General features: G+C 49.7%; 42 protein-coding genes (1 of these 42 running past the window's edge). 21 read left to right on the top strand and 21 right to left on the bottom strand.

Annotated elements, in window-relative coordinates:
* The 4 genes from B0475_RS14095 to B0475_RS14080 form a co-directional block, all read left to right on the top strand.
* Positions 1-1,154 carry the 3' portion of a leucyl aminopeptidase gene (locus B0475_RS14095; RefSeq protein ID WP_157892979.1) on the top strand. It extends 439 nt beyond the left edge of the window, so 1,154 of the gene's 1,593 nt are visible here — the last part of the coding sequence; its start codon lies beyond the left edge, outside the window; its stop codon occupies positions 1,152-1,154.
* 396 nt (positions 1,155-1,550) lie between these two features.
* The gene (locus tag B0475_RS14090) at positions 1,551-2,963 is read left to right on the top strand and encodes a sensor domain-containing diguanylate cyclase (protein ID WP_077412524.1); all 1,413 of its coding nucleotides are present in this window, start codon (positions 1,551-1,553) and stop codon (positions 2,961-2,963) included.
* Between the two features lie 373 nt (positions 2,964-3,336).
* The gene (locus B0475_RS14085; protein WP_157892978.1) at positions 3,337-3,690 is read left to right on the top strand and encodes a hypothetical protein; all 354 of its coding nucleotides are present in this window, start codon (positions 3,337-3,339) and stop codon (positions 3,688-3,690) included.
* Between the two features lie 214 nt (positions 3,691-3,904).
* Entirely contained in the window at positions 3,905-4,717 is an 813-nt protein-coding gene (locus B0475_RS14080) for a crotonase/enoyl-CoA hydratase family protein (protein WP_077412522.1), read from the top strand.
* On the opposite strand, the gene B0475_RS14075 is transcribed toward B0475_RS14080, so the two are convergent.
* From B0475_RS14075 to B0475_RS14045, 7 genes are all read right to left on the bottom strand, one after another.
* Positions 4,718-5,137, bottom strand: coding sequence for a hypothetical protein (locus B0475_RS14075; RefSeq protein ID WP_077412521.1), 420 nt, complete (start codon positions 5,135-5,137; stop codon positions 4,718-4,720).
* The gene (locus tag B0475_RS14070; protein ID WP_077412520.1) at positions 5,137-6,522 is read right to left on the bottom strand and encodes a DUF1501 domain-containing protein; all 1,386 of its coding nucleotides are present in this window, start codon (positions 6,520-6,522) and stop codon (positions 5,137-5,139) included. Before B0475_RS14070 ends, B0475_RS14075 begins: the two co-directional genes overlap by 1 nt.
* Positions 6,523-6,551: 29 nt before the next feature.
* On the bottom strand, positions 6,552-8,243 hold the full coding sequence (locus B0475_RS14065; protein ID WP_077412519.1) for a DUF1800 domain-containing protein: 1,692 nt from the start codon (positions 8,241-8,243) through the stop codon (positions 6,552-6,554).
* Between the two features lie 192 nt (positions 8,244-8,435).
* The gene (locus tag B0475_RS14060; RefSeq protein WP_077412518.1) at positions 8,436-9,881 is read right to left on the bottom strand and encodes a PepSY-associated TM helix domain-containing protein; all 1,446 of its coding nucleotides are present in this window, start codon (positions 9,879-9,881) and stop codon (positions 8,436-8,438) included.
* The gene (locus tag B0475_RS14055) at positions 9,878-10,429 is read right to left on the bottom strand and encodes a hypothetical protein (RefSeq protein WP_077412517.1); all 552 of its coding nucleotides are present in this window, start codon (positions 10,427-10,429) and stop codon (positions 9,878-9,880) included. Before B0475_RS14055 ends, B0475_RS14060 begins: the two co-directional genes overlap by 4 nt.
* On the bottom strand, positions 10,429-12,594 hold the full coding sequence (locus tag B0475_RS14050) for a TonB-dependent siderophore receptor (protein ID WP_077412516.1): 2,166 nt from the start codon (positions 12,592-12,594) through the stop codon (positions 10,429-10,431). Before B0475_RS14050 ends, B0475_RS14055 begins: the two co-directional genes overlap by 1 nt.
* An 87-nt stretch (positions 12,595-12,681) precedes the next feature.
* Complete coding sequence (locus tag B0475_RS14045; RefSeq protein ID WP_077412515.1) at positions 12,682-13,455, bottom strand: sulfite exporter TauE/SafE family protein; 774 nt, start codon at positions 13,453-13,455, stop codon at positions 12,682-12,684.
* A 203-nt stretch (positions 13,456-13,658) separates the two neighbouring features.
* Here B0475_RS14045 and B0475_RS14040 point away from each other — a divergent pair, with 203 nt between their 5' ends.
* A complete protein-coding gene (locus tag B0475_RS14040; RefSeq protein WP_077412514.1) occupies positions 13,659-14,888 on the top strand; it encodes a Vgb family protein in 1,230 nt (409 codons plus the stop codon).
* A 37-nt stretch (positions 14,889-14,925) separates the two neighbouring features.
* On the opposite strand, the gene B0475_RS14035 is transcribed toward B0475_RS14040, so the two are convergent.
* Positions 14,926-16,839 (bottom strand): winged helix-turn-helix domain-containing protein, encoded by a 1,914-nt coding sequence (locus tag B0475_RS14035; RefSeq protein ID WP_198538304.1) that lies wholly within the window; start codon positions 16,837-16,839, stop codon positions 14,926-14,928.
* Between the two features lie 212 nt (positions 16,840-17,051).
* On the opposite strand from B0475_RS14035, the gene B0475_RS14030 reads away from it, so the two are divergent.
* From B0475_RS14030 to B0475_RS14020, 3 genes are all read left to right on the top strand, one after another.
* On the top strand, positions 17,052-17,297 hold the full coding sequence (locus tag B0475_RS14030) for a hypothetical protein (protein ID WP_077412512.1): 246 nt from the start codon (positions 17,052-17,054) through the stop codon (positions 17,295-17,297).
* A 130-nt stretch (positions 17,298-17,427) separates the two neighbouring features.
* Complete coding sequence (locus tag B0475_RS14025) at positions 17,428-19,509, top strand: choice-of-anchor Q domain-containing protein (RefSeq protein WP_077412511.1); 2,082 nt, start codon at positions 17,428-17,430, stop codon at positions 19,507-19,509.
* 15 nt (positions 19,510-19,524) lie between these two features.
* On the top strand, positions 19,525-22,323 hold the full coding sequence (locus B0475_RS14020; RefSeq protein ID WP_077412510.1) for an InlB B-repeat-containing protein: 2,799 nt from the start codon (positions 19,525-19,527) through the stop codon (positions 22,321-22,323).
* A gap of 23 nt (positions 22,324-22,346) precedes the next feature.
* Here the strand turns inward: B0475_RS14020 and B0475_RS14015 are convergent, their stop codons facing one another.
* The gene (locus B0475_RS14015; protein ID WP_077412509.1) at positions 22,347-22,868 is read right to left on the bottom strand and encodes a DUF3592 domain-containing protein; all 522 of its coding nucleotides are present in this window, start codon (positions 22,866-22,868) and stop codon (positions 22,347-22,349) included.
* Between the two features lie 191 nt (positions 22,869-23,059).
* On the opposite strand from B0475_RS14015, the gene B0475_RS14010 reads away from it, so the two are divergent.
* Positions 23,060-25,381: a winged helix-turn-helix domain-containing protein gene (locus B0475_RS14010; RefSeq protein WP_077412508.1), complete on the top strand. Its 2,322-nt coding sequence runs from the start codon at positions 23,060-23,062 to the stop codon at positions 25,379-25,381.
* On the top strand, positions 25,378-26,607 hold the full coding sequence (locus tag B0475_RS14005) for a phosphopentomutase (protein ID WP_077412507.1): 1,230 nt from the start codon (positions 25,378-25,380) through the stop codon (positions 26,605-26,607). Before B0475_RS14010 ends, B0475_RS14005 begins: the two co-directional genes overlap by 4 nt.
* 1 nt (position 26,608) lies before the next feature.
* Here the strand turns inward: B0475_RS14005 and B0475_RS14000 are convergent, their stop codons facing one another.
* The gene (locus tag B0475_RS14000; protein ID WP_077412581.1) at positions 26,609-27,229 is read right to left on the bottom strand and encodes a rhomboid family intramembrane serine protease; all 621 of its coding nucleotides are present in this window, start codon (positions 27,227-27,229) and stop codon (positions 26,609-26,611) included.
* A 256-nt stretch (positions 27,230-27,485) separates the two neighbouring features.
* On the opposite strand from B0475_RS14000, the gene B0475_RS13995 reads away from it, so the two are divergent.
* Entirely contained in the window at positions 27,486-28,292 is an 807-nt protein-coding gene (locus tag B0475_RS13995) for a hypothetical protein (RefSeq protein WP_077412506.1), read from the top strand.
* Here the strand turns inward: B0475_RS13995 and B0475_RS13990 are convergent.
* Positions 28,283-29,719, bottom strand: a complete 1,437-nt coding sequence (locus B0475_RS13990; protein ID WP_077412505.1) for a pectate lyase family protein — start codon at positions 29,717-29,719, stop codon at positions 28,283-28,285. The two genes, B0475_RS13995 and B0475_RS13990, sit on opposite strands and share 10 nt — an antisense overlap.
* A gap of 166 nt (positions 29,720-29,885) precedes the next feature.
* Here B0475_RS13990 and B0475_RS13985 point away from each other — a divergent pair, with 166 nt between their 5' ends.
* Together B0475_RS13985 and B0475_RS13980 are read left to right on the top strand one after the other, a co-directional pair.
* The gene (locus B0475_RS13985) at positions 29,886-30,380 is read left to right on the top strand and encodes a DUF2306 domain-containing protein (RefSeq protein ID WP_077412504.1); all 495 of its coding nucleotides are present in this window, start codon (positions 29,886-29,888) and stop codon (positions 30,378-30,380) included.
* Positions 30,377-31,243, top strand: coding sequence for an AraC family transcriptional regulator (locus B0475_RS13980; protein WP_077412503.1), 867 nt, complete (start codon positions 30,377-30,379; stop codon positions 31,241-31,243). The genes B0475_RS13985 and B0475_RS13980 overlap by 4 nt, the downstream gene beginning before the upstream one ends.
* A gap of 6 nt (positions 31,244-31,249) precedes the next feature.
* On the opposite strand, the gene B0475_RS13975 is transcribed toward B0475_RS13980, so the two are convergent.
* Complete coding sequence (locus B0475_RS13975; protein ID WP_077412502.1) at positions 31,250-32,164, bottom strand: LysR family transcriptional regulator; 915 nt, start codon at positions 32,162-32,164, stop codon at positions 31,250-31,252.
* 170 nt (positions 32,165-32,334) lie between these two features.
* Between B0475_RS13975 and B0475_RS13970 the strand changes: the two genes are divergently transcribed.
* Genes B0475_RS13970 through B0475_RS13955 form a run of 4 tightly spaced genes read left to right on the top strand, consistent with a single transcriptional unit; the run spans position 32,335 to position 35,196 of the window.
* Positions 32,335-32,724, top strand: a complete 390-nt coding sequence (locus tag B0475_RS13970) for a DoxX family protein (protein ID WP_077412501.1) — start codon at positions 32,335-32,337, stop codon at positions 32,722-32,724.
* A gap of 34 nt (positions 32,725-32,758) precedes the next feature.
* On the top strand, positions 32,759-33,370 hold the full coding sequence (locus B0475_RS13965; protein ID WP_077412500.1) for an FMN-dependent NADH-azoreductase: 612 nt from the start codon (positions 32,759-32,761) through the stop codon (positions 33,368-33,370).
* Entirely contained in the window at positions 33,363-34,214 is an 852-nt protein-coding gene (locus B0475_RS13960; protein ID WP_077412499.1) for a pirin family protein, read from the top strand. Before B0475_RS13965 ends, B0475_RS13960 begins: the two co-directional genes overlap by 8 nt.
* A gap of 1 nt (position 34,215) precedes the next feature.
* Positions 34,216-35,196 carry a glutathione S-transferase family protein gene (locus B0475_RS13955; protein ID WP_077412498.1) on the top strand — a complete coding sequence of 327 codons (981 nt, stop codon included), beginning with the start codon at positions 34,216-34,218 and terminating at the stop codon, positions 35,194-35,196.
* A gap of 30 nt (positions 35,197-35,226) precedes the next feature.
* Here the strand turns inward: B0475_RS13955 and B0475_RS13950 are convergent, their stop codons facing one another.
* From B0475_RS13950 to B0475_RS13935, 4 genes are all read right to left on the bottom strand, one after another.
* Complete coding sequence (locus B0475_RS13950; protein WP_198538302.1) at positions 35,227-35,934, bottom strand: glycerophosphodiester phosphodiesterase family protein; 708 nt, start codon at positions 35,932-35,934, stop codon at positions 35,227-35,229.
* A gap of 61 nt (positions 35,935-35,995) precedes the next feature.
* Positions 35,996-38,152 carry an acetyl-CoA hydrolase/transferase C-terminal domain-containing protein gene (locus B0475_RS13945; protein WP_157892976.1) on the bottom strand — a complete coding sequence of 719 codons (2,157 nt, stop codon included), beginning with the start codon at positions 38,150-38,152 and terminating at the stop codon, positions 35,996-35,998.
* 414 nt (positions 38,153-38,566) lie between these two features.
* Positions 38,567-41,977: a hypothetical protein gene (locus B0475_RS13940; RefSeq protein ID WP_157892975.1), complete on the bottom strand. Its 3,411-nt coding sequence runs from the start codon at positions 41,975-41,977 to the stop codon at positions 38,567-38,569.
* A gap of 136 nt (positions 41,978-42,113) precedes the next feature.
* A complete protein-coding gene (locus B0475_RS13935; protein ID WP_077412494.1) occupies positions 42,114-43,475 on the bottom strand; it encodes a cryptochrome/photolyase family protein in 1,362 nt (453 codons plus the stop codon).
* Positions 43,476-43,575: 100 nt separating this feature from the next.
* Here B0475_RS13935 and nhaA point away from each other — a divergent pair, with 100 nt between their 5' ends.
* Positions 43,576-44,784, top strand: coding sequence for a Na+/H+ antiporter NhaA (nhaA, locus tag B0475_RS13930; RefSeq protein WP_077412493.1), 1,209 nt, complete (start codon positions 43,576-43,578; stop codon positions 44,782-44,784).
* 105 nt (positions 44,785-44,889) lie between these two features.
* Here the strand turns inward: nhaA and B0475_RS13925 are convergent, their stop codons facing one another.
* The 5 genes from B0475_RS13925 to B0475_RS13905 form a co-directional block, all read right to left on the bottom strand.
* Positions 44,890-45,903 carry a hypothetical protein gene (locus B0475_RS13925; RefSeq protein WP_157892974.1) on the bottom strand — a complete coding sequence of 338 codons (1,014 nt, stop codon included), beginning with the start codon at positions 45,901-45,903 and terminating at the stop codon, positions 44,890-44,892.
* A gap of 219 nt (positions 45,904-46,122) precedes the next feature.
* Complete coding sequence (gene holA, locus B0475_RS13920; protein WP_077412491.1) at positions 46,123-47,121, bottom strand: DNA polymerase III subunit delta; 999 nt, start codon at positions 47,119-47,121, stop codon at positions 46,123-46,125.
* Between the two features lie 2 nt (positions 47,122-47,123).
* Positions 47,124-47,600, bottom strand: coding sequence for an LPS-assembly lipoprotein LptE (locus B0475_RS13915; RefSeq protein ID WP_077412490.1), 477 nt, complete (start codon positions 47,598-47,600; stop codon positions 47,124-47,126).
* Complete coding sequence (gene leuS / locus B0475_RS13910; RefSeq protein WP_077412489.1) at positions 47,597-50,038, bottom strand: leucine--tRNA ligase; 2,442 nt, start codon at positions 50,036-50,038, stop codon at positions 47,597-47,599. The genes B0475_RS13915 and leuS overlap by 4 nt, the downstream gene beginning before the upstream one ends.
* A 140-nt stretch (positions 50,039-50,178) precedes the next feature.
* Positions 50,179-50,700 (bottom strand): TlpA family protein disulfide reductase, encoded by a 522-nt coding sequence (locus B0475_RS13905; RefSeq protein ID WP_198538301.1) that lies wholly within the window; start codon positions 50,698-50,700, stop codon positions 50,179-50,181.
* Positions 50,701-50,807: 107 nt separating this feature from the next.
* Between B0475_RS13905 and B0475_RS13900 the strand changes: the two genes are divergently transcribed.
* The 3 genes from B0475_RS13900 to B0475_RS13890 all read left to right on the top strand — a co-directional run.
* Entirely contained in the window at positions 50,808-54,329 is a 3,522-nt protein-coding gene (locus B0475_RS13900) for a COG1361 family protein (protein ID WP_077412487.1), read from the top strand.
* Positions 54,330-54,444: 115 nt separating this feature from the next.
* Positions 54,445-54,972 carry a lipocalin family protein gene (locus tag B0475_RS13895; protein ID WP_077412486.1) on the top strand — a complete coding sequence of 176 codons (528 nt, stop codon included), beginning with the start codon at positions 54,445-54,447 and terminating at the stop codon, positions 54,970-54,972.
* A 243-nt stretch (positions 54,973-55,215) separates the two neighbouring features.
* A partial coding sequence (locus tag B0475_RS13890) for a DUF11 domain-containing protein (protein ID WP_157892973.1) occupies positions 55,216-57,671 on the top strand: 2,456 nt, incomplete at its 3' end.

Raw genomic sequence — 57,671 nt, 5'->3', positions numbered from 1 at the left:
CACCTGAACAAGTCGTCGCTCATTTGGCCCTTGGTGCTAAATTAGGCGGCTACTATTTTGATCGCTATTACACCGACGACAGCCGCTTAAAGCACATTGAACAACTGACCGTCGTTACTGATGATCCCCAGGCGACACATGCCTATTATGCTCAACAACTCAATCCGGTCGCCGATGCCATTATTCTGACGCGCAACATGTCCAACGAACCGGCCAATGTCATTTATCCGGAAAGTTTTGTGGACCAGTGGCGCCAACATTTCAAAGGCCTGAAAAACATCAAAATCAGAGTCTATGATGAAAAAGACATGCAAAAACAAGGCATGGGGGCCCTTTATGGCGTCGGTAAAGGCAGCGCCCGTCCACCCAGAATGATGGTGGTTGAATACATGGCCGGCGGCCAGGATGAAGCCCCTGTGGTGGTGGTTGGTAAAGGCATCACTTTTGATACCGGGGGCATCAGCCTGAAAAACCCACCCAATATGTGGAACATGAAATTTGACATGTCTGGTGCGGCCAGCAGCATGGGTACTTTGTATGCCCTCGCAGCCCGTGGAGCCAAAGTCAATGCCGTGGCCATCGCTGCACTGGCAGAAAATATGCCAGGTCCCAACGCCCAGCGACCTGGAGATGTGGTGCACTCATTGTCAGGTAAAACCATTCAGATTCGTTCAACCGATGCCGAAGGGCGCCTGGTATTGGCCGATGGCATGTATTATGCCGACAGCACTTATGATCCGGCTTTGCTGGTCGACCTGGCCACCCTGACCGGTTCAGTCGGTCGGGCCCTGGGTAAGGATTATGCCGGTTTGTTCACCCGTCATGATGACCTGGTTCAGCCTTTCATCAATGCAGGCCTGGATAGCGGGGATGAAGTCTGGCAATTGCCATTGAATGACAATCATTTCAAAGCCATTGAAAATCAGGTGGCCGATGTCATGAATTCCGGGCCTGATGCACCAGGAGCCAGTGCTGGCGCTGCTTTCATCGGTGCCTTTGTTCGTGACACCACCCCCTGGGTGCACCTGGACATCGCTGGAGTCGCCTGGGGCGACAAAGCCTCTCCGACCCATTCGTCACCGGGTGCCACTGCCTATGGGATCCGTTTATTGAATGAATACATCATCACACATTTCGAGAACAGTTCCGAATAATTTGCAGAAATCAATGACACATCATTCCCGGGGGGCTGTTTTCATCAGGTGACAAAAAACAGCACCCCGGGACCTGAACAGTTTCCCGGGTCAATCACTTGGCCAATCAGGCTTATTGATGCGCGCTCAGCAGCGGGTTTTCTTATTGAACCCTCATCAACCATGGAAATTGTGTAAGGCAAACGATATACTTTTTGTGTGTGTAAAAAATGAAGTGTGAAACATGGCCAGGGAATTTAATTACCAGCGACCAGTACAATCGCTGTACCCCAAACAAAAACTACCCCATTGTGGTGCATCAGCAATTCTGATCCCTCAACACCGGTTACTTCTCGGCCGGATACCCCTTTGACAAAACACACTTCCCATGCCCTACCCCAATCGGTCCTGAATGAAATGACCCATCAACTGCATCAGTCTGCCTGGCTTCGCGGTTTGTTTGTGTTTGTGGCCTGGCTGACAGTCTGGCAACTTGGGCGCCTGGTCGAATACACCGATCATGCCAGCGTCTGGTTTCCAGCAGCTGGTTTTTCTTTTTCCTGTTTATTGATACTGGGTAAACGGGCTTTCCTTCCCATCATGTGTGCCGCCATTGTCATTACCATCTGGAATGGCAGCCACTATCAATTACCACTGACCATGGAAGAACTGGCCTGGGCCGGTCTGTTGTTTGGTCTGGCACACATCCTGCCTTACTGGGGGGGAGCATGGCTGGTCAGGCAGGTGGCCCGGGAGCATAGCCACAGCGTGCCCAAGCTGATTGTCACGTTTTTACTGGTGGCTGGATTTTGTACCTTGATCGCTACCTTGCTGGTGCTCACATCATTGGTGTTCACCGAGCAAATGCCATATGAAGACATCAGCAAAACCCTATTGCCATTCTGGATTGGTGACCTGGCCGGGGTGGTGGTACTCTCGCCCTTGTTCAGTGGCATCCTGATTCATTTTTATCCTGATCCCCTGACTGATCTCAAGGAATTCACCGGGCGGGAAACCGGTTCATACAAAAGGCTGACCAACAAATTGATCCTCAATGCGGTGTTGATTCTTGTCACCATGTTACTGGCTTACCTGAGTGACTCATATGAAAGCACATTTGCCATTTTCTTTCTGGCCATCACCCACATGTGGATTGCCACCACAGAAAGCCCTCGATTCAATGTCTTCAGCCTGGCCATCAGCAGCCTGTTGATTGTCCTGCTGGTCCACGTTTTTGATTTGATGGATCATGTCATGGTCTATCAGTTTGCCCTCAATGTGATAGCCGCGAATGCTTTGTTCGGTATAGCCATACCGCAACTCAAAGCACACAATGCAGCTTTGGAGCAATTGGTTTTTACCGATGCCCTGACACAAGTTTCATCCCGGCATTACATGGAACAACGCGCTGAATTGGAAATCTCACGTTGTCATGAACAAAATCTGAACCTGTCTCTGGTGGTGTTTGATTTGGATAACTTCAAAGCAATCAATGACCAGTATGGACACGCTGCAGGTGATCAGGCTTTACAACAGATCTGCGCCACTGCCAAAGCAGTTTTGCGCAGACATGATGTGATCGCTCGTTTTGGTGGCGATGAATTTGTCTTGTTGTTACCAGGCACTGATCAACAACAATCCAATCAGTTGATCGAGCGCATCCAGACCGCCACAGCAAACATCACCATCGGCCTATCTCAATTGTCATGCAGTTATGGCATCGCTGAATTACAACCGGAAGATGAGTTTACCGGCTTGTTTAATCGGGCTGACCGCGCGCTATATCAGGCCAAGTCACAAGGTGGCAACCGCATCAGTCTCGCCAATTAGGCCTCCCTAGCAGCACCGCACCTTCATATGAGCAGCATCTGACCAATCAAATCAACATACTCAGTGTCATTAACACAACATCATGCTGTTTTCCTGACGCCATGGTGGCTGGCAATGCAGTCATTTTTGCTTCTGTATTCGTAAAAAAAACCCTCCGCAAACCACAGTATAGCTGACCGTAAGGTTTTGGTAAGAAAGCTCAAGTCACCCGTAAGGACTTTTTTTCAGAGATGCACACAATAGGAAGTGCGACATCGATTTGTACATGAATCAACAGCAAAACGATGACCAAGCCTTGAATCCTGAGGCCGATAAAGAACACCCGGGACAAGACAGAACAATAAAAATTCAATATTCAAGAGGAGTAAACATCATGTCAGATTATCCAACTTTTTCCGAAGAAGCTGTACAACATGCCATTCAGGCAGCCAAAGACCATTATGACAGTGGGGCACTGAAAAGCCGTGCCAGCAACGTTGCCAGTGATGACGGCCACCTGGCATTGTTGGCTGAATGCATTTCCGTTTCTGTTAAAAACGGGAAAGCCTGTCTTAACCTGCCACTGGGTATCGGCAGTGTCTGTATCCCGGTTCCCATTAAATACGATGGCCAGGTGGTTCAGGCATGTCTGCATATTTGTACCACCTTTGGCTTTCCGACTGGCGTCAGAGTCACCATCAGCGTAGCGGGTGTAACCATTGTGAGCAAATCTTTCGGTAAGTGTTGATCACGACTGTTAAACCAGGACATATTTTATATACTACACACACCCTGGTTTAACATGTAAAGGGGGAAGAAGGCAGGTCAGTACACGCTGACCTGCCTTTTTTTATGGCTGAGCATATTGCAACCGAGGGTTGATTCAATACCGGTATTCAAGGAATCATGGACAGCGCGTCTGGCATTGGTTAAAGTAATCCTTTTCATCAAACAGAACACCCATGACAGAGACCAACCGCGTACAACTGGAAATCGTCAATCAAGTCGCCTATGTCAAGCTGGCCAGGCCGGAAAAACACAATGCACTGGATATGACTATGTTTCAGGCGGTGGTCAAAACCATCAAACAATTGCGCAAAGACCGCCATATCCGGGCCGTCATTGTGTCAGGAGAAGGGCCTGATTTTTGTACCGGGCTGGATGTCAAGTCGATGCTGAAATCAACCAGTGGTCCCTTGAAGCTGTTGTTTAAAGTCAACCCGAGAAACGCCAACATGGCACAACAAGTGTCTATTGGCTGGCAAAGCATCCCGGTGCCGGTCATTGCCGTGATTCATGGCAGGTGCTGGGGAGGTGGTTTACACATCGCTTTGGGTGCAGATGTACGCATGGCCACCCCGGATGCTTCGTTGTCCATCATGGAAGGCCGATGGGGCCTGATACCTGATATGGGCGGCCTGGAAACCCTGCGCCGGCATTGCCGGCTGGATGTGGCCAAACAATTGACGTTCACTTCAGAATTGCTGGATGGGGAACAAGCCCGGAAAGCTGGGCTGATCACCCATGTCAGTGATGATCCGATGTCACATGCCGAACAACTGGCAGCAACCATATGCCAGCAATCACCCGATGCAGTGGCCGGTGTTAAAAAACTCTATAACAAAAGCTGGACCGGCAGCAAAGGCGCTTTGTTATTCCGCGAAACCTGGTATCAACTGCGGGTTATTTTTGGCAAAAACAGTCGCATCAAAGCCCACAACCAAACCCACAAAGCCGATCAGCAAAAACCATTTTTGCCACGCAAAAAATGGTGATCATTCTTCAAAACCATCGCTGAAAATAATCATCTGGTTGATCCAGTCACGAATCAGGGCCTGATCAAAAACATTCAATGGGTCGGCGTCCCTGGGCATCCGGTCACCAGATAACTGATTGCTGCAGTTGATTTTAAAAAACAGGTAACTCATTGAAGGCAGGTTCGGCTCAATTCGGTTCAAACCCGGAATTTGAAAGCTGGGAATACTTACCAACTGCTCATAACCGAGCTCCAGATTCATGTCAGCAATTGGATTGGGACCACCATGACAGACCACACAATTGTCATCGAAGATGGGCTGAATCTCAAGACTGAAATCGACCTGCGGTGTTTCCGGAATGGCCGCCAGGTCATCACACCCACTGATGCCTGCCAATAAAGGCACTGGCAGCAACAACAAAATCATCAGTACCCGCATCACACCAGATTCATGAAACCCAGGTCACTGGTGTTGAATCGGCCAATGTTGGGAAATATGTCACTCACCTGCCCGCCGCCCACACCGAACCATTGAGCCAATGTGGCAGCATATTCATCCACTGCAATGGTAGGGATACAGCGGCCGTGATCACTCACGGTATCGGTACTGCCCTGCTCAATCAGCGGCATGGCGCCATAAAAATCGCCACCCTGCACATCACCACCAACCACAAAATGACTGGCTCCCCAGCCATGATCAGAACCCTGACCATTGGATACCCAGGTGCGGGAAAAATCAGATGCCGTGAACAACGTCACATCATTTTGCATACCCAGTTCAACCATGGCTGCATAAAAGGCACTGACAGCGCCGTCAAGGTTTTGCATCCCGATGGCGTGATCATTGAGGTGATTGTCATGATTATCAAAGCCACCCAACTTCACAAAAAACACTTGCCGGTTCATGCCCAGTGTACTTTGGATGTTGATCATATTGGCCACCATTTCCAGCTGTGATGACAGGGTGTTATACCCCTGCTGATCAGGAAACGGGGTGGCTACCGGAGTGGCACCTTCCAGTCCGGCGGAAATGATTTGATCAAGGTTGATGGCACGGTTAAATATATCGGCATAACCCTGTTGAAATAAATTGGCTTGTGGCTCATTGAGCAGACTTTGCAAAGCGGCCAGCCGCTCAGGGCCAGCACCCCAGGTTATGTCATTCAGACGCACGCTCCCCTGATTGGTCAGGTGATACTGATTAATCAGCTCACCCACTTGCAGGATGTTGTTACCAGCCAGTGAAATATTCATCGACAGATCATTCCCGCCATTGACTGTGCTGTGCAACAGGTCCGCGATGCGGCCGGTCCAGCCGGAAATGGAAGGCTGATCAGCCACTGAAGTTTGCCACTGACTTTGTTGATCAGAATGGGAAAACAGATTCGGGGGCACCGGTACCGAGCCATTATTGTATTCAAGCTGAGTGATAGGAAATGCCAGTGATCCCACATTGGTCACTACAGCAGCCTGGTTTTGACTGAATAAATTGTGAATACCTGTCAACTCAGGATGTAATCCCCAACTGCGGCCTCCATCATTGGCTGGACTGATGGGCAATAAGGATCCGGCATCCAGTGCCAGATCGCCACGCACCTGGCTGTACGCATTGTGTTCGCTGGTACCCAAAGGCACCACGGTGTTTGCACTGTCGTTACCGCCATCCAGAAACACACACACCAGGGCTTTATACCCGGTTCCCCGAATACTGCTGTTGTGCGCCGATGCGGCTTGAGCCAACTGTAAAAAACCGCCGGCAGAGCATAGGCCCCCGGCTGCCAGTGCACTGGTTAAAGAGCTGGATAAAAATTTTCTTCTGTTCATGGTATTTTCCTGTGTTTGATGGAGGCCATTCAGCGTTGCACCACATATTCAGGTGACAAGACCAACACATGGATCAATGAAGTCATTCTGGTGATGTCATCTGCTCCGCTGGTGTTAATCCACAAATTGGCCGCTATGTTGCGGGTAGCAGGTGACATCTGACCTGCAAACAACAGCAAGTCCAGGTGGTCAAGTAAGGCATTGTCATCATTGCTCAATAACAATTCTCGCTGCAGCTGCAGTAATGGCATACTCTCATTCCAATGGTCATACAGATGGTGCCCCCTGTTGACGGCCTCATTCATTTCATTGGCTACCGTGGTCACTGTGGTTTCGCTGGTGATTTGAAATTCCGGGGATACCAGGCCCTGGTCACGAACCGGCCCTGGCAATTGAAAATGAGGGGAAAAGAAATTAAACACCGATGGTGAACCCAACGGACGCTGCAAATAACTGAACTCAGGGTTCCAGTTTCCATAGCGGCCATTGCGGCTGCGCGCTTCAAAAGCCCGCAACAAACCCAGATACCGTATCAGGGGCTCTTTGAGCTTACCGTAGGTACTGACATGGATAAAGGCTGGATTACGGGCTTCATCATCCAGCAAAATGGTACGCATCACGGCATTCAGGTCTCCCCTGACACCACTGCCATTGTCAGCAAAAACGGTGGCCACCCGCTGTACATAAGCCGGTGACGGATTGCTGGTAACAAAACGTTGAATCAATTGTTTACTGATGAATGGCGGCACATTGGGATGATTAAAGATATTGTCCAGTGCAGCAGTCAGATCCTGCCGGGCCGTTTGACCGGCTGGCAACACCTGACCATTGAGCAAGGTCTTTTCACCGGTGTCATGGTAGGCTTCAATGGGCTCCATTGGTGCATAAGCCTCCACACCTGGTTCCGAGGGGTTACACCATTGCCAGTTGTTTTCTGCGCAACCGGAAAAATTCCAGCCTGTGAATACCCGGGCAAAATGCTCTATAACGGTTTGGTCATATGTGGGTATCGGGTTGTCATCCACATCCAGCATTTCTGTACCATCCATGTTCAACTGATGCAAACCAATGGAAAACAGTTGCAATACTTCACGGGCATAATTTTCATCAGGTTGGGTGCCCAGTACCGGATCAGCCTTGGCATTTCTGAACATGCCAAGATAAAACCCCATCATGGTATTCAGGGTCACATCTTCAAGTAAATCACGGTAATTACCAAAAGCGTTTACTGCCAGCAGGTCATAATATCGGGCCAACCCCATCACTTCATTATTCAGACTGGCTGCGTCCGATACAACAAACAATTCAGACAGGGCAAATGCCATGCGTTGTCTGAGTTGGTCGGTACCTTCAGCAGAATTTAAAAACCAGGCCTCCATTCTGGAGTTCTGATAAAGCGGTAAATCCGGATTGGCCTGGATGTCTTCCATGCAGGGTCTTTGTAAAGTCGCTGGTATGGCCATCTGTTCTGCCAGCCAGGCATCAATACCCATGGCCTGCAAACGCCTCACTTCAGACAGTTTAGGGCCAAAGGTGGCCTGATATAAAAACCGGCTGGCTGATTCCTGATCCAATAAAGCGCCAGCTTGTTCGGGGGGAAACAGGTCTTCGATACCTGATTTATATACCACATCTGACGCACAGTAAGCCCGACTGTCCGTAGAGTAAAACGTAAACAACAGGCCCATCATCACCCATTGCTGAGACAGCTTAAATTTCATAATTACCCTCTGTTTGTGCCTAATTAAAAAGCCAATATACAGAGGTGTATCGAAAAAATTGTGACTCCATTCACATGTGGTTTTTTAACCGGACAAACGGTCAGATTGAGTCACTCAACGGTCAGTTTTAATGGGAGAGAAACACGCCCCCCACAACAGGCTGATAGCGACCTGAAGTGGGGTTTGTGCTTTTTAGGGGTTTGGTATTAAGCGACGAAAGTTAATCATCGGCAAGCTCAACAAACCGGTTAAGGCCAAAGAAAATGACCAATACCATGGCTGATCGGTATGCCCGAACCCATGGGCGAACAACAACACAATCAGCAACAGTAAAGCAGCCTGTTTCATCCAGAGATATAAGGTCTGCTGATTGAACCGATGGATCCTATACATGCCCGCCCACAACAACAGCGATCCTCCGGCCAGTACCAGCCAGAAAATGCCAACTGCAGACCAGTCCAATAACACCGTGCCGAAAGCGGACGCCACCAAAGCCAGCGGTGTGAGCCAGACAAAGCCGCGCCAGCTGGTGTACCAACGATTGCGAACATTGCGTTTTTCAAACCACATGTTGACTCCGGTGACTGTGATTACAGTCATGGCCAGACCCAGCACAAGATACAACCACTGAGTGATTGGTCCACCAAAAGTACCAAAGTGCAGACGATAACTGGAATACGCCACTTGCCGGCCGGCCGAGCCATCAGCCAAGTGCTGATAATCAATGAATGATCCATCGCTGTGATAGCGGTAAATTTCTGAATAGATCAACCGGTCCGGCGGATAGGCCGCCACTTCTATGTATTGTTGATCAGTACCTGGATTTTGTACCACCAGATAAAGCGGCTGGGCATCTGGTGCTCTGTTGTTTAGATCCCGATGGATTTTATTAATTTGTGGCACCACAGCCGGCTGATCGACTGACGGATCATGTCCAAATACTTCACTGATGATTTGCTCAGCCTGATAGTCCTCCTCAAAATAATCAACCAAAGTCATGCTGATACCGAACAAACCGATGTAACCTCCGGTCAGGCTGATCACAAAGAAGAAGGGCAAACTCCATACACTCAAGCGATTATGAACATCGGTTTGTTCCAATTGGCGGTTACTGCCCAACCTGAGTTTAAAGGCATCCTTGAATAAATTAGGATGTGACAACAAGCCAGAAACCATCAGCCCACACATCATGGCACCCAGCATACCAACAATGATCATGCCCCAGGTTCCCGGTAAGTGCAGGTAATAATGCAAATCTGTCAGCATGTCTGTCCACGGGATATCAACCGGCGCTGTCAATGCACCATCTTTGTCCACCCACCACTCATCAAGGGCATCAGCAACATGAGCCCTGGGCAAATCCTTACTGGGATAGACAAAATAGAGCGCCTCAACAGGCCTGTTGACCTTGGTCTGAAATGCAGCCAGTGCCCGGCTGATGGCCTGATCACTGATGCTCAAATAGGGCTCGGAACTGGACTGCTCCCAGCGCTCAAAGTCACTCTTGAATACCAACAGAGATCCACTCAGGCACACCAGATACAGCACCGCCGCCAACACCAGGCCAATCCAGGCATGACTGCGCAATGTCTGTTTAACCAGGTTTCTTGAAGGGGTCAATTGTTTTAATAATTTCATAACAACAACATACTCAAAGGAATCACCATCAATGAAAAGACTGCTGGCCTGATTAACCGCCGTTCTGCAGCAAACCAGACTGCCAGGCACCCCCACAGCAACGGCACCAATATGAAGGTCAGCACCCACTGGTTTGCCAGCTCACTGACCAATAGCCTGGAAAACCACACAGCCAAACAAACCGCAGTGATCAATGCGATCGGCGCAGCAAGCAGAAAAACCAAGCATTTATGGCGCCGGGAATAGTCAGCTTTGACCTCAGTCGTTTGCTTTTCGCGATACGTTTTGTATTTGATTGTGGCCCGGCTGGCAATCAACAACCATGCCACCCAGCTGATATGAAACAAGACATACAGGACACTGAACTCCGGGCCTGATACCATTGACCATAGGCGATGAGACAACGCCAGCAACAACAGCGACAGCAACACATACATGACCCTGAACAATTGACGCCCCCCGGTGCTGCTCTGTTGTGCCTTAAACCAGCACCAGATCATCAGCAACAATCCGCCAATGGACCATATTTCAACCTGCCAGCTAGTCATCAGAACTGATATTTAACACTGGCAGTGATGGTGCGTTTTTGCCCGTAAAAACAATCACCTCTGGCCAGACAACTGGTGGTCACCGTTTTATCTGTCAGGTTATCCACATTAAAGCTGAAATCATAGGGTCCTGATTCATAGCCCAACATAAAATCCAGTAAAGTGTAATCCCGGGTTAACAGTGGCTCATTCAACACTGACCCATCCTCTGCGACAACACGGGCACTGCCATCAGAAGTTTCACCCACATAGCGAATCCCGGCGCCGATTTTAAAACCTGGCCAGAAATGTTCAGGACGCCAAGTCAACCAACTGGAGAACATGTGATCCGGCGTCGCAGCCAGTCTGGCACCCAATTCACCCAGCGTGTTACTTTGGGTGATTTCAGAATCGGTATAAGCATAACTGGCGTACACATCAATGGTCTGCCACTCAAATTGTCCCTCAAGCTCCAACCCGGTGATTTCAGCTGCTCCGACCTGTATACTGCCTGCGGGATTGATCACAGCCGGATCATTCAGGTCAGCAGCAGATAAAGGCGTGGTGCGATTTTGCTCGGTGATCTGATAAACACTGGCGGTCAGCAAATGCTCTGTACCAGCTGGCTGATACTTCAATCCCAGCTCAAACTGCTCACCTGATTTGGGCTCATAAGACTGACCATAGGCGTCCTCGCCCACAATGGGTTCAAATGATTCAGAATAACTGAGGTATGGAGACCAGTTATTGGCAAACTGATACATCAGACCAAACTTACCAGTGGTGGCTTCAGACAACTGGCTTGTGGTCACGGCCGTTTTGTTTTTAACCCGGTCATGACGCAAGGCGGCGGAGATAATCCAATTATCACCCAGATAGATTTGATCCTGCAGATAGACGCCGGTTTGTAAGATGTGATTGGCAGGGGTATCAATCACCTCATCCATTGATGGAAAGTTGCTGATCATTCCGTAAACCGGATCATACAGATCGAGCAAGCCGCCCTGTCCAAACAGAAACAGGCTGTCATTATCTGTTTTGGCGTTCTGGTAATCAATTCCCAAAACCACTTTATGCAGGCTGTTTCCCCACATGTGATTGCCATGTAAACGCAGATCTGTGGTCAGGGTTCTGGCCTGGTTATCACTGATGTATATCGAACGCAACAAACTGCGGTCATCAGCCTGAAATACCGGAGGCCAGCCATACATGGTGCGATAATCCACAGTTGAGTCTGAGTAACGGCTTCCGGCCTGCACTGACCAGCCATTGGAGAAATCATGCTGCAACAAAGCCGTTAATGCCTGCTGTTCAGAATCATAACCATCAAATGCAGGTTCACTGACAAACCGATTGACCGGAATTGGTCCGTTAGGGGCCGGTAACCGGGTGCCTTCATGTGGAAAAAACTGGGTGCTGGAACCGGTTTCACTGTTTTGCCAATGGCCAATCACAGTCAATTCGGTCATATCTGACAGATGAATGGTCACTGACGGATTGAACAACAGTGAATCATCGTCAACAAAATCCGTCTGGCTGCCTGAGTCCCTCAACAGCGCCACCGCTCTGTACAACACACTGGCTTGCTGATTGACAGCCCCGGTTACATCAATTGCCAATTGACGACGGTCAAATGAACCCAGTTGTCCCCAAAGCTGACCACTGAATTCTGTTTGTGGCTTTTTTGAGACCATATTGATGATGCCACCGAGACTGCCCTGACCATATAACACCGAACTGGGACCTTTGAGAATTTCTACCTGTTGCAGGGTATAGGGATTGGGTCGGGTATTGTTGTAGAAGTTAAAATTGGTTCGCAAGCCATCCAAATACTGTACCGGAGAGACTGATCTGATCTGTGACCAGTCCCCCCGACTGTCAACGCCGTAAGGTCCGTTATAAACCCCAGCCACATAGCCCAATGCGTCCTGCACCGTTTCAGCCCCCAGATCTGCAATGCGCTGAGCAGTCAGAACAGACACTGAGCTGGCAGTATCGACAATCGGCGTATCGGTTTTTGCTCCGGTAGCCGATACATAGGAAATCAGTCCGGATGAAGAAGCAGTGACCTGAATATCTTCAAGTTGCTCACTGTCTTCATCCGGGCTTGCAGGATCATCATCAACATCAGCCAGAACCAAACCATGGAACAGCATGAGTAGAAAAATAGATTTGAATGAATTCATTTAACACGCGCCAATATTTAAAAAAGCGTATGTTAATGCAATTGATAATGATTCGCAATTGTATTTGTAAATTATTTATCCTGCCCTTCAGATTAGACCTGCCATCAACCCCAAAGCCACCACCCCCAATAACACTGAGACCATCAGGTGAACCGCCTTGAGGGTGACTTTTTGTAACAATCTTCGCCCCAGCCAGGCACCCAAAAATGCCGACAAGCAAGCCGCCACAACCAGCGACCATTCAATCTGTTGATAGCTGGCTGACAGGTGCTTTCCGTAAACCAACAACCTGGAAACGTCAACCACCACCGCCACCATCACACCGGTGGCGACAAACTGTTCTTTGGTCAGCCCTGCCTTAATCAGGAACATGCTGCGAAATGCCCCCTGATGACCGGATAAACCACCAAAAAAGCCACTGATCATCCCACCCAATGGCAAGTATCTGCGGTGCAGTGCCAGGGCCGCAAACCACCTGGAAAATTCCAACAATACAAAAATCAATATCAAGCCACCGACAATGAGTCGCAGTGCAGTGGTCTGCAAGCTGTACCCCAGCAAGTTGTATGACAGGCTCGCTTCACCGGCAGCCAGCCAGCCGAGCACCCAGGCACCCAGCAAGGCGGCCACCATGGCCGGACCACCAAAACGCCAGAACACCGACCATTCGGTATGACGGCCCAACAGTGCCACTTTGAACAGGTTATTCGCCAGATGGACTATGGCAGTGACACCGATGGCCACTTCCAGAGGAAAAAACAAGGCCACCACCGGCATCAGTAATGTGCCCAGGCCAAAACCTGAGAACAAAGTCAACCCTGAAGCCAGCAAAGCCACCAGTGAAACAATGAATATATCCATGACTTGAGTGATGCGAAGGAATTAATTTTATTGTAAACATTTTCAAAAAGAGGCGTATGACAAAAACAGTTTTATTTAATCTCTCCTTCATTTGTCAGGCGACAACAGCGGGGCTATAATAAATAAGTGGTGTGGGCAAATTTAATTGATGATTTATAATCAAGGCATGTCCATGTAAATCGACTGATTTAACGGGATATGAGATGAAAAAGTGGATATTGATACTGGTTATAATGGCCAATGGCGTGGCTCAGGCGGCCATCATGGAGATCATCGACAGTTCAGGTGATGGCAATGGCAACACCGTTGATGGAGTCGGACTGAATGTAGATGACAATGGAAATGTCTACATCACTGGCGTCAACACCGATAATTTATTTCGCATCAGTGCATCGACATCCTGCACCACTGCTGACTGTGAAATCATAGAAATTCTGGATGCCAGCGGAGACGGTGTCATTGCGCATGACCGTACCAGTGCAGTAGCCACCGATGCTGACGGAAATGTTTACGTTGCAGGACAGTTCAGTGACAATGTCTGGCGTATTTTGAATCCAATTAACTGCAGCACCAGCGGCACCGCTTGTAACATTGAAGAGATCATTGGACCGTCAGGTGATGGCAGCAACCCGTTGGATACACCTGTGGCATTAGCAGTGGACCATTCTGGTCATGTCTATGTGGCAGGCGCTGTATCTCACAATGTTTTTCGCATCGCAGCATCAACCACTTGTGGAACCGGAGGTCCAGCCTGTACCGTCACCGAAATCATTGATGAATCAGGTGACAACAACGGGAACATCATCAGCCAGCCTGTCGGTTTGGCAATCGACAGTCAAAACAATGTGTTTGTGACCACACAAAATTCAGACAATGTGTTCAAAATAGCCAATCCGGGCAGCTGTTCAACCAACGGCACACCATGTACGATCACCGAAATCATTGACGAATCAAGCTTAACAGCCAGTGCTTTTGGCCGTGGGCTGGTGGTTGACAGTCAGGATAATGTATATTTAACCTCACTGGGTTTTTTTGAGAATGCCGCGGTATTCAAAATCAACACCCCAGGAACCTGTAGCACCGCTGGTACTGCTTGCACCATCACTGAAATTTTCAATACGCCAACACCACAACAAGCAGGCAACATGGCCGTTGACAGTGCCGACAACATCTATTTTGCCGGTGGCAATGGTGACAATGCATTTCGAATTGATAACCCGGTTAATTGCAGCACCAGTTCCACACCATGTATCATCACTGAAATCATCGATGCCAATGGTGATGGCGTTGCCATATTAGATGGACCGGGAAATGTCGCCATTGGCAACGATGTGGACGTCTATGTATCGGGTGGTGGTAGTGACAATGCCTTCAGAGTGAGCGGCGCAGCTGAATCCACCGACTTGATATTCAGGAATGGTTTTGATTTTTAATGTATCAGAATCAATGCGGTAATTGATACCGGCTTTTCTAAAATTCTGCTGCCAGGTCAAATCGCCTGGCGAATGCCCGGTGTCGTTGCCGGGCTGACGCTACCAGGGAATTAAACCGGGGATGGTTGTGCAGGGCTTTCATGGCCGGATCTGATTGCCAGTAATTGGCCGCAAAAAAACCCTGCTTCAAGGTGAGCTCGAGTAAATCCAAAGCATCATCTTGTGCACCGGCCAAAGCCATTAACTGTACCTGCTTATAGGTGACTTCACCATCACTCAGGCCTTGTTTATTGCGTAATTGAATGGTTTCTTCTACCTTACGGATGGCGGCCTGGTTATCCCCTTGAATGATGGCCAGCAAGGCCCTGGAAAAATCCCCGAAAACACCCTTAGGCTGATCTTCCAGTACCCGCAGTAAAACCTCATGGGCGCCGCTGGCATCACCACTGAGCATCAGATTCAATGCCCGGTAATAATCATGATACTGGTTACCTGGTGAAGCCAGTAAAGCCAGGTGCTTTTCAAACTCATTCAAGTACAGAAAGGTGTTTGGTGCCTGATAGATGGGACGTGAACTATAAAAATAAGGATCACGTATCAGCATTGTCTGGTTCAATGCAGCGGCTTTATTGAGGAACCCTGCGTAGCGCAAATTGGAGACTTTCAAATACATCAGGCGATTTTTATGTTCAGGTAAATGGCGATTCAATTCATATGCTTGTTCCACTTTATTGTGTTCCAGCAAAATGGCATTGCGGGCTATTTTGGCTGATTCAAAACGCCCGGGGGCCAATGACTCAACTTGTTCAGCTGCTTTCAAAGCCAGGTCATAATGCACGTTTGATCCGCCACAAATCCAGATTTGTTTGAAGTGATTACCCATCAGCAGATGCCAGGCATAAGCAAACTGGTCATCCTGTTCAATGGCTGCACTGAGCAATTCCATGGCCCGACTGATCTGTTCACAATCATTGCTGCGCCCCAAATGGTGAGCCGTTATCAATAACCGATATACCCCTGGATCAGGAATGAGTCCCGTATCTTCGGTCAACAATTGCGCTTTGGGCTGAATCAGTTTAACAATCTCCCGGACGGTGTTTTTCCTTTGGTTATACAAAGCCTGAACAGCCAACCGATCCTGCGGCCACGGGAAATCAAAAGCCCCCAAATCATAAGGCTCCATCACACCACCGTTAAAATGATGTAAGGTCAGGTGCAAACGCAGTTGTTCAGGGGCTGGTTCCGTGACGAAGCCCTCCAGGATATAGTTGGCATGGGTGGCTTTTTGAATGGTCAACATGTCATTGAATTGAGCCGAGATGCCCGACAAACTGTCTGGGCCGATCACCCGATTGACATCAGTGGCACTCAACTGGACCATCAATTGATCAACCAGTACATGTGACAAATGCACCAACCGATCATCAGCCTGCTCCCTGACCCAGGGTAATATCACCAATGAAACTTCTTGTTGAGCAACCGCTTGAATTGCAGAGAATTCGTCTTGATTGTCTTTCAAAACAAACCACATCACCCCCACTGCCAACAACATAAAAACAGACAACAATAACCACAGTGGTCTGAAGTGAGTTGCAGTGCGTTTATTGGGCGAAGCTGACACTTGCTTCACTGCCACATTGAACTGATAGCCCCTGGCGCGAACGGTTTTGATCATCGAATCTGCGCCCTGTGTCTGGTCTAAGATTTTTCTCAATTCATAAACAGCCCGGGAGATGGCATTGCTGGTGACCACACGGCCTTGCCAGATTTGCTCAATCATGTCTTCCTGAGTGACCACCTTGCCAGCCTGTCGGACCAGTAACCATAGCAAGTTGAACAATTTGGGTTCCAACGTCACAGGCTGGCCATCAGCCAGCAACACAAATCGTTCAACATCCAGCTCGAACTGATCAAAACAATAGACAGTGGTGTGTTCAGGACTGCTTTTCATGGGTGGGATTGACTGATCGCTGACGACCCGTTCATGGTAGCTCAGGGCAGAGGTCATTGCAATGGCAACAAGCTCCTGTTGATGTTCAATAGCTCAGAACATCAGCTGTTCCGACACCCAATCAGCCGATCATCATACAACCATCACCTCTTCATCACATTAAGCATTACCCGTGTCTTTAAGATGAAAACCATGTCTGATCGAACGCGCCAATGAATTTTTCTGCTGCCAGAAGCCGGTTTTGGATGCTCCTGTTGGGTTGCTTTTCAGCCTCGTCGGTCAACACCCAGAACGGTTTAACACTGATTTCCGAAACTGATAAGAAGTTGATTGGCATTCATCACCTGTCTCCCACAGAAAAGCCGGTTCAGCTTTCTCTGCAACTGACTCACACCATCGTCATCCGGCAGGACACCATAGACGCTGCTGTGCTGACAGATGCACAAACAGAACATTGATGTACAGAATGACTGCTATGAAAGCCAGCTGTCAGGAGCCTGGCTGAAAAATAATAACCTTTTCATAAGCCGTTCATGATTCAACATCAGGCAGAACCTAAGCTGAGGTTTTCAATTGCTGAGAACCCTTATGGATACCCGGAAGCTGTTTTTTTTCATGAGTTTTGTGCTGGTGACAACTCCTTTGTCTGCTGCCCAGATCGTCATTAACACCACTGATTTAACCAACCTGCCAGCTGACGATGGTCTGTGCACCCTGGTTGAAGCCATCGACGCCGCCAACACCAACCTGGCATCAGGGCAACTGGCTGGCGAGTGTGCCGCCGGCGAGGCCCATCCGGTGGTTGATGAGATTACCTTTGATAACGCCATACTGCCGGCTTACTTTGCCACCTTTGAAACCTACACACTGTCAGAATCAATCCATCTGAAGGGACCCGCCAAAGAGCTGGTCACTTTTGCCGGCATTGCACAGAGCAGAATCCTGGAAATCAGTAATCTGCAAGCCGATGCCGAATTCATCATCAGCGATGTGACCTTTGCTGACACCAGCATCCGCTTGCCAGCCAGTGATTATGGAGCAGCGATCTGGGCTTATCACATCAGTGGGGCTTCATTGACCATTGAACGGGTGGATTTTTTACGCAACAACTCTGAACGCGGTGGTGGCGCCATAGGGCTGTACGCCGGTAGCAACAACACCACAACCATTCGTGACAGTTACTTTTCCGGTAATTTCGTTCAGGGCATAGATCAAACCGTGGCCGGTGGTGGCGCTGTATTCATTGGTGGCCAACAAAACGTCATCATTGAGAACAGTACTTTTGCCAACAACACCGCCACTAACCTGGCAGGCAATAACCCCTTGGATGATGCCGCCGGTGGTGCCATCCTGGTCAGAGCCAATGGCGCGGCTTTTGTATCAACTGTGGAAATCACACAAAGTACTTTTTCAGAAAACATTGCTGATGGCGTTGGTGGAGCACTGGCCATGGGTGGTCCGGGCTACCCCTTGGAAAGCGCTGAAGTCACATTGCGACACAACACATGGGTCGCCAATCAAGCAGACTTTAACAATGATCAGACCGGCAATGATTCCGGTGGAGGAGCGATCTATTCCTCTTCATCTGCCGGGGTTAACCTGAAGAATAATCTGATTGCCGGCAACAGTGATCAGTCACAAAGTGCGGCTCCGGAACTGACCGGTGGTTTTATCACTTTTGGCAACAACCTGATTGGCAACAATCAACAGATCAGTACCACTTTTCCCGCTGGACAACCAAACATCAATGATGACTTCGTCGGTGAACCTCCGGTGATTATTCTGCCGTTGGTTTCACCTTTGGCTGACAATGGAGGCCCAACACCAACCCGTCAGCTACTGATCAATTCTGTGGCCGTAGATCAAGGCAAGTGCAATGCACTGACCAGCGACCAAAGGGGGCAGTACAACGACCAAAGCGGCTTACGCAGCGTGGATCAACCAGGCATCAGTGACTTTTTTGATGGCTGCGATATTGGTGCCGTTGAATTGGGATCAATCGCCAGTGACCCCTTACCAGTGGCCACTGCCGACAGTTATATCTTGCTGGAAGGAGCCACTCTGACCCTCACTGCCGCCAATGGTGTACTGTCTAATGATGTTGATGATGATCCCTTGGTGGTGATATCGGCAGGCCAGTTCAGCACCAGCACCGGAGATGCCCAGGGGCAATTGACACTCAGGCCTGATGGGGCTTTGCAATTTCAGGCTGATGATGCAGATGGCTATGGGGTGACCACTTTTGATTACACCATCACTGATCTGTTCAATCGCAGCACCATCACTTCCGAATTCATCGTCGAGCCAGTCAATGATGCCCCCTTCTACTCGGTTTCGAGTGAGACAGTGGCTGGTATTCAAGGTCAGTTCATAACAGTAAACAATTGGGCGACTGACCTGAGTGCCGGACCAACCAACGAAGCCGGTCAGCAACTGGTGTTTGCCGTTGATGTCAGCGCCGCACCGGTGGGGTTTTTCAGTGGTTTTCCTGCCATCGATCCCGGTACGGGAGACCTGACATTTGAGCTCGCAGCAGACGCCAGCGGACAGGCCCTGGTAGATATCAGCCTGCGGGATGATGGCGGAGTCGTCAACGGTGGTCAGGACACCTACACACGTGCCATCACTTTTGTGGTTTCTGATGTGATTTTTGCCAACAGTTTTGAGTAATCAGAGGAGTCTCTCATGCGTTTTTTTACCTTGAAAATATGGTCTGCCACGGGCTTTTTATTGTTTGCTGGTCTGGCCCAAAGCCAACTCATCAGCTGGTTATCCGAAGCCACAGGTCAGGCTGGCGACATCGCCAACAACACATCTTACGGCGCCCAAATATCAACCAATGGACGCTACGTGACCTTCGGTTCACATGCCAGCAACCTGATCAATGGTGATGACAATGGCCTGTCCGATGTGTTCATCAGAGACCTGCAACTGGGCAACACAACACTGGTGACCAGTCGCTCAGATGGCAGCCAATTGAGCAGCTTCGTGTCAGCGTATTCCAAACCCACTTCTGACGGACGCTACGTGGCATTTGTCAGTGATGATGAAACCCTGCCTAACAACCAGGGTTCTGTCTATGACCACATATACCTCAAAGACCTGGTGACCGGCACCCTGACCAACCTCAGTGAATATGGCAATGGCCTTTATTTTGATACCTATAACGGGGTTCACCTGAGTGACGATGGTCAATTCATTACTTTTGCTTCCAGCGACGCCATTGATCCGCTGCAAACCAGTTTTCGTTATCAGGTATACCGAAAAAACCTGACCAACAATACCTATGAGTTGCTCAGCATTTCTGCCGATGGGCTGGCTGTTGCTGACGATTACACCGCTGTGGCCGGGGTCTCAGATAATGGCAGGTATGTCCTGATGGCTTCAGAAGCCACCAACCTCACCAATGATGTGATCCTAAACTCCAGAGACAACCTGTTTCTGCGGGACACCCAGAACAACACCACCACACTGATCAACATCACACCCACCGGGCAATCATCGGCTTTCGATGATTTTTCCATTCCCGCAGCAGTCAGCAACACCGGTGTGGTGGTGTTCATTACCAGCCAGGGTGATTTGGTGGCCAATGACAACAACGGCCGTGATGATGTTTTTGTGTACGACAATGGCATCATCAACCGGATCAGCCTGGACCTCAATGGTCATGAGTTAACGGATGGTTTTCCATCTGGCGTCGACATCAGTGGTGATGGCAGCCGCATCGTGTTTTCTCACAATGCCAGTAACCTGGTCAGCAATGATGCAAATGACTTCTATGATTTGTTCAGCTATGATCCGACCACAGAAACCCTGAGCCTGATCACGGTCAATGAACAAAACGTTTCTGCCAATGGTTACAGTGCTGGAAGCGATTTGTCTCTGAACGGCAACCGGCTGACCCTGATTTCAGCAGCCAGCGACTTCAACCAACAACAGGTGTTGCCCGGTGAAACCGAAATTTTTGTTCATCAATTCAGCACAGCACAGTTCACTAAAGTTTCCACACCATTGTTTGATCCCCACACCATCATTGATGACATCTCAGTTGCCTTCAGCAGCAGTGACCAGATGTGGGTGGTGTTCAACACCAAAGCAGCCAACATGACACCTGACCCGGTTGATCCGGCCTTCAGCCACTTGTATCTGCTCAACCGCCACAGCAACGACATTCAGCTGCTGGTCGAAAATGCCGGCGTCAATGGCATCTCACCTTCAGGACGTTTTGTGGTTTTTTCATCGAATTACTTTCACCCCGGAGGTACTTTGGATCTGGGTTCATCTCACATTTATTTATATGACCGTCAAGATGACAGCATTCTGGCAATTGATGAAGGGGTGCTCGCACAAGTCAACGATGCAGGGCTGGTGGTGTTTCAAACCATCAAAAGCATCGCAGCCAATGACCTCAACACCACGTATGACATCTACCTGTTTGATCCCGTAACACAAAACATCAGCCTGGTATCTGAGGACCTCAATGGTTTAGCAGCCACTGGCGTACAACCGTCAATCGGCGGAACCGGCGCAAACACTTTTGTGGTCTTTGATTCTGAAAGTGATGAGCTGGTCCCTGCTGACACCAATGGTTTTGGAGATGTGTTCATCAAACAACTACCCAGCGGCCCAATCACCCGGGTCAGTCAAACCGCCGCCGGTACAGAGGGCAATGACCAGTCCAATTCAGCTGATATCTCTGCCGATGGCTCTCAAATAACCTTCATCACAAGGGCGTCCAACTTGACCACCGATGACTACAGTCAGGCGGGTGATTCCCAGGTGCTGATGTATGACCGGATCAACACCACATTGAGCCTGGCGTCAAAAAACGAATCGGGTTTGCCGCTGTACAGTGACAATGCCAGTATCTATTACTCAAGCGTTTCTGACAGTGGCCGTTATGTGGCTTATAAATTCACAGAGAGCACCTTTGATGGCATCGACTTTGCCGGCGATGATGATCGCCGTGATGACCTGGTTTTGTATGACAGTCAGACCGATACTGGCCGGATCATTTCACTGAGCAATCAGGGTCAGCATGTTGACAGCATTGTGGGGATACGCATGCAAGTCATGGAAAACACCACCGTCACCCCTGCACGGATTGGTGTGCTGTTTACTGCCAGACAAACCCCGGAGTGGACTGCGGTGGCCAATCATCCCGGGCATGAAGAGTTGTTTTTATATCAACAGGGTGGCCCGGACCTGAATCTGCAGGTGGTGGTTGAAGGCTTTGGCCAGGTTGCAGGCACATCAGGCATCAACTGTGACATGAGTTGCACTTATGATTTTCCCCTGGGTACTGAACTGACCCTGGTGGCCACACCGGATCAGGGCATGCATTTTGTTGGTTGGTCAGTGGATTTTGGAAATTGCGTTGATCAAACCAATCCCTGCGCGCTGATGATGGAACGTGACAAAGTACTCACAGCGCATTTTACAGACCCCAGCGAAGTCATCTTTATCAATGGCTTTGATGATTGATCCACGCGGAATCAAGATGGAATTCAGATCTTGAAAACCACCGACTGAATGGGTTTGTTGGCGGCCTGCTTCATCAGAACATGATGATTAAGCCAGGCCAACAAGCCAAACAACAAACCCAGCAATACCGGCACCCAGGTTGAACCCTGAATGCCGGCATTGAGCACGGTGTTTTCGGGGTCTGCCGGGTCGACATAAACGGTCACTGGTTCACCTGGCTGATAAGGTGATTGTTTGATCCATTCACGGGCCTCAGCACGGTCATTGAATCCATCTGCTGTGGTCATTCCTTTGCCCAGCGAATATCGTTTAGCCTGGTACGAGCGACCTTTCACCTGATATCGGTAGGTCACTTCAACAATGTATTCCAGGCTGCGGTGCCGGGCATTGGTAGCCTGTCGCAATCGTCCCACCACATTGGGAGTCACCACTTTACCTTCCACCGTTGGCCAGTCATTACTGGCCATGGCCGTGGTCAGCATCCAGATACCCACGGCGAACAGCAATAACCCCAGTACCGCCAAAACCCAACTCACTGTCTTCATCTTAATGCCCTCTTGTTTTCATTGAATCATGACTAAAGATTGTAGCTGTGGAAAGCCAATCAATCCTGAAAGAGTCCTGAAATAATCCTGAATTCGTGAATCAGTCGGCCCTTTTTTGATTTCCGAATCAGGTAATCGGTGTTATCATCGTTTGCCCACTGATCAGATGTGTTTGACTGAAACCTGAAACAATGACCTACGCTTTTGCTGAATTTATATATGATCCGGAGCAGCAATCCCTGTTACATCATGGTCAGGAACTCAGCCTGACCAAAAAGAATCATGATTTATTGCGGTATTTACTCACTCACCCCAATCAGTTAATCAGCCGGGATGAGTTGATTGACGAAGTCTGGATGGGTCGTGTGGTCACCAACAACACCATTGATCAATGTGTTCTTAAACTCCGCAAAACCCTGAATGCCTGTCAGCCTGATGAATACATTGAAACCGTTTATGGGCAGGGATTTCGGTTTTTGCCAACTGTTAGCAGCCCTGAGGATGCCCCTGTCCGTGAAACAGGCAGTCACATCAGTTTGAAGGTATTTGGTGTTATGCTGGTGTTCATTGCCATCTGGTTGCTGTGGCACCAGGGGACAGAACCACCAGGCTCAATTACCACCCCACAGGTGCATGTCGTCAGTCAAAGCGCCCGCCCCAAGTCTGCTCAGCCGGCTAACTGGATGCTCGCAGGTGGAAAAAACCTGCTCGGCCACCTGCTGAACAACGTCGATGGCTTGCAAGCTCAACAAGGTCGCATCAATGAGGGCCATGCTGAACGCGCTTACATCAGTTTTGATTTGTGGCAGGAATCATCCGCGCTCACCCAGCTGGTGGTGCATTTACACCAACCTGATCAACAACAACCCCCTTATCAGGCCAGTGTACAAATCAAGTGGCAGGAAGACATTCAGGCCAGTGAGCAACTTGAAGCCAATCAACTGATCACACTGTTTGATCACATCAGTCAATGGGTCCGGCAACAGGTTAGACCTGAAGCCATCAGCCAATCCGCGGATGAGCAGGTCTACACCCGCAATGAGTTCGCCATGCACAGTTACTTCAAAGCCATGGCGGCACAAGTCTCTGGTGACAGCGATCAGGCGATGACCTACCTCGAAGCAGCCGTTGAGCAGGACCCCAATTTCAAAATGGCCTGGTATGAACTGGCCATTGCATTGCGTAAGCAAGCCGATCCACGCAAAGCCATTGGTATCCTGGAGGCCATCCAGACCAATGATCAGAACCTGGCTTTTCGGGTGGAATTGGTCAAAGGACATTGTCTGGATTCTGTAGGCGAATTGGCGGCGGCAGAAAAGGTTTACCTGGAAGCCCTGAAATGGGCTGAAGAAAGCAGGAATCCGGCCAGAATGGCCTCAGTTTACATCAGTCAGGGTATCCTCTACCGCAAGACCAAACAATTTGAAAATGCCGAACAGGCTTTACAAATGGCCGGTCAGGTCACTGATCCCAGTTCCCAGCCTCATTTATATGGCACCATCATGAGCACCCATGCCAAGTTGGCCAGAGAAATGAATCAGCCCCTGGTGGCCATTGAAAAAGCACAGCTGGCCATCAAAGCTTTTCAGCAATCGGGCGACCTGAGGTATCAAATGCAAGCCAAAACCGTTCTGGCCAGCATCCTCAGACAACGCAATGAGTTCAGACAGGCCGAACAACTGGTCAAGGAATCACTGTTCCATGCAGAGCAGCTCAAACACCGCCGGGGGATCAGCGATAACCGCACCAAGCTGGCACGCATCTATCAACAAACCGGCCGTTTTCAACTGGCCCATCAACAATGGCAGGAAGTGCTGCGACTGAATGCAGAACTTGAACTGTATGGCAACAATGCCGATGCTTACCTATGGCTGCTGCAACTCCACCTGGCAGAGAACAACCTTGAACAGGCTGATATAGACCTGAAAATGCTCAGGCAATTGTATCTTGAGCACCCCCATAAAGAGATTGGTGATGCGCTCAATGAAGCCTCGTTGATCATGGCCATAGAGCAATCGGATGTGCCCAGAGCACAAACCTTCGTGCGTGAATTGACCTTACAAGACCATCCCTTATTGGCCATGTACCAGGGAGACCTGGCCATGCTTGAGGGCAAACTGGCAGCCAGTGAACTGCATTATCTGGAAGCAATGGTTCTCGTGCACGGCAGTGGCCGCTTTGATCAAATGGTGCAAGTCATGAACCGTTTGAACCAATTGTATTTGTCATTCAATCAGCCAAAACTGGTGGACCAACTGCAACGTACGGCCATGTTTAAGCCATTTATCTATCCATTCCAGAAATACCGGGCACAAGCGGCAGCTGCCGCCGGAAAGCACATCGAAGCAGTGGGGTTGATGAATGAACTGAAGCTCAAAGCCGGCGATTATTGGCAATATGAAGACCAACTGTTGCTGGAACAACTGAAACAACAGTCCACAGACCATTCCACAACAGAAAACCAACAGGGTTATAATGATCGGATGAGGCACAACACAAAGGTCAGAACATGATGAAAAGAGCAGTGATATTGGTGATGGATTCATTGGGCATCGGTGCCAGTGATGACGCTCAACTGTATGGCGATGAGGCTGCCAACACCCTGGGGCACATCGCCGAACAATGTGCGCGTGGCCAAGCCGATGTGAGTGGTGTCAGGCATGGTCCGTTGAAGATTCCGCACCTGGAGCGCTGGGGATTGGGTGCTGCCCTGAAACAAAGCAGCGGTATGAACCTGGCTGGTGGAACTGATCATCCCACCGTGCAAGGCGCTTTTGGCCATGCCATCGAACAAAGCCTGGATAAAGACACCCCCAGTGGGCACTGGGAAATGACAGGTGTACCAGTACCGTTCAAATGGGGTACGTTCCCCAAAAGCAGTCCCTGTTTTCCAGATCAGTTGATTGAGCGCTTCATCGAATTAGCCGGCTTGCCGGGCATTTTGGGAAACTGTCATGCTTCAGGCACTGAAATCATCAAACAGATGGGTGAAGAACACATCCGCAGCGGTAAGCCCATCTGCTATACCTCGGCTGACTCGGTGTTTCAGATTGCGGCGCATGAAATACATTTTGGCCTGGATCGGTTGCTGGAAATTTCAGCCATCGCCAAACAGTTGGTTGATGAGTTGAACATCACTCGGGTTATTGCCCGTCCATTTGTGGGCGACAATGCCAACAATTTCCAGCGCACGGCAAACCGCAAAGACCTGACCACACCACCGATAGAATCCACCTTACTTGATGTCATGAAGGCAGCCGGTCATGAAGTGATATCAGTGGGTAAAATTGCAGACATTTTCGCTGGCCGGGGCATCACCCAATCCATCAAAGCCGGAGACAACATGGGTTTATTTGATGCCATGCTTGAAGCCTTCAGACAAGCGCCTGATCACAGCCTCGTGTTCGTCAATTTTGTTGATTTTGACAGTTTATTTGGTCACCGTCGCGATGTGCCCGGATATGCCTGCGCCTTGGAAGCATTTGATGCACGATTACCTGAACTCGAAGCCCTGATGCAACAGGGCGACCTGGCACTGATTACGGCCGATCATGGATGCGACCCCACCCAACCCGGATCAGATCATACCAGGGAGCATGTACCGGTGTTGTTCTACGGACCTGAAGTCAGCGGGCAAAACATCGGCCCCCGCAAATCAATGGCTGACATGGGTCAGAGCCTGGCCAAGCATTTTGGCTTGGCGGCCTTACCCCACGGTGTGGCAATCAACTTCCGATAAATCAACCCAACCAGGAAGGGTTCAATAATTGCCTGAAGAAATAAGGCAACACCCTGGGTTCTATCAGAATGGTCATCAATACCCCGAACAAACCACCATATAAATGCGCGCTGTGATTGATGTTGTCATTGGCTGCATGATGAGCCTTGATGCTGTAATAGACATAAGCCACGGCAAATAATATGGCTGGTACCGGAATCGCTCCAAATAAATAAATCAACTCCCAGGGAGCGAACAGTATATAAGCAAACAACACCGCTGACACCGCCCCTGAAGCACCCAGACTGTAGTAGTTGCGGTCATCCCTGTGTTGAAAATACGATGGCAACATGGCCACCACAATCGCCCCCAGATAAAACAGCACATAACCAGCTCCACCGAGGTATTGCCGATAAAAGGCTTCAATGATAGAACCAAAGAAATAAAAGGTAAACATGTTGAATAACAGGTGCATACCATCGGCATGAATAAAGCCGTGGGTGACAAATCGCTCAACCTGCCCTTCTTTGATGGCTGGCGACCAGAAGATCAGTCGTTCCATCAGCAAACGGTTTTGCCAGGCCAGATAGGACACCAGACAAGTCGCGGCAATGATGATGATGGTTTGGTTCAGTGCGATCATGTCAGGCTCAATAAAAAAAATCAGTTTACTGGTTTGTACCGGGCTTGACAAGCACTAAGCACTACAGACAGACACTGGCAGCTGATGGAATTCACTGTCCATTGATTAGCACTGGATTTGCTGTTCTGCGATGATGATTTGCCATCCTTGCTCATGATTGCAAATGAATCATCCTTTTTGTGTGCTTTTTGGTGCCACTGGCATTTTATCAGCAGATGGATTATTTTATTAACAACAACACCTGGGGGAACTCAATATGCCGTACAGCAAAACCCATTACTTCATGTTACTGATTCTGATCATCACGGTGGTCGCTTTCTGGCCCAGTTATTTCGGCCGCCTGAACGACGCGCCGCTGGCCCATCATTTACACGGCGCCACTTCGACCCTCTGGATCCTACTGATTGCCTGGCAAAGCTGGCTGATTCACAACGGCAGAAGGGCTGCCCATCGAAAAGCCGGATTATTGATTTTCGTCATGGTGCCCTTGATGACTGCGGCTTTCGCACTGGTTACCTGGGCGGGGGCTCAAAAAGCAGTGGCAGACCATCCATTTTATGTGTTGTTTGGTCAGGCTTTGCTGACTGCTGATGTTTGGCTGATGTGCAGTACTGCGTTACAGGTTTATCTGGCGATGCGTTGGCGGCGCCTGGTTCATATCCACAGTGCCCTGATCATCGGTACCTTGATTGGCCTGTTACCACCCATCTTGTCACGTTTATTTGCCAATTATCTACCGGGCATGATGATTGAAGGGCCGGATACACTTTATCGCTTTGAGTATGCCATACAATTAAGCATGCTGCTTTCGGTATTGCTGGGCATAGGTCTCGCTGTGTTGTACCGCAAAAGCAGGTGGCCCTGGCTGATGGCTGCAGGTATCGCTGCGATCAGTTACGGCCTTTATGCCACCGTGGGTCAAACCAACTGGTGGGCTGCTGTGGTCATGCATCTATCGCAATTGCATCCAGGCACCATCTACCTGTCGGGTTTACTACTGGGTATTTTGGCTGTGGTGTTTGGCTGGCGTCACGGTTTGACAGCCCATTCGCCTCAGGGCTGATCATCAAAATCATCCGCAAAAATCAGGTCACCGATTAACGCGGTGGCCAGGGCGTTGATGTATTCTTCAATGGCACTGTAGCCAGATGGCATGATGGTTGTGTGATCGCTGCCATTGAGGTGGTTCAAACCATTGGCCAGTTCCCAGAGATCCGGCATGCCATCATCATCACTGTCCAATGGTGGTGTTGTGGCTGTCAGACCTGCCATTAAATTTGCGGGCCGGTAATTACGCCAATGACCTGACCGTTGTAGCAATTCCAGAATTGATTGTCTGGCCACCACATCATGTGGATAAGCGCCAATCGCAGGTAGCAGCCGATCCTCCAGCGAATTGTGATCATGAACCTGAGGTGCTACATAATCACTGTCGGCAGTAAAATCAAATGTTCCGGATTGATTGAATTGATCGCTGTTGATCCCACAGCAAGCAAAGGTATAGCTGTTACCAAAAGACGCATCATCCCATGGGTTTTGCACCACGCCCACGTATTCTCCCGGGTCATCTACCCGGTTATCCTGCAGCCAATAGGTGGTTGGAATGGGTGGGTTGGGGTTTTCAGGGTCAAACCAAAACGGTGATAAACTGATGCTGGGGCCTGCCACATACTGGTTGCCAATGATGTTGAACTCACCTTCAGCCACATTGTGATGAACAAAGCCCTCACGACCATTGTAAGTGATGTTGTTGATCACTTCAGCTGGCCCCACGGATAATGCCGGGGTGCGGTTTCTGGAATGGGTGAAGACATTGTTGAGGATTGAAATATGACCGCCAGGGCGGTCACCAGGCTGACAGTTGCCTGAATCCAGGCAAGGCCGGTGATTGATCACGCCTTTGTTGTGGGTCCAACCATTAACGGTGTCATATATCGGGAAAGACAAGTGAGAATACTGAATGGTGATGTATGAAGCTCCTCCCCAAAAATCAATGGTTTCATCGGCACCATGGGAGGCATCGATGTGGTCCAGCATGATGTGATTGGCGGTGGAAAACTGAATGGCATCGTGTTGGTTAGCGGGCCATACAGCATCCGGATCTGGTGGCCTGATGCGCAGGTGTCGGATGATGATATTGCCAGTGTCATTACCATAGGTGGTATACATGTGACCGACCAGTGTGATGCCGGCGCCCGGTGCTGTTTGTCCTGCGATGGTCAGGTCGCCATGTGGGATGTGCAGGTCTCCTGTAATGAGTCCGGACACGGCAAAGACCACAATCCGTGGGCCTGGTTGAGAAACCGCCCATTGCAATGACCCGGTACCACTGGCATTGAGGTTGGTGACAATGCGGACATCACCACCCCGTCCTCCGGTGACCATGGCGGCGAAACCTTCTGCCTCGGGAAAGGCTTTTAACTGAGCCATTAACAGCTCACTGAACACCGTCAGGAACAATACGCTCAATAGTTTGTGGCTTTTCTTCATGATGTTCTGCCTTAAATTCAGCAACCAAGGTAAATCGCTTACATCAGATCATACCTGATAAACATATTCTGCGCGATCAATCACACATTGAATACCCGGCGCAATTTCAGTCAGGCAGCTAACAGTCAGACTTGTTAAGCTGGCATTTTTCAATCAGGACAAAACAATGACTGCTGGAGAATTGTTTGGCAAATTGCATTATTACTCTGCCCTTACAGCGTTGATTCTGGGTACCTGGGTGTTGTTCAAAGCCAAGGGCAGTCGGTTACACCGCAAAGTAGGTCTGGCCTATGTGATTGCCATGACAGTGATGCTCACCAGTTCATTTCTGACTTACCGCTTGTATGGTTATTTTGGCCTGTTTCATTGGTTATCTGTGATCTCAACCCTGACATTGATGGCAGGCATGTGGCCTTTGTGGGCCCCTAAGCCAATCAGCAACGCGCGATTGATCCATCTACAATTCATGTACTGGTCTGTTATTGGTTTATACATGGGCCTGGTCGCAGAACTCTTTACCCGCATCCCAGATACCCCATTCATTGTTATGGTTGTGGTTTCCAGCGGGCTGGTTTATTTGGCTGGCATCATTGGCATGCTGCTGCATTACCGTACATGGTATGATCGCTTTGCTGACAAAAATCACAGGCAATCAACATGAGCCACATCCACCCCAGATACCAGCAAAGCATAGACCGGGTGATCCATCACATCTATGAATCCCTGGCCGCGACAGAACCTGCAGGCTTAACCCTGGATGAACTCAGTGCCGTTTCTGGTTTTTCTAAATTTCACTTTCATCGTCTGTTTGCAGCCTGTGTCGGCATGAACATCAATACCTTTGTACAACGGTTGCGATTGAAAAAAGCCAGCTACCAACTGGTCTTTTTTCCGCAAATGCCCATCATCGACATAGCCCTTGATGCCGGTTTTGAAAGTCATGAAGCCTTCTCTCGGGCATTCAAGAGAACGTACCAGATCACCCCCAGTCAGTTCAGAAAACAACCCGACTGGTCTGCCTGGTCTGAACAACACAATTATTACCTCAACAAGCCTTATCCCATGGAAGTCAACATCTGTCAGTTTCCTGAAACCCTGGTGGCCGCCCTGCCGCACCACGGTGATCACCGCCTCATCAACCAAACCGTAGCCCGCTTTATTGAATGGCGAAAACAGACCAATGAATCACCAGTCAACAACAGTCAAACATATGGCCTGGCATACAGTGACCCGGCCTCCTCGGAACCCTTTCGTTTTGATGTGTGTTCAACTGTCCAAAGACCAGTCAGTAACAACAGTTTTGGGGTGGTGACTCAGGTCATCCCGGCAGGCCGCTGTGCCAGGGTTACCCACCAGGGATCACATGACCTGATGGATGAAAAAATCAGATACCTGTACAATCAATGGGTGATAGAACAGGAACAACAGCTGCGTGATTTTCCATGCTTTTTTCACTACCGCAACTTGTTTCCTCAGGTGGCAGAGAGTGAATTGGTCACTGACATCTACCTACCCTTGTTGTGACTGATATCAAAGTGCCGGTACTTCCCAGTATGGACTTGCTCCAAAACTGGCTTGCAGGAAATTAATCAATTTTTTCACCCGCAGTGAGAGGTGTCTGTTTTGCGGGTACACCGCATAGGTATCCAGTATGTTATCGAACTGATACGTGCATAACAATGGAATCAGTTGACCGGTTTTGATGGCTTTGTAACACACAAAATCAGGAATCATCACCAAACCCTTGCCATCAATGGCCGCATCCCGCATAAAATCTCCGTTGTTACAAGTCAGTGCATTGGGCAACCTGACTTTGACTTTTTTATTCTCATCATTCATGAACGTCCAGATATCAGGAGAGCTGACGTACTTGAGCTTGTGATGCCCTTCACTCAAATCTTCAGGTTGCTGTGGTGTGCCATAGACCTTCAGATAGTCAGGACTGGCGCACAACACCAAACGGGTGTGGGTTATTTTTTTCGCCATCAATGTAGAATCGGCCAATCGGGCTATTCGGATCGCCAAATCAAATCCTTCATTCACCAAATCAACCTGACGATCATTAAAATCAATGTGAAACTCAACATTTGGATGAATTTCATTGAATTGCCTGAGAGGTCTGGACAAATGATTCAGGCCAAACGACAACGGTGCGGCCAGGTGAATTGGGCCAGCCAGTGCCCGATTGGTTTGCTGCACCCTGGCTTCGGCATCACTCACCTCTTCAATGATGCGCAAACTGTCCTGATAATATTGTTGGCCGGCATCAGTCAGGTGTTGGGTACGGGTGGTTCTGTTCATCAACTGGATACCCAAACGACTTTCCAGACGATTCAGGCGCTGACTGACGGCAGATTTAACTGTATTCAGTTGTTCTGCTGCTTTGGTTATGCTGCCAGCTTCCACCACACGGACAAAAGCCTGCATGTCCTCCAATGTACTCATTTGTTGATCTCCTGAAGTTCTGGTTTACTCAAGATACATGCCTGTAAGCGCCTATACATGCACCAATTGTTCACTTTTATTGAACATTAAATTCTATTCTACACTGTTTATCTTTTCAAATGAAACAATACAATGACATCATCATTTAACAACAACTCAGGAGAGACCTCATGCAACTCATTCAAACATTCAGCCCCTTGTTGGGCCGGGTATTCATCAGTCTGATTTTCATCGTTGCCGGCATTGGCAAAATCACTGCTTACAGTGGCACAGCCGGATACATGGACTCTGTGGGCATTCCCGGTATTCTGCTACCACTGGTCATTCTGACCGAAATTGGCGGAGGAGTCGCCGTTTTGCTGGGCTTTAAAACCCGCTTGGTGGCTTTCCTTCTGGCGGGTTTTTGCGTGCTTTCAGCGCTGATTTTTCACCTGGATTTCAATGATCAAATGCAATCATTGATGTTCATGAAAAACATCGCCATAGCAGGCGGCTTTTTGTTTTTGGTAGCCAATGGTCCGGGGTACTACGCCCTGGACAATCGATTCACCGCCCGGTAAACAGGCATCAACCCAACCCACATTGGAACTAACTATGTATAAAAATATACTCATCATCCACTCAAGTGGACGCCAAACAGAATCCATCACCCGCCGGCTGACCGGCGAGGTGTTGGCCAGAATCAAGCAGCAGCATCCCGCTGTTAAAGTCACCGAGAGGGATCTGGTACATGGGCTGCCATTTGTCAATGAAAAATGGATCGGCGCCAATTTCACTGCCGCTGATGAACGCACACATCAACAGTCAGAGGCTTTGCAGGAGTCAGATCAGCTGGTCGCTGAGATACAACGCGCTGACTGGGTAATCATTGGCTCCCCGATTTATAATTTCAGTGTACCTGCGGTACTCAAGGCCTGGATTGACCAGGTGGCCAGGGCACAATTGACTTTCCGTTACACCGCTGCAGGTCCCGAAGGTTTGTTGAAACATAAAAAAGCCATTCTGGTGATGGCCTCAGGTGGCGTGCCTATTGGTTCAGACATGGATTTTGGCACTCCATATTTACAACAGGTCATGGGTTTTCTCGGTATAGACGATGTGACTGTTCTGGATGCCAATCATCATGAAGCAGAACAACTTGAACAACTGATGGATCATTTGACCGCAGCAAATGAAACCCATCATCAGGAGACTCACAATGGCTGAATTCAATCAAATCAAACGGGCCATCAAAGGCACCCCAACTGCAGATGGTGACGGCGTAAGGCTGACACGACTGATCGGCACTCATTTGCTTCCTGAACTGGATCCGTTTCTGCTACTGGATCATTTTGGTTCAGATCAGGCCAGTGACTACATTGGCGGTTTTCCACCCCACCCTCACCGTGGCTTTGAAACCGTCACCTACATGTTGCAAGGAAAAATGCGCCATCAGGACAGCGTCGGCAACGATGGAGTGATCGAAGACGGCGGCATTCAATGGATGACTGCAGGCAGTGGCATCATCCACTCAGAAATGCCGGAACAAACCGCGGGTATGCTTTCGGGTTTTCAATTGTGGGTAAATCTGCCGGCTGATGCCAAAATGACAGCACCCAAATACCAGGAAAACACAGCTGCTGAAATTCCACTGGAAGAGCGTGATCATGCCACCCGTGTCAAAGTCATTGCCGGTATAACCAATCGCGGCACCCAGGGCATCATTGACAATGATTTTGTCAACCCTAACTACTGGGACGTAAGCCTGCCCCAAGGGTCCACCTTCACCGATCGGCTGGATCCGAAACACAATGCTTTTGTTTATCTTTATGAAGGTCAGCTCATAGTTGGCAACAGCCAATCCATTGATGCTGGTGTTTTGACGGTGCTCACTGCTGGTGATACTTTGCTGCTGGAAGCCACCAAAGACAGTCAGTTTATCGTGGTTTCAGGCCTGCCCCTGAACGAACCCGTACAGAGAGCTGGGCCATTTGTGATGAATACACGCCAACAATTGCAACAGGCTTTTCAGGATTATCAGTCAGGTCAATTCATTCAACAGGAGGTGTGACATGGGATTACTCATTCAAGGCGTCTGGCATGACCAATGGTACAACACCGGGGATCACGATGGTGAATTCAAAAGATCAGCATCACAGTTTCGTCATTTTGTGACTGCAGATGGTAGTCCGGGACCGACGGGCGACGGCGGTTTCAAGGCCGAAGCCGGCCGTTACCACTTATACGTATCGCTGGCTTGCCCCTGGGCACATCGCACGCTGATTTACAGAAAACTCAAAGGCCTGGAAAAGATAATTGGAGTGTCGGTGGTGGATTATGTCATGAAAGAACATGGCTGGACTTTTCAGGCAACTGATCCAGCCGATGACTTCGTTGGTGATCAACAACTCAATCATCAATTCATGCACCAAGTTTACACCCAGGCAGACCCAGCTTATTCTGGCCGGGTTACCGTACCGGTACTTTGGGATCGCAAGCACAACACCATTGTCAGTAATGAATCAGCCGACATCATCAGAATGTTCAATTCGGCATTTGATGACTTGGGTGCTGAAAACCTGGATTTTTACCCATTGCACCTGCAGGATGACATCGATGCCATCAATGAGCGGGTTTATCAGGACATCAACAATGGTGTCTACAAAGCAGGTTTTGCCACCACCCAACACGCTTACGAAGGCAATGTGAGGAAATTGTTTGCTGCCCTTGAATGGGTTGAAGAACTGTTGAATTCACGGCGTTACCTCACCGGTGATGAGCTGACTGAGGCAGATTGGCGTTTATTCACCACCCTGGTTCGTTTTGATGCGGTTTATGTCGGACACTTCAAATGCAACCTCAAACGCATCGCAGATTTCCCTAACCTCAGTGGCTACCTCAGGGAGTTGTATCAGATGCCTGGTATCGCTGAAACGGTTAACCTCAGACACATCAAAAAGCATTACTACATGAGTCATGAGACCATCAATCCCACTGCCGTGGTACCGGCCGGGCCGGACATCGATTGGCTTGAACCGCATGACCGCAACTGATGATGTGGATCACTGGTGGCTGATCATTGTTCAGGGCGATAAAAAATCAGAATAAAAGCCGCTCACACCGTACCGAAGATGCAGTTTTTCCAGGGTCCTGGATTGATTGATGGTGTAAACAAACAGCCGGTGTTTTTTGCGCAGTTTTTGCAATGTCCGGCTTTTGGCCTGCCGGGAGCGCATACTGACGGCCATCAGTTCCATATCCTGACTCAACTCAACCACCGATTGCTTTGAGCCTTTGTATTGATACAGAATCCAGATCAAGTCAACGAACCCCAACTCCCTGAGCTGCTGATATTCCTGAGGTTGGTAAAACTGTGGAATTAATTGCGCTTTAATCTGAGGGTGGTCAGTGATCAATTTACGGATGCCTTTGAGGTTGTGATGCTTGATGTCGGTGATGATCCGCACGTCAGCATGAACCGCTAACCAGACAGCCAGTGTGGCAGCGGTACAAACCTGCCAATGAGGGTGCGCTGCCAGCTGTTGTTCGAATGCCTGCAGGCTCAAGGGTTCTGCGGGCTTGTTGCCAAATAGTTTTTTATGGGTACTTTCCCAGTCATGCAAGCACACCAATTGCTCATCGGCCGTCCACGAAAAGTCCATTTCAATCAGCCTGAATCCACGTTCATAACTTTGATTCAATGCATCAATTGAGTTGGTATAAGCCGTATCCAGGTAACCGCCCCCAGCGTGGGCGATCATCAAGGGTTTGGCGCTGATCTGCATGGTCATGAGCCCAATCAATATGAACACTGTCGAGCGATGCATAATATATCCTTCAGCTGACTCCAGTTCATGGTGTTCGGGTATACCGCAATGCCAGCACCAGTAGTTTGGCCGACAGTTTCTCTTTGAAGCTGTTTGGTTGATGCAATGCCATCCATTCAAGATGACCCTGTTCCTGGGCGGATGGTCTGACCCACAACGCTTTGCTGAGGGTGGTGAGGATGGCATATTTATTGCGGGTATGGGTTTTCAGCCATTTAAGGGCTGCAATGATGGTTTTTTCCTGAGTGGTAAAATCCTCGCCAAACGGATAAGCCGGGAAATAACCCTGAGATTGGGCATGGGCCAACCTTTGAGCCACCATTTCCGGGGTGTTATGCCGGTATGCTTGCGGTACTTCCCAGTCAGCTGACAGTTTTTGCTGGGCCACTGCCTGTGATCGCAGACCCTCCTGAAAACGGCTGTCGGCAATACAGATCATGCGTTGTATACAGGTCTCATCGGTTTGTCCCCGAAGATCAGCGATGCCATATTCAGTGACCACAATGTCTCTGAGGTGACGGGGGATGGTACAGTATGTGTATTTCCATACTATGTTTGATTCAACGGTCTTTTTCCCGGCATGCACGCTGCGCAACATCAACACAGAACGGCTGTCTTCCAGCGCGTGGGCCATGGCCACGAAATTGTATTGTCCCCCAACACCACTGACCACCTGATGATCATCCAAAGTATCAGAGGCAGCGGCACCGAGGACATCCACCTTCATACAGGTATTGACGAATCGTGCTTTGATGCGTTGTACCCGATCCAGTGCTTCACCGCCATAAAGCTCATTGATTTGACTGACCGGTGTCATTTGAAATAATGGTTTCTGCTTTTCATCCAATCCATGTAGCCATTGGTAAAACCGCTTCGAACCCATGAAAAAGGCGGCATGCAGCACCGCCCCATGTAACAAATGGGTACCCAGACAATGGGTTTCAATTGCTGCCAGGTTTTCCTCATTGTGCAAATCAGCCGAATACGTTTGGCCTGATGCATCGGTGATCACTCCCGGGGCAAAGTGCAGGTCTGGTTTCAAAATGCCTAAATACTGCAAACGTTCAAAAGTGCGCCGTGTGATGACTTCATCAATCACCTGATGATCAAGCAGTTGTTGCAGGCAACCCGGCCCTATGCGGGTGGCAAAACGATCTTCATTGATCAGTTGTTGCAATTGAGCATCTGGATATACCTGCCTTTTGAGGATGCCTGATTCAAACAATTGTGCAAACCCCTCTACAAACATCTCGCTGGCGGCATACAGACCGCGTCTGAAAGTACCGGTATCGCCGCAAGTTTCAATCAATTGATGATGCCGGTCAATGATCCCGGAATGGCTCAGCAGATCCTGGTATGTTGTGTTGTTCTGATGGCGCATCTGGGTACTGTAGACCAGTGCATCGGCCAGTGAACCAATGCCAATTTGTAAAGTACCACCATCTTCTATCAAGGTGCTGGTCAGCAAACCGATGCTGTAATCAGTGACATTGATTGGTTGGGCCGGAGTGGCAAATGGCGCAAAATAGTGTTCCGGATGATCACAAATCCAATCAAAAAACTCAGCCCCTACTTCCGCCTGACCACCCATGAAAGGCAACTCTTCATTAACCATGGCCAGTACCAGGGGCTTGGGCTGACCTTTGCGTTCAGCAATGCGCAGAATATCAAGGGTCAGGTCTGGATTACAGCTGAGGCTGTAACGCACGCCTTGCTCATCTCGTTGAACTGCGATCATTTGCAGGATCACATTAACTTGCCGGTCAACCATGTCTCTGGCTACATGGGTGTAATTACTGCTGACGTAGTTTTGTTGGGCAGCCCGGCTGCGCAAAGACTTACCCGATTGCATATAAAACTCACGCACCGTGATGTTATCAGGGACGGTACTGTGCTTCACATCACTCAGGTATCCCAGCTCAGGATAGTTACCAAAAAAACGTCGGCCAAAATTATTCAGGAACCTTCGTTCCAGCAACGAATTACCATGTGGCACTTCCAGTGATAAGGCGGTAAATATCTCTAGATTCACTGAATTGTTTGCTTTGGCATGCTCATACAAAGCATTGATCAATTGATTGGGCTTGCCGATGCCAAGTGGGGTACCCACAATCCAGTTTTGACCTATCTGGCTGGTGATGAAATCAATGGCTTGTGAACATTGTGTGCTGTGAACGGTCATGCTTGTTTTTACCCTCATGTGACAAACATTGTAACCAATAAAACACCACACCAGCGGCGCTTTTTGATTTGAGTCGACAATTTTTGATGCAAATCAGGTTTTTCGCAGTCTCCTGTTCAGCCTGCCCTCAGCAAGTTCCACGCCACCAGTCATCGGAAAGCTGAAGATCAGCTCGACCCGCCGACTTGGTTAGGCAGATCATGCAGATATGGCGGTTTGACGAAGTCAAGAAGCCATAATGGAATGATCGATAAGCCGTGAGCGATAGCGAATCAGAGAGTCGAACGCTTGATCACGCGATATGATCGCCGAGGCCGCTTTCATTTTTGTCAGTAACAAAAGTGAATGAAGTTCCAAGATCATTCCCTAATGATGACATGGCTGTGACAGATTCAACCTGCTTGTGCAGTGGCTTCAGTCACAACCATGGCCTTTGAGTTGAGTCAGGCGGGTGACGTTCAATTCATTGCCCGGAAAACCAGGCAGCACACTGTCCCAGGCCACCACTGCATTGTTGTCATCCAACAATGTGAAGCGCAGTTCTCCCCACTCAAAAGTCAGCACATCATCGCTGTTGAAATCGGTGGGGAAACTGCTGCCTGAAGAACTGGAAGCCAACATGGTGGCGGTGTTACCTGAGACCGGGCCATTGGCCAGAATCCAGTATTGCTGCCCTTCAAAGTAGGTATACCAGGTCATCAGCATATTCAATCCGTCGCCTGCAGGGATCACTTCTGCCATGAATCCATGACCATCCTGATCCGGGTTATACCAGGACCCACTGTGACAATGATTGATGCCATTGGCTCCCTGATCACTGTTGGCGATGCCTGTTAAACGCTCAATGCGCATGGCGCCGTTGTTATATTCAGGCAGCACCGATGACCAGCCCAGGGTGCCCTGACGGTCTGAATCCAGCACCAGGTTAACTTTGCCCCACAGTTGCTGATTGACTTCCTCTGGATCAAAATCAGCGAGTGGAAATCCGGTGTTGTCATTGATGCCCATGTCAATGTCTACCCGGTTGTTTTTCACCGCTCCAACCCCAATCAACCAAATCGGATCACCATCAAGATAAGCATACCATGCAGCCAGCACAGCCGTTTGCCCATCAATATCCAATACCTCCAGTTGCAACCCATGTCCAGATTGCTCACTGTTATACCAAACTCCGCTGACCTGATCATCAATCACATAGTCAGGAGATCCATCCAGTGCGGCCAACGGTACTTTCCACACACCACGACCATAGGTGAAGGCAAACAATTGCGGATCACCCCCCTGAGCAGGCGTTCTGATGACCAGATCTTCTACAATGACCTGACTGAATCCGGTGTTTTCAACCGCCCAGTTTGCCCCACCATCAGTGGTCACAAACACCCCCAGATCCGTGCCTATATAAAGCCGTTGAGGGTCATTCGGATCGACCACCAGTTTGTGCACGGGTACATCAGGCAACTGCCCATCGCCCGAGCCATCAATGGGCACCCAGAACTGACCTCCATTGGTGGTTTTCCAAACGTGTTTTCCTCCGAACGTTGAATACGTGGCATAAGCCACATCCTGATTGCCAGGCTCAAAGGCCAACGATGAGACCCAGCCTAACCTTGGTGTGCTGAACGTGACCCTAAAGAAACCATTTTCATCCAGCGCCTGGTTGACCACAGCTATGATTTTACTGTTTCCGTACAACACCCGGTTGGAATTACCGGGGGCGATGGCCAATGCAGAAATCAGGTCATCGAAAGTATCACCTGCATCATAGCTCGCTGGTAACCAACTGGTACCCTGGTCATCACTACGCCACAATTTTTGTCCACCCAGAAATAGCCGACTGGGTTGATTCGGATCCAGTTCAAAAGGCGTGATGAATATGCGATTTGGGTTGGCACTTGATGGATGGTATGGCGTTGGGGTGGGTGAACTGGAAGCCAGATCCCATAAATGAGTGAATGTGTTACCTCCGTTGGTGGTACGCAGTATGTTGGCATTCTGCGATGACACCAAATAATTCAGGTCATCTGTGGGGTTGATGGCCAGATCACCACCGTCACCGCCATTGATGATGGACCAACCATTAGGCCCCAACAATTCGCTGCCATATTGGGTGCCATTATCCTGGGCTCCGGCAAGCACAGAAGTGGCGTCAGAAAACACTGCTCCGGCATAAAATTGCGTCACTCCATAATTGTTATTGATGCTGCGCCAGCGGATACCTGTGGTGTGTGGCGTACAAGGGGCATTCACACCATAAGTCACTGGAAGCGAATCATCTTCAGTAAGAAACACACCACCATCATTGATGGCCAACAGGGTTTTATTGTTCACCCCATCATAATCAGGATGAAAAATCAGACCATGCTGATCGGCATGAACATACGCTGGCTCATAAGCCGGATCATCAAAATAGAGCGCATCCCAGTGTGATGCCATCCCAAAATTAGCACCGCCATCATCAGACCGGTATATTTCCATGCCACCAACCCAAACCACATCGGGATCTGTGGGGCTTACCGCGATCGCCTGGTTATACCAGCCAGCACTGTAATACCAATTGTTGCCATTACCACAGCTGCTATTCAACGCGCCATCGGCATAGGAAAACAACTGGGTATTCAACAACGCGGCATCGGTGTTGCGTAACCTGGCCTGCCAGCTTTGACCGCCATCTGTGGAACGAAATATGGCATGTAGCCCATTGTGCAAATCCGGTTCCCCGTCACCACTCAAATCAGGCCCGCCATCAATGTTGGAAGAAGCGGCATACATGATGTCCTGATTGGCCTGGTGGATGGCCAGCGAAGTACGACCCATACCTGACTCAGTGAGGGTAACCTGCCAGTTGTCAGTGGCCTGAGCCCGGGTATTCAGGTATATCCTTGCGTCACATGGCCCATCACAGGCATCAGGCAACAGCCCAGGCAGAAAGTAACGGTCATCTGTTGAACGCGATGCACAGCTGACCAACAGCCAGTCATCGGGCTTATCAGTGCGCATGCTCAGATCACTACAACCCTCATACAAAGAAGCGCCGGCGGCGGACTGAGGGTTCAGAGATTGATTGAAATTGATGCCTCCATCGGTGGAACGCCAGACACCGGTATTGGTGGCCACATAGATGATTTTGGAGTCATTGGGACTGATCACTATATCACTGACGTATAAAAAAGAATCATTGACTGTGGCCTCCAACTGGAACCAGGTTTGCCCTCCGTCGGTGGTTTTGAACATTCCTGCCCCGGTCATGCTTGAGTAAGGCCTGAGCGTCAGCCGGTATAGTTCGCCAGTACCGGCATAGAGTGTGTTGGGATCACTGGGGTCAATCGCCAATGCGCCCACATTGATGTTGGCCATTTGGTCTGCCAGTGCTGTCCAGCTGTCTCCTGCATCAACGGTTTTCCAGATACCTCCGGAAACACCTGCCGTATACATCACGTCACTATTTTCCGGATGAAATACCAACGCCCTGGTCCGACCACCAATGTTACCTGGTCCTAACCACTGCCACTCTGTTGCGGCTTTCTCCGCAGCCGATTGCTCTGTGTTGGTCAGCTGTCTGCCCACACGGGTACTGAACACTGCTTGTTGGCTGGTGACCTGCCGTGCATCACGGTATGGATCCATCGGCAACTGGTCAACATCAGCCGGCATGCGTTTTTGTAAAAAATATTGCTGCCGCTCGAAAGCAGCCGATGGGGTTTTCATGGATGGACGGGGCACTTCTATGCTTCCAATCCCTGAACCAGCACGCTGTTGATAAAATCCCATCATGGCCATTAACACCAACAGAGTCATCGCTCCAATAGTCAATTGAACAGGTTTCATCGCAATCTCCAGGTTATGAGCCACACGTGTATGTCATGCAGCAGTGATCACACCCCCATGAGTTTAAGCCAAATTCATGCTCTGTTCAAAAAAAATCAACTGCCTCCCGTTCGCCAATGGAACCGGTGAGCCGGCTTCAGTGACTCTTGAACCAGTCGAGTGCTTGTTGCCTGGCCGCTTTGTAATCAATCACAGGCAGTGGGTATCCACATTGCTGCCGTTGCCCATTATCTGGATTGTGTATGCTTTTGCCCTGTAGTTCACTCAATTCGGGTACAAATTCACGAATATACCGACCGTCAGGATCAAATTTTTCCGACTGTGTTGTGGGGTTAAAGATCCGGAAGTAAGGCGCCGCATCACAGCCTGTGGCTGAAGACCATTGCCATCCACCATTGTTGGAAGCCAGATCACCGTCCAGTAAGTTCGCCATAAAATGGGCTTCGCCTGAATGCCAGTCAACCAGGCAGAGTTTGCTGAGAAAAGAAGCTGTCAGCATGCGAACCCGGTTATGCATCCAACCCGTTTTTGTCAATTGCCGCATACCTGCATCAATGATCGGAAAACCAGTTTTTCCCGCTTTCCAGGCTGCCAGCAATTCACCATCACCCGGCCACGACTGAGGCGCTTCTTGCTTGAAAGTTTGGTGTTTGGCTAACCTGGGATATTCATACATCAAGTCATTGTAAAAGTCCCGCCAGATCAACTCTGATACCCAGGTACCGTGAAAAGCCTGCTCGCCTTCTTTTTTCAATGCATGTGCCAGACACAAGCGGGCATTGATCACCCCGATGGCCAGATAGGGCGATAGCCTGCTGGTTCCATCGATGGCCGGATAATCCCGTTCCTGTTGATAGTCATGATCAGCCAAAAAGTCTTTTAACTGAGCATGTACACTTTGCTCACCAATCACCCAGCCTGGCAAGTTGAAGTCGACATCGATGGGTGGTTCTGCTGCGGCAAGCTCCTGGCCCTGATACGCTGGTACCGGCAGCGGTTGAGCATGTCGTTCCTTGAGTTGTTCAATGAACTTGTTTTTGTACGGTGTAAAGACGTGATACATTCCGCCATCCTGCTTGCGAACTGTACCTGGTGGCAGGAGGTATTCACTGTGAAAAGTATGAACACCTATGCCCGCTTCTGATAACACAGTGTTCACTTTCTGGTCTCTATCGATTTCATTCACCCAATACGCTTCATTGTAATACAGCTCCGTCACTTGATGTTCAGCACAACACGCCTGTATGACAGCAGGCACATCAGCAAACACTGACGCCTGACGAACACTCAAAACAACCCCCAGTTTTGCCAGTCTCTGACACAAATTATTCACATGAGCTTTGATAAACTCAAATTTTTGGGGGGCTTCTCCATGAAGCGCATGTTGTTCGGGTGTCAGTACAAAAACAGCCCGTGTTGGCCGGCCTGTTTTAAGGGCCGCTGAGAGGGCTGGATTATCTGCCAGACGCAGGTCATTCCTGAACCACACAAGATTCATGAGAAACTCCTTTAATTATGAATGAAAATCATTACGATTATGCTTGAAAATAATCTGACTGATAATATATCAACCGTCAATCGAATTTAAGTGAAAACACATGACTAAAGTGGCCGCATCGTTTATTAAAAACTTCTTCAGAATGGAATCAGCCGCAGGTATTTTGCTGTTCATGTCCGCAGTACTGGCTCTGATCATCGCCAATACGCCGCTTTCTGCATACTACAACCTGTTGCTGGACACTCCAGTGGCCATTCAGATTGGAGCACTCAATATATCAAAACCGTTGTTACTGTGGATCAATGATGGTTTGATGGCGGTGTTTTTCTTTCTCGTCGGCCTGGAACTGAAACGCGAGTTGGTGGAAGGTGAATTGTCAGATAAAAAGAACATTGTCCTGCCCGGAATCGGTGCCATTGGCGGGATGTTTGTTCCGGCTTTTATCTTCTTCTGGTTTAACAAAGACGATCCAATGGCTCTTCAAGGCTGGGCCATACCTGCGGCAACAGACATCGCGTTTGCCCTGGGTGTATTGAAATTGTTGGGACCCAGGGTGCCGACAAGCCTGAAAATATTCCTCACTTCTTTGGCCATCTTCGATGACATCGGAGCCATCCTGGTGATTGCATTTTTCTACACATCACAAATATCTTTGACTGCCTTGATTGTGGTTGCTTTGTGTGTTCCACTGTTGTGGTTGATCAACCGCAAGGGCGTTGAAGCCACCAGTACCTACATTCTGATTGGTGTTATCATGTGGGTGGCCATGTTGAAATCGGGCGTCCACGCCACACTCACCGGGGTGATTCTGGCCATGTTCATTCCCATCAAATCCAAAATCAATCCGGGATCCTCGCCACTCAAAGAGTTGGAACACAACCTCCACTCCGCAGTGGCATACATCATACTACCCATCTTTGCCTTCGCTAACTCAGGGCTTGACCTCAAAGGCATTGGCTTGGAACAGGTCATGCATCCGGTTCCTCTGGGCATTGCACTGGGTCTGATTGTCGGGAAACAAGTAGGCATTTTTGGCTTGTGCTGGCTGGCCATCAAACTGAAATGGGCTGCCATGCCTGATCGTGCCAACTGGGTATCAATTTACGGAATCTCTGCCTTGTGCGGTATTGGCTTTACCATGAGTTTATTCATTGGCTCTCTGGCCTATGAGGAAACTCAATTTAACATCATCTTTGATGAGCGGCTGGGCATCATCATTGGTTCAATGGTATCAGCCATCATCGGCTACTTTGTATTGAAAACGCAATTTGGAGGACCTGCTCCGGATTCGGAAGCAACCGATAAATAAACAATGACATGGGTTCGCAAACGCCTTCATTGAGCACTTTGCGAACCCATCAGGTCAGTTTCAAAGCTGCCCATCAGCTCCCCTGCTTTACCTCCAAGACCTGTTTCAATGCAACTCAGGCCAGTGCAACAATATGGTTGACAGTAGCTGTTCAGTAAAAGCCACTTTATCGCTGGCATCCAGGTGCGAACTGTCAGGAAAGTCAAATGCCTGCCACCCTGGATGTTCCAAAAAATGCAATGCCTTGAGATCCGGATTCCGAAGGAGCATCACATCCCAATACCTGGCTCGCGGATACTCTGCCTGATCAAGCAACCAATGAGCCGGACCAACCGGAAAACGCAATACAATCACCTGTCCTCCGCGTTGTTCTATGGCTCTGATCGCCAGCATCATACGCTGAACGCCATCAACCCACACATCATCATTCATGGCCTTGTGCTGCTGATAATCCCGTTGTTTGCTCTGTAAAAAGTAATGCCGCAATGCATTCACATCGGAGATCTGATAATCTGCCGAAGCAGTGGTATCTGGATGAAAACTGATGTAAGGCGGATCCGGGAATCGCCTGTTTTCAATAAAAAAATGTAACAGATCATGCAAGTTCATCAGGGGATGCAATAAACGCCACTTGCTTTGCAACCAGGCCATGACCCTGGCATTCATCATATCCAGGTATCCAGCTGAATTGTGGTAGTGATCAACATAAGGCTTTTGCATATCAAAGTAGTCCGGCTCCAACATCCGGGCATGAAACGACAGCAATACCAAACCATTGAATTCTTCATCAGCTGCCAGATCAATCAAAGTGCTCATAGGAAATGAGCCATTGACTGCCAAAGAAGCAATGTGTTTATCCGGCCACTGTTCCCTCAATGTCTCAATATCGATTGCCAGTTGGATCCGTGAAGCTCCAACCAACACCAAGGCGTTATCCTGTGATGCCCTGCTTCTGTTCCATGACCACAAATCCTGAGTCACTTCAACCGAAGGCTTGAATCCGCGTGTTTTCAAAAGCCACTCATAACCCAGCAATGATCCAAGTAAAAACAACACAGCCAACACCCAGATCGCTAACCAGCGACGGTTTTCCGGGAGGGGGTTCAACTGCTGCTTCAATTTATCATCCTGCCAGCCTACGGCTGCCAATGGTCACTTCACTCTTCATAACAATCATCTGTCAGCATTTTCAAGACACTGAGGACAACATCGATCGTTCAGGATTGTTCTGCGCCAGACAATCAGTTTTTGTGATCATCCTCATCAATAAACCGCCTTGAACACCCAATCAACAGACCTCAATCCGAGGTGTACACCAAGTCAAACCTACCGAGGACGTCAGAATGCAATCAACCACTGTTCAAGGTTCAACCAGGCATCACCTGATTGACGGCCTTTGATGACCCGATCGATGTCACTGAGCTGCTGCAGACAGCCTTCCCAATGGGACAATGGTTTGTCATTCAACACCGACTGAATCACTGCCTGGCGGTTTTGCCAGACGCCCAACCTCCGATAATCTGCGGGGCCAACCTGGCGTTTCTGACTGCGGATAAAGGCCAACTCGCACAACATCCTGGTTTCACGCTCAAGGGCCCAGTGAATGACCACCGGAGAGACGTCATTTTTTTGTAATGACCTGAGTATCCTGATGGCCCTGACCGGTTGTTTCTCCAGCAGTGAATCGGTCAGCCGGAACACGTCAAACCGAGCACTGTCTGCCACCAATCCCATGATATCCCGGCCCGTAATGGTTTGTTCAGCAAAACGCATCTTGAGTTTTTCCAATTCCTGCGCGGCCGCCAGTAAATTACCCTCCAGACGCAAACTCAGCAGATTCACAGCATCCTGATCAACCTGCAGACCTATCTGCTGACAACGCTGGCGAATCCACTGAGGGAGTTCTGCGGCTTTGGGTTGATAAACACGAAGAAAGGCCCCTCGGTCAACAATGGTTTTGACCCACTTGGTTTTGTCATTGGCCATATTCCACTCATCACAGCGAATCAACAACATCACATCGGACGGCATGTTTTCAATGAATGACACGATGGCAGCCGATCCTTTGGCACCAGGCTTTCCGGTAGGCAAATGTAAGTCAATCAATCGTTGGCTGGCAAACAAAGACATGTTGCCTGCACTGTTGTGCAACTCATGCCACTGAAAACTGTTGTCAGCCAGATAAGATTCTCGTTCGGTGAATCCTTGCATGGCTGCTGTTTGTCTGATGGCATCAGAGGCTTCCTGCAATTGCAATGGCTCATCACCAACCAACAGATAAACTGGCAACAATTGCTGTTTAAGTTGCGCAGCCAGCTGATTGATGTAAAGTCGCATGATTATTTATGATTGGCAATGGTGCGGATCATCATTTGAGCCATGTCCTGATACATCTGCTCCCGAAGCACCTGTTCCTCAGCCTGGGTGCCAGAAATCTGACCGATGTCAAATGCGTAATCACGTGACAGCCGCAGGGTTTGTTCAGGAACCTTTATGCGGTCCTGATACTGTACCAAAAAAACAAGTTCATAATCCAAGCGGTATTCCTGAACACGGTTGTTGGTGCCAATGGATTGAATTTGTTTGCTTAAGTCATCTTTGATGATGACAATCTGAGCCGTGGCGTCGGATGCTTGTTCCACCAAAGTGATACCCTGGCTTGACAGTTCCACACTCAACGGCCGGTATAGTGGGGCCGTGATGGCATGTTGAATGTGCGTGCGATCAAATTCTTCATCTAAAGCAACGGCGGTTTTTAACTGATAACCACAACCGGTTATCAGCACCAAACAAACACCAATCAGGAACGGCTTCATGAAGCCACCACATTGACAAGGCGTTTAGGAACCACAATGACTTTGCGGATGGTGTTGCCTTCCACAAACTTCTGTACATTGGGATCGGCCAACGCAAGGGCTTCAATGGAGGCCTTATCGGCATCAACTGCCACCGCGATCCGCCCCCTGAGTTTACCATTGACCTGCACCACCATTTCAATCTCATCCTGCACCAGGGCTGATTGATCAACTGCGGGCCAGCTGGCATCACACAGCAGTTCTTTTTGTCCCAGTTGTTCCCACAATGCCTGGGTCATGTGTGGAGCAAACGGGCTGAGCATTTTGACCAGGTTGAACCAGCCTTCAAAGCGGATGGCCAGACCATTGTCTGACTGGTCATCAAATTTACTCAATGCGTTGGTCAATTCCATCATTGCCGCGATGGCGGTGTTGAAGGTTTGTCGCTCACCAATGTCCTGGGTGACTTTTTCAATGGTTTGATGGATTTTAAAACGCATGTCTTTTTGCGCTTTGTCTGCCTCACCTGACATGGCAGGTGCATCTGCGCCATGAGTTTGCAGGTAAGTGGTCACTTGATACCAAACCCGATTCAGGTATCTGGCGGCACCATCAACCCCTTCGTCAGACCATTCCAGTGATTGTTCTGGCGGTGCGGCAAACATAGAGAACACACGCACAGTGTCAGCACCATAGCGATCTATGAGCTCTTGTGGATCCACCGTATTGCCTTTGGATTTTGACATCTTGGCCCCGTCTTTCAGGACCATTCCCTGAGTCAGTAAATTGGTGAATGGTTCATCGGATTTCACCAGTCCCTGATCACGCAACACCTTGTGATAAAAACGGGCGTATAACAGATGCAGGATGGCATGCTCAATGCCACCGATGTACTGATCCACCGGTAACCAATGATCGGCCTCTTCGCTCAGCATGCCGCCACTGTACCCGGGACAGGTATAGCGCGCATAGTACCAGGAAGATTCCATGAAGGTATCAAAAGTATCGGTCTCGCGGGTGGCAGCCTGGCCACACTTTGGACAACTGGTTTCATAAAACTCAGGCATCTTCTTGATTGGCGACCCACCTGTTTCATCAAACACCACATCTTCTGGTAAGACCACCGGTAAATCTTTTTCAGGAACCGGTATCGCACCGCAATCATCGCAGTAAATGATGGGGATCGGACAACCCCAATAACGCTGACGTGACACACCCCAATCTCGCAGACGGTAGTTGATCTGCACCCGTCCAGTACCCTGGGCTTTGAATTGGTCAGCCATGGCTTTGAATGCCTGATTAAAATCCATACCGGAAAAATCACCGGAATTCATCAACCGACCTTTTTCAGTGATCGCCGCTGCGGTCAAATCGCCTTCGGCATCAATCACCTGGGTGATCGGCAAATCATATTTTTGCGCAAATTCATAATCCCGCTGATCGTGCCCGGGAACAGCCATCACCGCTCCGGTACCATAGGTCATCAGCACGAAATTGGCCACCCACACCGGCACCTGTTCTCCGGTCAACGGGTGCGTTGCATAGAAGCCTGAGAACATGCCTTTTTTCTCCATGGTGGCCATCGCTGCTTCATTGCTTTGTTCTTTGTTGCATTGTTTCAGAAACGCACCGAGTTCCGGATTGGTTTCTGCCGCTTGTAATGCCAGCGGGTGTTCCGGAGCCACCGCCATGTAGGATACGCCATACAGGGTATCCGGACGGGTGGTGTAAATACTGACCGGGCCAAAATCAGTCACCTCAAAATCCAGTTCCAGACCTTTGGATTTTCCGATCCAGTTGCGCTGCATGGTTTTCACTGAATCAGGCCAACCAGGCATATTGTCCAGAGAAGATAACAATTCATCGGCATAATCGGTGATTTTCAGAAACCATTGTGGAATTGATTTTCTGATGACTTCTGCGCCTGAACGCCAACCCCGGCCATTTTCTACTTGTTCATTGGCCAAAACCGTTTGGTCTACCGGATCCCAATTAACCACCGCATCCTTACGATAAACCAGACCCTGCTCATACAATTTGACAAACATCCACTGTTCCCAGCGGTAATAATCAGGTTGACAGGTGGCCAGTTCCCGGGACCAGTCAAAAGCAAATCCCAGGCGTTTAAACTGAGCACTCATCTCTTCCATGTTCGCATAAGTCCACTCAGCCGGTTCCTTGCCATGTTTGATGGCGGCGTTTTCAGCCGGTAGACCAAACGCATCATAACCAATGGGTTGCAGTACATTCTTGCCCTGCATTTTTTGATAGCGGGCAATCACTTCACTCAGGGTGTAATTGCGCACATGTCCCATGTGTAGTTTGCCACTGGGGTATGGAAACATACTGAGGCAATAGTATTTTTCCTTGTTGTCATCGGCTTTGACGACAAATGACTGGTGCTCTTCCCATAATTGCTGAGCGTGCTGTTCGACTTCTTGCGGGTTGTATGTACTCATGTGTATAGTCAGGTCAGGCCTGCTTGATTAAAGGGGTGACAAAGCGGAAATTATACGTTTTCAGTCAGCAATGAACAAGCCGTCTTTCGTCACGCCTGCCCTGAAATCAGGGATTAACTGAAAAACACCAATGAGCGCCTTTAAAAAGTTCGTACCCGCAGGCCCAGTTCGGTGCTGTAACCCACTGATCTGCGCAACAACAATCCAGCCTCATCCAATACATAATAGGTGGGAAAAGCCTGAATCTGATAGTCCTTCATTTGCTGCTCGCTACCCAGCAATACTGGCACCTGAAGATCAAGGTCTCTGACAAACTCGTCTACTTCAATGCGTTGTTCATAAGACAGGGCCATACTCAGAATCACCCAGTCACTGTCATCCCTGGCTGCCCGCAGGTTATTGAGGTTGTCGGCCGACAACCGGCACACCGCGCACCAGGGCGCAAAAAAATACAACAAAACCTGTTTACCCCGGTAATCACTGAGTTGATGTTGTTGCCCGTGCAGATCAGTCAACAAAAAGTCTGGTGCGGGTTGACCATCGGCCTTGAGGGTGCCTCTGGTTTGATACCAGGACAATGCCAGCAACAGTATGGCCACCAGACAGGCGTCCATCAGCCAGGCATTGTATGTGTTCTTGCGCCATTGTTTGATTGTTTTCATCGTGTTGTTTGTCATCTGTTGCACACATTGACCGGATATCATGGTGAATCATTCAAAAAACAACCCGTCTGTGTTATGGTAATTGTACAAAAAATCCGGGGAAAATCATGAAAAATCAATTTCTTAGCGTTGTTTTGATGTTGTTATTTAGCCCGTTAATTTTTGCTCAAGGGGTCTATGGTGTGTTCAGTTTGCCGCCAGCCACCAATTTCGGGGAAAAACAAATCGGCACCATCAGTCCAGCCGATGGCAGCATCGGCCTGCTCGGCACCAACACTTCGGTGGAAACCGGAGCTTTGGCCATGACCACCGGAGCCACGGCTTTGAATGTCAACAGCAACAAGTCTTATTTCATCGCCCGCGACACCAATGGTGACAGCAGAATCTACACCGTCGACCTGAATACTGGCATCACCGACACCGACCCCATACTGTCCGGATTTTACACCACAGACAATAATTGGGGAGTGTGGTATGACGAACCAGATGGTGTGCTGTATGCCTTGTTCAATGATGTCAATGGTTCAGGCACCATTGAATTGACGTCAATCAATACCACCACGGGAGTGGTGACCCAACAACACAACGACGTCACCAATGGGGATGGTGCCGGCGGGCTGGGCAGCGGCCTGATGACCGGTGATTCTGCCAATGACCGGGTCTTTACCCTGATCAATGGCAACCTGTATGTGATTTCAACCAACACCGCCAACACTTCCTGGTTCTTTGAGGTCTCGGGGGAGATCAGTGGCGCCCTGAACACCAGCAGTGTGTTTGGCCTGGAGTGGCACAAAGACACCGGTACCATTTGGTTTTTATACAATGAGGACAACATCAATGGTGACCGCCAGTTGATGGAAGTCATGGGCGACGATAACTTCAATGAGTTTGATGAGTTGTTTCAGGTCAACAACATCGAGATTGATTTTGGTGACGCCATCCTGACAGCCAGCGGTTTGGCTGCCCTGGACACCCAATCTTCCATCTTTTTCTTCATTGGCCGGCCATCAACCGGTGCCAATGCCAACAAATGGAGCCTGTACAGCGTTGATCTGCCCAACCAAACCAGCAGCAATGCAGACATTGAAAATGCCGCTCAGGTACAAACCAATGGCTATGCCGGTATCGAGGTATTGCCCGGACCTGAGTTGTCGCTTGGTAAAACAGATGGCGATGTCAGTGCCTTTCCCGGAGACACCATCACCTACACCCTCAATTACGCCAATGCGGCAGGGGCAGGCGCCACTTCAGGGCTAAACATCACTGAGACGGTCCCGGCTGAGACCACCTTCCTGCCTGCCAGCAGCACCGCAGGCTGGAATTGTCTGCCGGATAACACCGCCGGATCGACCTGCACCATCACCCCGGGTGAATTGGGCCCGGGTGGTAATGCATCGGTCACTTTTACCGTACAGGTAGACGCCTATGTCTCTGCGGCCCTCACAGAAATCAGCAACACCGCAACCCTGGCAGCCACCAATGCCTTAAACGACGTGATGGCCAGTGACACCACGCCCATCACCGCCAGTGCAATCCTGACCATCAGCAAAACAGACAATGACCTCACTTCTGCCGTTCCCGGAGACACCGTCGCCTACGACATCACCGTGGACAACACCGGCGACCGCATCGCCAGCAATGTGGTGATCACTGAAACCGTACCGGCCAACACCACCTACATCCCTACGGTGCCATTCACCTGGAACTGCACACCGGATAACACCGCCGGCTCCACCTGTACCACCAGCCCGGTAGATTTGGGTGCACAAAGCATTGCCACCACCTTTCATGTGCAGATTGTCCCATCGGTACCTGCCGGCACCACTGAAATCAGCAACCAGGCATCGGTCAGTGCAGACAATGCGGCCACCATGATGGCCGCGGACACCACACCAGTGACTTCTGCTGCGGTACTGGCCGTCAGTAAATCAGACGGTGATGCCGATGCCATTCCGGGACAATCGGTGATCTTTCAGATTGATTACGCCAACAACGGCAACCAGGACGCAGCCAACACCGTATTGACCGAGACTGTATTGCCCAACACCACCTTTGACGGGGTTAACAGCACAGGTGGCTGGATGTGTGCCCCTGATAACAACCCGGGCAGCACCTGCACAGCCACATTGGGCACCCTTGGGGGTAATGTGGTGTCAGCGGTGAACTTCGCTTTGTTGGTTGACAACCCGGTGCCCACCGACCTCACTGTGCTGAACAACGACGTCACCCTGTCGGCAGACAATGCGGCCAGCGCCAATGCGCAAGACAGCACCCCGGTGGTAGCCGATGCTGACTTTAATCTGGTGAAAGCCGATGGCGGCATCACTGCCGGACTGGACAAAGTGATCAATTACACCCTGATCGCTTTCAACAACGGTGACCGCGATGCCGCTGATACCACATTGACCGAAACAGTTCCGGATAACACCACGTTCTACCCTCCGGCAAGCACCACCGGATGGTCATGTGTGCCAGACAACAGCGCGGGCTCAAGCTGTCAGTTTGATCTGGGCACCCTGGCCGGAGGCGGCACCAAGGTGAATACATTCTTTGCCGTGCGGGTCGATGCATCCCTGGGTGGTGGAGTCACAGAGTTGACCAATACCGCATCGATTGCCGGTTCCAACACCACCTCATCTGATCAGGACACGGTGATGACACCGGTTGATAAACAAATTCCGGTGGTCACCTTGATTGATGCCGATCCATCGGTCACAGAAATCACTTCCTGCAGTCAGAACAGGGCTGCCATCAACGGTTTGTTTGTGTCTTTCCTGGATGACAATCCGGGTTTGATCGGGGTGGATGATCCTGCCAACTTTGCGTTGATTGACACCGGCCCGGATCAGGATTTACAAAGCACAAATTGTGGCGTGGTGGCCGGGGATGACACGCTGGTGACATTCCAAAGCTTCGTAACCGGGGGTACAGCCACCGCTCCAAACGTCACCATGACCTTAAGTGAGACCCTGCCAAACGGTCAATATGTGTTGCAGATTTGTGATGCCATCACCGATGCTGCAGGCAATGCCATTGATGGTGACAACAGCGGCCACCAAGGTGGTGACCTGTGGCGGCAGTTCAGGGTGGATACGGATAACCTGTTGACCAATGCCTACCTCGATGACTGTGCCGACAACCCGGCTTCACTGTTGGACTGGACCACCTTCACCAATCCAGGAGATACCGTCAGTGCGACCACCGCGCAGGACAGTGACGATTCATCCTTATCAGGTTCAGTTTATCTGCAAGGTGGCAGCGGCAGTGACATGGGCGTCGAGCAATGTACCAATCTGGATACCTTCGGCAGTCACACCTTTACCATGGCCGCCCGTGGTGTGTCATCACAGATACAGGACATTGATGTATTGATGACCTGTGCGTTCTTTGATAGTACAGACTGTACCGGAAGTTTACTGGGTGACCGCAGTGCAAGCTTCATGCTGCCGCCGGCCAACCCGGCCAGCTGGGACGTCTATTCGTCACTCATGCTGATCCCCGATGGGTCAGCCTCTGCAGCCTGCACCATGGCCATGGTGGAACCGGTCAACAACTTGTTTGAAGCCTATGCCGATGCCTTCAGACTGATTTACAGCGACCTGATCTTTGGCAATGGTTTTAATGACTGATCCTGACTGTTGGTCAAAAGCAAAAGAAAGGCGTCCGTGTGGCGCCTTTTTTTGACTACTTGACCGGATTTTCACAGTGGCAGTCATACACTGAAGTTTTTAGTTATCAACGGCCATGAAAAAAATCATCGGACTGGTTTTACTTATTTTGATTTCCTTATTTACATTCCAATCGTGTCGACAGGGACCGCCCATCCGTATGGCAGAACAGGTCAACCTCGACTTGTTCATGGGTGACTGGTACGTGATTGCCAACATCCCCACTTTCATCGAAAAAGGTGCGCACAATGCGGTGGAAAGTTACTCCCGCACGTCAGACAAAGTCATTGACACCCGATTCAGTTTCAACAAGGACAGCTTCACCGGACCCAAAAAAGAATACAACCCAACGGGTTTTGTGCAGGATGATCCATCCAACGCCGAGTGGAAGATGCAGTTTCTCTGGCCATTCAAATCTGAATACATCATCGTTTATGTCGACCCTGCCTATGAATACACCATCATTGGCCGCACCAAGCGTGATTATGTCTGGATCATGGCCCGGGAACCCCACGTCTCTGCCAGAGAATTGGAGCGCTTGATACAAATTGCTGTTGATGAGGGATATGACCGGTCATTGATACAAATGGTGCCACAGCAATAAAAACCTGAATTAAATCGTTGTTTTAGCATATAAATATGCTTTGACAATTATTGTCATGAACGAATGATGACTCCTCTTAAAGTCCGCTATTGTTGTTACAAACCACCCCCTTTTTTGCTCATTTTTGTGACGAATGTAACAAATTGTCAAAAAAATAGGGTTTAGACGGTTTACGCCCTTTACTGTGCTCATTTCTGTGATATAAGTCACACTATTCAATTAACCTACAGTGTGTGGAATCATATGAGAGCTTTTAAATCTTGCGCTATCGCTTTGCTGTGTGTTTTTGCTTTGGGGGAAGTGAACGCACAAACCACCCGTAATTTTGTCGAGCGGGCTGGTTTTGACGTCAATGGAAACATCACCCTGGTGGGCAACACTTTGTTCACCTGTCAGGCCGGAGGTGATTGTGCCCAGGTTCAGGACGGCACCACCGCCGGACTGAATGGCCGGGCCATGATCTTCGTTGATGTGGACCCCACGGCCCCCGGCAGTTACGCCAATTCTTCTGAAGCCCAGTTAAACACGCCAGCCGGATCCAGTGTTCTGTGGGCCGGTCTTTATTGGGGTGGCCGCGCCGGGCAAACCGAAGCCAGTCGCGGTACCATATACATGCGCCTGCCTGGTTCCGGCAGCTGGAACACCGTCAGCGCCAGTCAGATTGACACCTTCAATAACGATGGTGCCAGTGGTTCCCGTCCTTATCAGGCCTTTGCCAACGTCACCAGCCTGGTTCAGTCAGCCGGTAACGGCACTTACGCCGTTGGTGGCATGACGGCCCTGACCGGTAACGATGGTTTGGGCTTTTATGGCGGTTGGTCTTTGGCCGTGATTTATCAGGATAACAGCCAGTCATTCAAACGCCTGAATGTTTATGATGGCGCTGCCAGGGTGATTGGCACACAAACCGTATCCATCACCATTACAGGTCTGGTTACACCCACAACACCTGGTTTTAACACCACTGTTGGCGCTCTGGTCTGGGAAGGTGATAATTCGCTGACTGGTGATTCATTTGTGTTTGAGACAAACACCTTGTCTCAAACTGGTTTGAATCCAGCAACTGACTTTTGGAACTCCAGCATCACCAGCCTGGGATCCAGGGTCACCACCAAAAACCCGGATTACGTCAACCAACTCAGTATGGACCTTGATCTGATCGATGTATCGGGATTACTGGCTCCCAGTTCAACCACTGCAGACATTGATTTTGTCACCAATGGTGATTCTTATTTTCCACATTACCTGGCTTTTGCCACTGAATTGTTTGTTCCGGATTATTCATCGACCATGAGCAAGACCGCCACTGACCTGAATGGTGGCGGCGTTGTCAGAGGGGATGTCATCGAATACACCATCACTTTCCAGAACACCGGAACCGATGATGCCATCAACACTGTATTGACCGACGTCATCCCGGCCAACACCACATACGTTCCCGGCAGCATGCAAATCGTCAGTTCAGATGCCGGTGATCCGATCGGCTCATTATCAGACTCTGCTGGGAATGACCAAGGTGAATTTGACGGATCTCAGGTCACCATTTATTTGGGCAACGGTGCCACATCGTCATCAGGCGGTACATTTGCTCCCAATGAAGGTGCAACCATCAGCTTCCAGGTGACCATTAACAATGACGCACCAGTAGGCACCATCACCAATACCGCTGATGTGGTGGCCAATTCGACCACTTTACCAACCACTGACTTCACTGGCAGTGATTCAGCTGATGTAACCATTTCAGACATCACGCCACCAAGCGCTGCGGTGTGTACCGTATCACCCAATCCAGCCAACAATGGCACAGCCCTGACCGCCACCTGTACCGGCGTTGAGTCTGGCGGTTCGGTGTCGATCCCCAATTACAGCTGTGGTGCCGAAGTGGGTGGCACCGTCACCTGTACCGCCACTGCCGGTACCGGCCTGGGTCAGGTATCCGGTGATGAAACCGCCACCACTTCAGATGCAGCCGGTAACACCGCCACTTCGGTTGCAGCCTTCACCCTGGATAACACACCCCCAACCATAGGCGCGTGTACTGTGACCCCTAACCCTGCCAACGATGGCACGCCATTGACAGCAGTGTGTACCGGTGTTGAAACCGGTGCCACCGTGACCATTCCAGGCTATGTCTGTGGTGCAGAAGCCGGTAATCAAGTTACTTGTTCGGCCACCGCCGGTGGCGCTGTGGATGGTGATGAAATCGCCACAGCCACCGATGCTGTAGGCAACACAGCCACCTCACCTGCACCATTTGTGTTGGACAACACACCTCCGGCTGCACCGGTGTGTACCGTAACTCCGGATCCTGCCAATGACGGCACGGCCCTGACCGCGACCTGTACCGGTGTTGAAACCGGTGCCACCGTGACCATTCCGGGTTATGCCTGTGGCGCTGAAGCCGGCAATGTGGTGACCTGTTCGGCCACCGCTGGCGGTGCTGTGGATGGTGATGAACAAGCCACCACCACCGATGCGGCAGGTAACTCAGTGCAGTCTGATGCCTTCTTTACTCTGGACAACACGCCTCCGGCGGCTCCGGTGTGTACCGTGACTCCGGATCCTGCCAATGACGGCACAGCCCTGACCGCGACCTGTACCGGTGTTGAAACCGGTGCCACCGTGACCATTCCGGGTTATGCCTGTGGCGCTGAAGCCGGCAATGTGGTGACCTGTTCGGCCACCGCTGGCGGTGCCGT

Source organism: Marinicella sediminis (genome assembly GCF_002000055.1).
In the GTDB taxonomy this organism is placed as follows: Bacteria; Pseudomonadota; Gammaproteobacteria; order Xanthomonadales; family Marinicellaceae; genus Marinicella; species Marinicella sediminis.
This window is presented reverse-complemented; position numbering and strand designations above follow the sequence as displayed.

What these genes read in the sequence shown, in the direction of transcription:
- B0475_RS14090 (WP_077412524.1), top strand. Translation starts at nt 1,551, where the DNA reads ATGACCCATCAACTGCATCAGTCTGCCTGGCTTCGCGGTTTGTTTGTG.
- B0475_RS14085 (WP_157892978.1), top strand. Translation starts at nt 3,337, where the DNA reads ATGTCAGATTATCCAACTTTTTCCGAAGAAGCTGTACAACATGCCATT.
- B0475_RS14080 (WP_077412522.1), top strand. Translation starts at nt 3,905, where the DNA reads ATGACAGAGACCAACCGCGTACAACTGGAAATCGTCAATCAAGTCGCC.
- B0475_RS14075 (WP_077412521.1), bottom strand. Translation starts at nt 5,137, where the DNA reads ATGCGGGTACTGATGATTTTGTTGTTGCTGCCAGTGCCTTTATTGGCA.
- B0475_RS14070 (WP_077412520.1), bottom strand. Translation starts at nt 6,522, where the DNA reads ATGAACAGAAGAAAATTTTTATCCAGCTCTTTAACCAGTGCACTGGCA.
- B0475_RS14065 (WP_077412519.1), bottom strand. Translation starts at nt 8,243, where the DNA reads ATGAAATTTAAGCTGTCTCAGCAATGGGTGATGATGGGCCTGTTGTTT.
- B0475_RS14060 (WP_077412518.1), bottom strand. Translation starts at nt 9,881, where the DNA reads ATGAAATTATTAAAACAATTGACCCCTTCAAGAAACCTGGTTAAACAG.
- B0475_RS14055 (WP_077412517.1), bottom strand. Translation starts at nt 10,429, where the DNA reads ATGACTAGCTGGCAGGTTGAAATATGGTCCATTGGCGGATTGTTGCTG.
- B0475_RS14050 (WP_077412516.1), bottom strand. Translation starts at nt 12,594, where the DNA reads ATGAATTCATTCAAATCTATTTTTCTACTCATGCTGTTCCATGGTTTG.
- B0475_RS14045 (WP_077412515.1), bottom strand. Translation starts at nt 13,455, where the DNA reads ATGGATATATTCATTGTTTCACTGGTGGCTTTGCTGGCTTCAGGGTTG.
- B0475_RS14040 (WP_077412514.1), top strand. Translation starts at nt 13,659, where the DNA reads ATGAAAAAGTGGATATTGATACTGGTTATAATGGCCAATGGCGTGGCT.
- B0475_RS14035 (WP_198538304.1), bottom strand. Translation starts at nt 16,839, where the DNA reads ATGAAAAGCAGTCCTGAACACACCACTGTCTATTGTTTTGATCAGTTC.
- B0475_RS14030 (WP_077412512.1), top strand. Translation starts at nt 17,052, where the DNA reads ATGAATTTTTCTGCTGCCAGAAGCCGGTTTTGGATGCTCCTGTTGGGT.
- B0475_RS14025 (WP_077412511.1), top strand. Translation starts at nt 17,428, where the DNA reads ATGGATACCCGGAAGCTGTTTTTTTTCATGAGTTTTGTGCTGGTGACA.
- B0475_RS14020 (WP_077412510.1), top strand. Translation starts at nt 19,525, where the DNA reads ATGCGTTTTTTTACCTTGAAAATATGGTCTGCCACGGGCTTTTTATTG.
- B0475_RS14015 (WP_077412509.1), bottom strand. Translation starts at nt 22,868, where the DNA reads ATGAAGACAGTGAGTTGGGTTTTGGCGGTACTGGGGTTATTGCTGTTC.
- B0475_RS14010 (WP_077412508.1), top strand. Translation starts at nt 23,060, where the DNA reads ATGACCTACGCTTTTGCTGAATTTATATATGATCCGGAGCAGCAATCC.
- B0475_RS14005 (WP_077412507.1), top strand. Translation starts at nt 25,378, where the DNA reads ATGATGAAAAGAGCAGTGATATTGGTGATGGATTCATTGGGCATCGGT.
- B0475_RS14000 (WP_077412581.1), bottom strand. Translation starts at nt 27,229, where the DNA reads ATGATCGCACTGAACCAAACCATCATCATCATTGCCGCGACTTGTCTG.
- B0475_RS13995 (WP_077412506.1), top strand. Translation starts at nt 27,486, where the DNA reads ATGCCGTACAGCAAAACCCATTACTTCATGTTACTGATTCTGATCATC.
- B0475_RS13990 (WP_077412505.1), bottom strand. Translation starts at nt 29,719, where the DNA reads ATGAAGAAAAGCCACAAACTATTGAGCGTATTGTTCCTGACGGTGTTC.
- B0475_RS13985 (WP_077412504.1), top strand. Translation starts at nt 29,886, where the DNA reads ATGACTGCTGGAGAATTGTTTGGCAAATTGCATTATTACTCTGCCCTT.
- B0475_RS13980 (WP_077412503.1), top strand. Translation starts at nt 30,377, where the DNA reads ATGAGCCACATCCACCCCAGATACCAGCAAAGCATAGACCGGGTGATC.
- B0475_RS13975 (WP_077412502.1), bottom strand. Translation starts at nt 32,164, where the DNA reads ATGAGTACATTGGAGGACATGCAGGCTTTTGTCCGTGTGGTGGAAGCT.
- B0475_RS13970 (WP_077412501.1), top strand. Translation starts at nt 32,335, where the DNA reads ATGCAACTCATTCAAACATTCAGCCCCTTGTTGGGCCGGGTATTCATC.
- B0475_RS13965 (WP_077412500.1), top strand. Translation starts at nt 32,759, where the DNA reads ATGTATAAAAATATACTCATCATCCACTCAAGTGGACGCCAAACAGAA.
- B0475_RS13960 (WP_077412499.1), top strand. Translation starts at nt 33,363, where the DNA reads ATGGCTGAATTCAATCAAATCAAACGGGCCATCAAAGGCACCCCAACT.
- B0475_RS13955 (WP_077412498.1), top strand. Translation starts at nt 34,216, where the DNA reads ATGGGATTACTCATTCAAGGCGTCTGGCATGACCAATGGTACAACACC.
- B0475_RS13950 (WP_198538302.1), bottom strand. Translation starts at nt 35,934, where the DNA reads ATGACCATGCAGATCAGCGCCAAACCCTTGATGATCGCCCACGCTGGG.
- B0475_RS13945 (WP_157892976.1), bottom strand. Translation starts at nt 38,152, where the DNA reads ATGACCGTTCACAGCACACAATGTTCACAAGCCATTGATTTCATCACC.
- B0475_RS13940 (WP_157892975.1), bottom strand. Translation starts at nt 41,977, where the DNA reads ATGAAACCTGTTCAATTGACTATTGGAGCGATGACTCTGTTGGTGTTA.
- B0475_RS13935 (WP_077412494.1), bottom strand. Translation starts at nt 43,475, where the DNA reads ATGAATCTTGTGTGGTTCAGGAATGACCTGCGTCTGGCAGATAATCCA.
- nhaA (WP_077412493.1), top strand. Translation starts at nt 43,576, where the DNA reads ATGACTAAAGTGGCCGCATCGTTTATTAAAAACTTCTTCAGAATGGAA.
- holA (WP_077412491.1), bottom strand. Translation starts at nt 47,121, where the DNA reads ATGCGACTTTACATCAATCAGCTGGCTGCGCAACTTAAACAGCAATTG.
- B0475_RS13915 (WP_077412490.1), bottom strand. Translation starts at nt 47,600, where the DNA reads ATGAAGCCGTTCCTGATTGGTGTTTGTTTGGTGCTGATAACCGGTTGT.
- leuS (WP_077412489.1), bottom strand. Translation starts at nt 50,038, where the DNA reads ATGAGTACATACAACCCGCAAGAAGTCGAACAGCACGCTCAGCAATTA.
- B0475_RS13905 (WP_198538301.1), bottom strand. Translation starts at nt 50,700, where the DNA reads ATGAAAACAATCAAACAATGGCGCAAGAACACATACAATGCCTGGCTG.
- B0475_RS13900 (WP_077412487.1), top strand. Translation starts at nt 50,808, where the DNA reads ATGAAAAATCAATTTCTTAGCGTTGTTTTGATGTTGTTATTTAGCCCG.
- B0475_RS13895 (WP_077412486.1), top strand. Translation starts at nt 54,445, where the DNA reads ATGAAAAAAATCATCGGACTGGTTTTACTTATTTTGATTTCCTTATTT.